Origin of the sequence: Micromonospora sp. WMMD1082, assembly GCF_029626175.1 — a bacterium.
Classification (GTDB): domain Bacteria; phylum Actinomycetota; class Actinomycetes; order Mycobacteriales; family Micromonosporaceae; genus Micromonospora.
In genome coordinates this window covers 2,665,687-2,723,357 of sequence record NZ_JARUBM010000002.1, presented here as the reverse complement: position 1 = coordinate 2,723,357, position 57,671 = coordinate 2,665,687, and the positions used below count along the sequence as shown (strand labels likewise).

General features: G+C 71.6%; 49 protein-coding genes and 1 pseudogene (2 of these 50 only partly in view). 25 read left to right on the top strand and 25 right to left on the bottom strand.

Going from position 1 to position 57,671, the window contains the following annotated elements:
* A protein-coding gene (locus O7615_RS12545; RefSeq protein WP_278182080.1) for an inositol-3-phosphate synthase crosses the window boundary here: on the bottom strand, positions 1-776 show its 5' portion. It extends 304 nt beyond the left edge of the window; 776 of the gene's 1,080 nt are visible here — the first part of the coding sequence; the start codon lies at positions 774-776; the stop codon falls past the left edge of the window.
* Between the two features lie 23 nt (positions 777-799).
* Positions 800-1,438 carry a PadR family transcriptional regulator gene (locus O7615_RS12540; RefSeq protein WP_278177652.1) on the bottom strand — a complete coding sequence of 213 codons (639 nt, stop codon included), beginning with the start codon at positions 1,436-1,438 and terminating at the stop codon, positions 800-802.
* 174 nt (positions 1,439-1,612) lie between these two features.
* On the opposite strand from O7615_RS12540, the gene O7615_RS12535 reads away from it, so the two are divergent.
* The 3 genes from O7615_RS12535 (at position 1,613) to O7615_RS12525 (ending at position 6,742) form a co-directional block, all read left to right on the top strand.
* Positions 1,613-2,068: a DUF5318 domain-containing protein gene (locus O7615_RS12535; protein ID WP_278177651.1), complete on the top strand. Its 456-nt coding sequence runs from the start codon at positions 1,613-1,615 to the stop codon at positions 2,066-2,068.
* Between the two features lie 193 nt (positions 2,069-2,261).
* Positions 2,262-5,054, top strand: coding sequence for a transglycosylase domain-containing protein (locus O7615_RS12530; RefSeq protein WP_278177650.1), 2,793 nt, complete (start codon positions 2,262-2,264; stop codon positions 5,052-5,054).
* A gap of 149 nt (positions 5,055-5,203) precedes the next feature.
* Positions 5,204-6,742, top strand: coding sequence for a glycosyltransferase 87 family protein (locus O7615_RS12525; RefSeq protein ID WP_278177649.1), 1,539 nt, complete (start codon positions 5,204-5,206; stop codon positions 6,740-6,742).
* 34 nt (positions 6,743-6,776) lie between these two features.
* On the opposite strand, the gene O7615_RS12520 is transcribed toward O7615_RS12525, so the two are convergent.
* Both O7615_RS12520 and O7615_RS12515 read right to left on the bottom strand, forming a co-directional pair.
* Entirely contained in the window at positions 6,777-8,966 is a 2,190-nt protein-coding gene (locus O7615_RS12520; RefSeq protein WP_278177648.1) for a hypothetical protein, read from the bottom strand.
* On the bottom strand, positions 8,963-9,754 hold the full coding sequence (locus O7615_RS12515) for a deoxyribonuclease IV (RefSeq protein WP_278177646.1): 792 nt from the start codon (positions 9,752-9,754) through the stop codon (positions 8,963-8,965). Before O7615_RS12515 ends, O7615_RS12520 begins: the two co-directional genes overlap by 4 nt.
* Before the next feature lie 504 nt (positions 9,755-10,258).
* On the opposite strand from O7615_RS12515, the gene rpsF reads away from it, so the two are divergent.
* From rpsF to rplI, 4 genes are all read left to right on the top strand, one after another.
* A complete protein-coding gene (rpsF, locus tag O7615_RS12510) occupies positions 10,259-10,549 on the top strand; it encodes a 30S ribosomal protein S6 (RefSeq protein WP_265010155.1) in 291 nt (96 codons plus the stop codon).
* A gap of 78 nt (positions 10,550-10,627) precedes the next feature.
* On the top strand, positions 10,628-11,164 hold the full coding sequence (locus tag O7615_RS12505) for a single-stranded DNA-binding protein (protein WP_278177644.1): 537 nt from the start codon (positions 10,628-10,630) through the stop codon (positions 11,162-11,164).
* Between the two features lie 41 nt (positions 11,165-11,205).
* Positions 11,206-11,445: a 30S ribosomal protein S18 gene (gene rpsR, locus O7615_RS12500; RefSeq protein WP_007073789.1), complete on the top strand. Its 240-nt coding sequence runs from the start codon at positions 11,206-11,208 to the stop codon at positions 11,443-11,445.
* A 14-nt stretch (positions 11,446-11,459) separates the two neighbouring features.
* On the top strand, positions 11,460-11,906 hold the full coding sequence (gene rplI, locus O7615_RS12495) for a 50S ribosomal protein L9 (protein WP_278177643.1): 447 nt from the start codon (positions 11,460-11,462) through the stop codon (positions 11,904-11,906).
* A gap of 66 nt (positions 11,907-11,972) precedes the next feature.
* Here rplI and O7615_RS12490 read toward each other — a convergent pair whose 3' ends face one another.
* Positions 11,973-13,769, bottom strand: coding sequence for a hypothetical protein (locus tag O7615_RS12490; protein ID WP_278177642.1), 1,797 nt, complete (start codon positions 13,767-13,769; stop codon positions 11,973-11,975).
* 391 nt (positions 13,770-14,160) lie between these two features.
* On the opposite strand from O7615_RS12490, the gene dnaB reads away from it, so the two are divergent.
* Positions 14,161-16,791, top strand: a complete 2,631-nt coding sequence (gene dnaB, locus O7615_RS12485) for a replicative DNA helicase (RefSeq protein ID WP_278177641.1) — start codon at positions 14,161-14,163, stop codon at positions 16,789-16,791.
* Positions 16,792-16,853: 62 nt separating this feature from the next.
* Here dnaB and O7615_RS12480 read toward each other — a convergent pair whose 3' ends face one another.
* Genes O7615_RS12480 through O7615_RS12465 form a run of 4 tightly spaced genes read right to left on the bottom strand, consistent with a single transcriptional unit; the run spans position 16,854 to position 21,732 of the window.
* Positions 16,854-17,207, bottom strand: a complete 354-nt coding sequence (locus O7615_RS12480; RefSeq protein WP_278177639.1) for a zf-TFIIB domain-containing protein — start codon at positions 17,205-17,207, stop codon at positions 16,854-16,856.
* Positions 17,208-17,226: 19 nt separating this feature from the next.
* The gene (locus O7615_RS12475; RefSeq protein ID WP_278177638.1) at positions 17,227-17,859 is read right to left on the bottom strand and encodes a phosphoribosyltransferase family protein; all 633 of its coding nucleotides are present in this window, start codon (positions 17,857-17,859) and stop codon (positions 17,227-17,229) included.
* Positions 17,856-19,208: a glycosyltransferase 87 family protein gene (locus tag O7615_RS12470; protein ID WP_278177636.1), complete on the bottom strand. Its 1,353-nt coding sequence runs from the start codon at positions 19,206-19,208 to the stop codon at positions 17,856-17,858. Before O7615_RS12470 ends, O7615_RS12475 begins: the two co-directional genes overlap by 4 nt.
* Positions 19,209-19,221: 13 nt before the next feature.
* Positions 19,222-21,732 carry a bifunctional diguanylate cyclase/phosphodiesterase gene (locus tag O7615_RS12465; RefSeq protein WP_278177634.1) on the bottom strand — a complete coding sequence of 837 codons (2,511 nt, stop codon included), beginning with the start codon at positions 21,730-21,732 and terminating at the stop codon, positions 19,222-19,224.
* A gap of 488 nt (positions 21,733-22,220) precedes the next feature.
* Between O7615_RS12465 and O7615_RS12460 the strand changes: the two genes are divergently transcribed.
* The 5 genes from O7615_RS12460 to O7615_RS12440 all read left to right on the top strand — a co-directional run bounded on the left by O7615_RS12460 (position 22,221) and on the right by O7615_RS12440 (position 28,227).
* Positions 22,221-25,319, top strand: a complete 3,099-nt coding sequence (locus O7615_RS12460; RefSeq protein WP_278177633.1) for a BTAD domain-containing putative transcriptional regulator — start codon at positions 22,221-22,223, stop codon at positions 25,317-25,319.
* Positions 25,320-25,577: 258 nt separating this feature from the next.
* The gene (gene moaC / locus O7615_RS12455; RefSeq protein WP_278177631.1) at positions 25,578-26,069 is read left to right on the top strand and encodes a cyclic pyranopterin monophosphate synthase MoaC; all 492 of its coding nucleotides are present in this window, start codon (positions 25,578-25,580) and stop codon (positions 26,067-26,069) included.
* Positions 26,066-26,548 carry a MogA/MoaB family molybdenum cofactor biosynthesis protein gene (locus O7615_RS12450; RefSeq protein WP_278177630.1) on the top strand — a complete coding sequence of 161 codons (483 nt, stop codon included), beginning with the start codon at positions 26,066-26,068 and terminating at the stop codon, positions 26,546-26,548. The genes moaC and O7615_RS12450 overlap by 4 nt, the downstream gene beginning before the upstream one ends.
* A 9-nt stretch (positions 26,549-26,557) precedes the next feature.
* Positions 26,558-27,814, top strand: a complete 1,257-nt coding sequence (locus O7615_RS12445; RefSeq protein WP_278177629.1) for a molybdopterin molybdotransferase MoeA — start codon at positions 26,558-26,560, stop codon at positions 27,812-27,814.
* Positions 27,808-28,227: a molybdenum cofactor biosynthesis protein MoaE gene (locus O7615_RS12440; RefSeq protein WP_278182079.1), complete on the top strand. Its 420-nt coding sequence runs from the start codon at positions 27,808-27,810 to the stop codon at positions 28,225-28,227. Before O7615_RS12445 ends, O7615_RS12440 begins: the two co-directional genes overlap by 7 nt.
* Before the next feature lie 45 nt (positions 28,228-28,272).
* Here the strand turns inward: O7615_RS12440 and O7615_RS12435 are convergent, their stop codons facing one another.
* Together O7615_RS12435 and O7615_RS12430 are read right to left on the bottom strand one after the other, a co-directional pair.
* On the bottom strand, positions 28,273-29,715 hold the full coding sequence (locus O7615_RS12435) for a glycosyltransferase 87 family protein (protein WP_278177628.1): 1,443 nt from the start codon (positions 29,713-29,715) through the stop codon (positions 28,273-28,275).
* 204 nt (positions 29,716-29,919) lie between these two features.
* Positions 29,920-30,465, bottom strand: a complete 546-nt coding sequence (locus O7615_RS12430) for a DoxX family protein (RefSeq protein WP_278177627.1) — start codon at positions 30,463-30,465, stop codon at positions 29,920-29,922.
* Between the two features lie 135 nt (positions 30,466-30,600).
* Here O7615_RS12430 and O7615_RS12425 point away from each other — a divergent pair, with 135 nt between their 5' ends.
* Positions 30,601-31,140 carry an N-acetyltransferase gene (locus O7615_RS12425; RefSeq protein WP_278177626.1) on the top strand — a complete coding sequence of 180 codons (540 nt, stop codon included), beginning with the start codon at positions 30,601-30,603 and terminating at the stop codon, positions 31,138-31,140.
* Positions 31,141-31,192: 52 nt separating this feature from the next.
* Complete coding sequence (locus tag O7615_RS12420; protein ID WP_278177625.1) at positions 31,193-32,647, top strand: polysaccharide pyruvyl transferase family protein; 1,455 nt, start codon at positions 31,193-31,195, stop codon at positions 32,645-32,647.
* A 291-nt stretch (positions 32,648-32,938) separates the two neighbouring features.
* On the opposite strand, the gene O7615_RS12415 is transcribed toward O7615_RS12420, so the two are convergent.
* Positions 32,939-33,262 carry a hypothetical protein gene (locus O7615_RS12415; protein WP_278177623.1) on the bottom strand — a complete coding sequence of 108 codons (324 nt, stop codon included), beginning with the start codon at positions 33,260-33,262 and terminating at the stop codon, positions 32,939-32,941.
* A gap of 213 nt (positions 33,263-33,475) precedes the next feature.
* Between O7615_RS12415 and O7615_RS12410 the strand changes: the two genes are divergently transcribed.
* Both O7615_RS12410 and O7615_RS12405 read left to right on the top strand, forming a co-directional pair.
* The gene (locus tag O7615_RS12410; RefSeq protein WP_278177621.1) at positions 33,476-34,243 is read left to right on the top strand and encodes a DUF5753 domain-containing protein; all 768 of its coding nucleotides are present in this window, start codon (positions 33,476-33,478) and stop codon (positions 34,241-34,243) included.
* Positions 34,234-34,434: a DUF397 domain-containing protein gene (locus tag O7615_RS12405; protein ID WP_278177619.1), complete on the top strand. Its 201-nt coding sequence runs from the start codon at positions 34,234-34,236 to the stop codon at positions 34,432-34,434. The genes O7615_RS12410 and O7615_RS12405 overlap by 10 nt, the downstream gene beginning before the upstream one ends.
* 70 nt (positions 34,435-34,504) lie before the next feature.
* Here the strand turns inward: O7615_RS12405 and O7615_RS12400 are convergent, their stop codons facing one another.
* From O7615_RS12400 to O7615_RS12370, 7 genes are all read right to left on the bottom strand, one after another.
* Positions 34,505-35,746: an ATP-binding protein gene (locus O7615_RS12400; RefSeq protein ID WP_278177618.1), complete on the bottom strand. Its 1,242-nt coding sequence runs from the start codon at positions 35,744-35,746 to the stop codon at positions 34,505-34,507.
* Between the two features lie 132 nt (positions 35,747-35,878).
* A complete protein-coding gene (locus O7615_RS12395) occupies positions 35,879-36,928 on the bottom strand; it encodes a flagellar basal body protein FliL (RefSeq protein ID WP_278177616.1) in 1,050 nt (349 codons plus the stop codon).
* 153 nt (positions 36,929-37,081) lie between these two features.
* Entirely contained in the window at positions 37,082-40,297 is a 3,216-nt protein-coding gene (locus tag O7615_RS12390; protein ID WP_278177614.1) for a UvrD-helicase domain-containing protein, read from the bottom strand.
* 62 nt (positions 40,298-40,359) lie between these two features.
* A complete protein-coding gene (locus O7615_RS12385; RefSeq protein ID WP_278177613.1) occupies positions 40,360-41,703 on the bottom strand; it encodes a metallophosphoesterase in 1,344 nt (447 codons plus the stop codon).
* Positions 41,704-41,715: 12 nt separating this feature from the next.
* Complete coding sequence (locus tag O7615_RS12380) at positions 41,716-41,964, bottom strand: MoaD/ThiS family protein (RefSeq protein ID WP_278177612.1); 249 nt, start codon at positions 41,962-41,964, stop codon at positions 41,716-41,718.
* 2 nt (positions 41,965-41,966) lie between these two features.
* On the bottom strand, positions 41,967-42,992 hold the full coding sequence (gene moaA, locus O7615_RS12375) for a GTP 3',8-cyclase MoaA (protein WP_278182078.1): 1,026 nt from the start codon (positions 42,990-42,992) through the stop codon (positions 41,967-41,969).
* 2 nt (positions 42,993-42,994) lie between these two features.
* Positions 42,995-43,936: a fructosamine kinase family protein gene (locus O7615_RS12370; protein ID WP_278177611.1), complete on the bottom strand. Its 942-nt coding sequence runs from the start codon at positions 43,934-43,936 to the stop codon at positions 42,995-42,997.
* Between the two features lie 173 nt (positions 43,937-44,109).
* Here O7615_RS12370 and O7615_RS12365 point away from each other — a divergent pair, with 173 nt between their 5' ends.
* Genes O7615_RS12365 through O7615_RS12350 form a run of 4 tightly spaced genes read left to right on the top strand, consistent with a single transcriptional unit; the run spans position 44,110 to position 47,767 of the window.
* Positions 44,110-45,159 (top strand): DUF4192 domain-containing protein, encoded by a 1,050-nt coding sequence (locus tag O7615_RS12365; protein ID WP_278177610.1) that lies wholly within the window; start codon positions 44,110-44,112, stop codon positions 45,157-45,159.
* A gap of 48 nt (positions 45,160-45,207) precedes the next feature.
* Positions 45,208-45,783 (top strand): helix-turn-helix domain-containing protein, encoded by a 576-nt coding sequence (locus O7615_RS12360; protein WP_278177609.1) that lies wholly within the window; start codon positions 45,208-45,210, stop codon positions 45,781-45,783.
* Entirely contained in the window at positions 45,780-47,060 is a 1,281-nt protein-coding gene (locus tag O7615_RS12355; protein WP_278177607.1) for an MFS transporter, read from the top strand. Before O7615_RS12360 ends, O7615_RS12355 begins: the two co-directional genes overlap by 4 nt.
* Entirely contained in the window at positions 47,057-47,767 is a 711-nt protein-coding gene (locus O7615_RS12350; protein ID WP_278177606.1) for a GAP family protein, read from the top strand. The genes O7615_RS12355 and O7615_RS12350 overlap by 4 nt, the downstream gene beginning before the upstream one ends.
* 123 nt (positions 47,768-47,890) lie before the next feature.
* On the opposite strand, the gene fdhD is transcribed toward O7615_RS12350, so the two are convergent.
* Positions 47,891-48,745, bottom strand: a complete 855-nt coding sequence (gene fdhD / locus O7615_RS12345) for a formate dehydrogenase accessory sulfurtransferase FdhD (RefSeq protein ID WP_278177605.1) — start codon at positions 48,743-48,745, stop codon at positions 47,891-47,893.
* A gap of 169 nt (positions 48,746-48,914) precedes the next feature.
* Here fdhD and O7615_RS12340 point away from each other — a divergent pair, with 169 nt between their 5' ends.
* From O7615_RS12340 to O7615_RS12330, 3 genes are all read left to right on the top strand, one after another.
* Entirely contained in the window at positions 48,915-49,547 is a 633-nt protein-coding gene (locus O7615_RS12340; protein WP_347405084.1) for an NTP transferase domain-containing protein, read from the top strand.
* A complete protein-coding gene (locus O7615_RS12335) occupies positions 49,544-49,834 on the top strand; it encodes a DUF6457 domain-containing protein (protein WP_278177604.1) in 291 nt (96 codons plus the stop codon). Before O7615_RS12340 ends, O7615_RS12335 begins: the two co-directional genes overlap by 4 nt.
* A gap of 135 nt (positions 49,835-49,969) precedes the next feature.
* Positions 49,970-51,049 carry a hypothetical protein gene (locus O7615_RS12330; RefSeq protein ID WP_278177603.1) on the top strand — a complete coding sequence of 360 codons (1,080 nt, stop codon included), beginning with the start codon at positions 49,970-49,972 and terminating at the stop codon, positions 51,047-51,049.
* A 7-nt stretch (positions 51,050-51,056) separates the two neighbouring features.
* On the opposite strand, the gene O7615_RS12325 is transcribed toward O7615_RS12330, so the two are convergent.
* From O7615_RS12325 to O7615_RS12315, 3 genes and pseudogenes are all read right to left on the bottom strand, one after another.
* Entirely contained in the window at positions 51,057-52,013 is a 957-nt protein-coding gene (locus O7615_RS12325) for a zinc-binding dehydrogenase (protein WP_278177602.1), read from the bottom strand.
* 122 nt (positions 52,014-52,135) lie between these two features.
* Positions 52,136-54,065, bottom strand: a pseudogene (locus O7615_RS12320) (beta-propeller domain-containing protein).
* 139 nt (positions 54,066-54,204) lie between these two features.
* Positions 54,205-54,663: an Lrp/AsnC family transcriptional regulator gene (locus tag O7615_RS12315; protein WP_278177601.1), complete on the bottom strand. Its 459-nt coding sequence runs from the start codon at positions 54,661-54,663 to the stop codon at positions 54,205-54,207.
* Between the two features lie 59 nt (positions 54,664-54,722).
* On the opposite strand from O7615_RS12315, the gene ddaH reads away from it, so the two are divergent.
* The gene (ddaH, locus tag O7615_RS12310) at positions 54,723-55,556 is read left to right on the top strand and encodes a dimethylargininase (protein ID WP_278177600.1); all 834 of its coding nucleotides are present in this window, start codon (positions 54,723-54,725) and stop codon (positions 55,554-55,556) included.
* A 55-nt stretch (positions 55,557-55,611) separates the two neighbouring features.
* Here the strand turns inward: ddaH and O7615_RS12305 are convergent, their stop codons facing one another.
* Together O7615_RS12305 and O7615_RS12300 are read right to left on the bottom strand one after the other, a co-directional pair.
* Positions 55,612-56,814, bottom strand: coding sequence for an ABC transporter substrate-binding protein (locus O7615_RS12305; RefSeq protein ID WP_278177599.1), 1,203 nt, complete (start codon positions 56,812-56,814; stop codon positions 55,612-55,614).
* Positions 56,815-56,896: 82 nt separating this feature from the next.
* Positions 56,897-57,671, bottom strand: the 3' portion of a protein-coding gene (locus tag O7615_RS12300; RefSeq protein WP_278177598.1) for an alpha/beta hydrolase. The gene runs 23 nt beyond the window's last position; only the last 775 of its 798 coding nucleotides appear in the window; its start codon lies beyond the right edge, outside the window — the gene reads right to left on this strand; its stop codon occupies positions 56,897-56,899.

Sequence of the window (57,671 nt, the reverse complement as noted above, 5' to 3'; positions counted from 1 at the left end):
ATGTGCACGTCGCTCTTGGCCATCTCGTGCGGCACCTGGGAGGTGACCGACTGCGTCTTCGAGATCTTCTTCGAGACCAGGCGGTTGCGCTCCAGCATGTTCATGAAGTCCATGTTGCCGCCGAAGTTGAGCTGGTACGTGCGCAGCAGCTCGACACCCCGGTCCTCGAAGAGCTTCGCGAGGGCGCGGTGCACAATGGTGGCGCCGACCTGGCTCTTGATGTCGTCGCCGACGATCGGCAGGCCCGCGTCGGTGAACTTCTGCGCCCACTCGGGGTCGGAGGCGATGAAGACCGGCAGGGCGTTGACGAACGCGCAGCCGGCGTCGATCGCGGCCTGGGCGTAGAACTTGTCGGCCTGCTCCGAGCCCACCGGCAGGTAGGAGACGACCACGTCGACCTGCGCGTCGCGCAGCGCCTTGGCCACGTCGACCGGCTCGCGGCCGGACTCCTCGATGATCTCGCGGTAGTACTGCCCGAGGCCGTCGAAGGTCGGGCCGCGCTGCACGGTGACGCCGGTGGGCGGCACGTCGCAGAGCTTGATGGTGTTGTTCTCGCTGGCGACGATCGCCTCCGCGAGGTCCATGCCCACCTTCTTGGCGTCGACATCGAACGCCGCGACGAACTGCACGTCAGAGACGTGGTAGTCGCCGAAGGTGACGTGCATGAGACCCGGGACGCGGTCGTTCGGGTCGGCGTTCCGGTAATACTCGACGCCCTGTACCAGGGACGAGGCGCAGTTACCCACACCGACGATGGCGACGCGGACGGAGCCCATCGCGTATGCCTCCTTCTTCTCTGTCACGGCCGCTCTTTCCTGGTCTCACCAGGCGGAGGCGGGCTGTTGTCTTCTCGTCGGCCGCCGGCCGTCCCGTCGTGCGGGACCGTCGGGGCACGGCCGGAGCGCTCGTTGGCGATGAGCTCCTCCAGCCAGCGGACCTCACGCTCACAGGCCTCCAGGCCGTGGCGTTGCAGCTCCAGGGTGTACGCGTCGAGGCGCTCGGCCGCCCGGCCCAGCATGTCGCGAAGGCCCTCGCGACGTTCCTCGATCGTGCGGCGGCGACCTTCCAGGATCCGGAGTCGGGTTGCCTGGTCGGTTCGGGAAAAGAACGCGAAGTGCACACCGAAGCCGGTGTCGCCGTACGTTTCCGGCCCGGTCTGTGCGATGAGCTGGGCGAATCGTTCCTTGCCCTCCGCAGTGATCTTGTAGACCACCCGACCTCGTCGGCTGGTCAGCGCGGGAACCTCCTCGGCGGTGGCGGGTGCCTCGTCGGCCTCAGTGATCCATCCCGCGGCCTGCAACCGGCGCAGGGTCGGGTAGAGCGAGCCATAGCTGATCGCAGCGCGGATCGCCCCCAGCTTGGCGGTGAGCTCCTTGCGCAGCTCGTAGCCGTGCATCGGGGCCTCTTGAAGCAGGCCGAGGATGGCGAGTTCGAGCACCGGCCACCCTCCCTTTACCCTGTGCGTGAAGCGGTAACCACCACGATGTATCGGACCGATACATCGCACCGTAGCGTCTCGCGCCGGCCGGGGCAAACCCCCGTTCCGGAATCCCTCGACTACGGATTGTCACGGTGGTCGCCTCGCCAAAGGAGACCGCGTACCCTTTGCCGCATGCGTACGCAGCGCCAGATCGTCGACTACTCGCTCCGAAAGCGAGCAGTGCTGCGTGAGCTCCTCGCCGGCCGCGTCGGCACCTACGACCTGTGCGACGCGTCGCCGTACCTGAAGAACGCGGCTCGGTTCCATGGCGAGCCCACCGACCGGCGGTGTCCGATCTGCCGGAGCGAGAACCTCACCCACGTCCACTACATTTACGGGGACGAACTCAAGCAGTCGGCCGGCCAGGCGCGTACGGTGGCCGAGTTGGCCGTCCTGGCGATGACGCTGCGTGAGTTCCAGGTCTTCGTGGTGGAGGTATGCCCCGGCTGTGACTGGAACCATCTGGTCGAGCAGTACCTGCTCGGGCGGGACGGTCTGGCCGGCGGCGACGGCGAGCCGGAGCATGAGGCGACCGGCATGACCGCCGACGGGACGGGTGTGCGGCGAAGGCGAGAGGCGCAACGGTGATTCGAGCTCGATCGGCCGGCCCCGGCCGCGCACGCGGCTGGGGCGACCGACAGCTTGTAGGTCTGAATGGTCCGATTGATTCGGATCTGACACCAACGCCACGGCACCCCCATGCCGTGCTCGCGGGTGTCACAACTCACGGCAAACCGGTGGCGGTGCGACCGCGCCCCACCGCGACGGCAGGGTGTGAGGCATGAACTCGTACGGCGATCCCAGCTCCTCGCGGGGACGGGCCCGGATTCCGGGCCAGGACGATCCGGGGCAGGCGGACGACGCGTACCGCCGCCCGGGTGGTGAACCGCGCGGAGTCAACTGGTCAACCGGACCGGACGCATCCGGCTCGTCGGCCCGCGCCTCGGTCGGCGGACGGGCCTCGGTCGGTGGTTCGGCGAGCGTACCGCCGTATGGCGGATCCGCTGGCGCGGCCGGACGTGCCGGGCCTGGCCGCGCCTCGGTGCCGGTCTCCCCGGCCGCCCCCGGCCGGGCCTCGGTGCCGGTGTCGCCCGCACCCGGTCGGGCCGGTCGCGCCTCGGTCGGTGCCGTCGGCGCGGCGTCGCCCGGCCGGGCGAGCGTCGGCTCGGCATCCGTGGGTGGCGTCGGCGGTCGGGCCGCGGTGGCCCGGGCGAGTGTCGGTGGCCCAGGTGGACCGGGCGGTCCCGGCGGACCTGGTGGCCCGACCGGCCCCGGGCGCGGTGGCCGTGACCCCGGTGCCGCGGCCCGAGCCCGCAAGCGCAAGCGGATGAACATGCTGATCGCCGGCTTCGCGGTGTTCATCATGCTGGCCGGCATCGGCGTGGTCGGGTTCACCTACTACTCGACCAACGTGGTGCTGCCCAAGGAGATCCCGCTGCCGCTCTCCACCATCGTCTACGCCAAGGACGGCAAGACGCTGGTGGCCAAGCTCGGCAACGAGAACCGCACCTTCGTCACCATCGACAACATCCCGGAACACGTACGGGACGCCGTCGCCGCCGCCGAGGACCGCAACTTCTACCGGCACTCGGGCGTCGACTACAAGGGCATCGCCCGGGCCGCCTGGAACAACCTCTCCGGCGGCGACAAGCAGGGTGCCTCGACCATCACCCAGCAGTACGCCCGCAACGCCTACGAGAACCTCCAGGACGACAGCTACGCGCGGAAGGTGAAAGAGGCGATCCTCGCCTCGAAGCTGAACGACAACTACAGCAAAGACCAGATTATGGAGAACTACCTCAACGTGATCTACTTCGGTCGGGGCGCGTACGGCATCGAGGCGGCGGCCCAGACCTACTTCAACACCAGCGCCAAGAAGCTCAATCCGGCCCAGGGGGCGGTGCTCGCCGCGCTGATCAAGCAGCCCGTCGCCAGCGCCACCCACCAGGGGTACGACCCCGAGATCAACGAGGTCGACGCCAAGTCCCGCTGGGAGTACGTCATCAACGGGATGGTCGAGGAGGGCTGGCTCGGCGCACCGGGCAAGCCGGAGCGACCCACCGAGTACCCGAAGGTCCAGAAGTCCAAGAAGGACAATGGCTTCGGGGTCGCCTCTCCGCGCGGCAACGTGATCAACTACGTCCGCAAGGAGATGGAGGAGTGGGGCCTCTGCTCCAACTCCGGTGCGCCGGACAAGCCCAACTGCGTGACCGAGCTGCGCGAGGGTGGCTACCGGATCACCACCACCATCGATCCGAAGATGCAGAAGGCGCTGGAGGAGGCTGCCCAGCCGGACCGGAAGGGCTCGGTGCTCAAGGAGCAGCCGAAGAACCTGATGGCGGCGGTGGTGTCGGTTGACCCGAAGACCGGCCGGGTGCTGGCCTACTACGGCGGCGACAGCGGTGCGGACTTCGACTACGCGGGCCTGAACACCAACCAGAACGGCGACCTCGTCGGCGGTCATCCGCCGGGTTCGTCATTCAAGGTCTACACGCTCGCCGCCGCGATCGACGCCGGCATCTCGGTCAAGTCGCACTGGGACGCCACCCCGTTCAAGCCGACCGGCTACGCCAACGAGATCCAGAACGCCGGCCGTGACGTCCGGCGGACCTGCAACAAGTATTGCTCGCTCCAGGAGTCGACGGTGCAGTCGTACAACGTGCCGTTCTTCCATGTGGCCGAGGACATCGGCGAGGCCAAGATCATCGACATGGCCCGCCGTGCCGGCATCCGCACCATGTGGACCGTGGACCCGCCGAAGGCGTACGACCTGACGAAGGAGAAGCCCGAGGATCTCGGACGCAAGCAGTTCGACCGAGTCATCGGCTTCGGCCAGTACCCCATCACCGTGCTGGACCACGCCAACGGCCTGGCGACCCTCGCCAACAAGGGCAAGTACAACAAGGCGCACTTCGTCCGGACGGTGGAGAAGCAGAACAAGGCCACCGGCAAGTGGGACAAGGTCCCGGGCACGGGCGAGAAGCTCGACCCCAAGCAGGTGATCAAGCCGGAGGTTGCCGACGAGGTGACCGCGGTGCTCAAGGAGATTCCCGGCAAGAGCAATGCCCGACTGGTCAACAACCGGCAGGCGGCCGGCAAGACCGGTACCTGGGAGCACAACAACACCGACAAGAACGCGCACGCCTGGATGGTCGGCTACGACCAGAACGTGGCCACCGCGGTCTGGATCGGCAGCCGTGACCAGAAGAAGCCGGCCATCCTCGACAAGAACGGCGGCAACGTCGGCGGCAGCGGCGTGCCGGCCGCGCTGTGGAAGCGGTACATGGACGAGGTACTGAGCGGCTTCGATCCGTCGAACCTGCCGGACGTTACCGGCGTCGGTGACCAGGACGCCGGTAACGGCGAGGAGCCCCCGCCGCCGCCACCGCCGGCGGGCCAGGACTGCGAGCCGACGGACTTCTTCTGCCGGATCACCGGTGGCGGCAACAACGGTGGAGACAACGGCGGCAACAACGGTCGGGGCGGTAACCCGAACGAGCCCCCGCCCACCGAGCCGCGATCAGGCGGCGAAGGCGGCGGACTGCCGACACCGAGAACCTCGACCCGGGACTAGCTCCCGCTGACGCCGATGGGCGGCCGGACACCTCTCCGGCCGCCCGTCGGCGTGTCGAGTAGGGCGATCGTGACGGCCCGGAGGCGATCCGGGACGTGGTGGTGGTTTCGACTTCAACGCGGTCATCGGATACGGCAGGATGCACGGTCATGAGCACGAAGTCGACGCCCGGCATCGATGAATCCGGTGCCCCCGATCACCCGTCCCGCTCCGACGGCTTCGTCCGGGGGCTCTCCGGGCTGATCGGCGGGCCGCTCGGCGACCACGCCGTCGCCCGCGACCGGCCCGCCGGTGCGGAGCGTCGGTTCTGGACGGCGGTACGGATCGTCCTGGCGCTGACCTGCCTGACGTTGGCCCTGCACTGGGTGCAGAAGTCGCCCTGCCAGGATGGCGCATGGGTGGACAACCAGCAGTACACCCGCTTCTGCTACACCGACGTGCTGGCGCTCTACTACGCGGAGCGGCTCAACGAGGGCGCGGTGCCCTACCTGGACCACCCGGTGGAGTATCCGGTGCTGACCGGGTACTTCATGGGTGCGCTCGGGCTGCCGGTGCACGCGGCCGGCGACGGGAACCCCGGGATGAACCAGGGGCAGTGGTTCTACAACCTCAACGCGCTCGTGCTCGGCGCGCTGGCGGTGGCCACCGTGGCGGTGATCCTGGCGCTGCGTCGACGGCGCCCGTGGGATGCCGCCCTCTTCGCGCTCGCCCCCGCGCTGCTGCTCACCGCCACCGTCAACTGGGACTTTCTCGCCATCGGGCTCGCCGCGTTCGGCCTGCTGGCCTGGGCACGCTCCGGGCCCGGCCGGAAGGGGACCGCGCTGGTCGCGCTCTCCGGGGTGCTGCTCGGGCTCGGCGGGGCGGCGAAGATGTGGCCGTTGTTCATCCTCGGGCCGATCCTGGTGCTGGCGATACGCGCCGGCCGGATCCGCGCCGCCATCCTGTCCATCGTCACGGCCGCGGTGACGGTGGTGCTGGTGAACCTGCCGGTGGCGCTGCCGCTGGAGTCCCGGGAGAACTGGAAACGCTTCTTCGAGCTGAACACCGACCGGCCGATCGACTGGGGCACCCTCTGGTACATCACCCGCTACCTGGACGGGAAGTTCGGTGATCCCGCCAGCATGGGCCCCTTCCAGTGGCTCGACGCCAACATTCCCACCCTCAACTACCTGTCGTACGCCCTGTTCGGGCTGGCCTGCCTCGGTATCGGCGCGCTCGCGCTGCTGGCGCCGCGCCGGCCCCGGCTCGCCCAGCTCGCCTTCCTCGTGGTCGCCGTTTTCCTGATCTTCAGCAAGGTGTGGTCGCAGCAGTTCGTGCTCTGGCTGCTGCCGCTGGTGGTGCTCGCCCGGCCCAAGTGGGGAGCGTTCCTCGTCTGGCAGGCGGCCGAGGTCTGCTACTTCGTCGCCTTCTATGGCCAGCTGCTGGGTGCGTCGACCGGTCAGCCGGTCTTTCCGGAGGGCGTGTTCGTGCTGGCCGCGAGCCTGCGTCTGGCCGCAGTGGTGGCGCTGGTCGTCCTGGTCGTACAGGAGATCCTGAACCCGGAGCGGGACGCGGTGCGCCGCACCTACGCCGACGACCCGGACGGCGGCCTGCTCGACGGCACCCCCGACGCGCCCTGGCTCGCCCGGCTACGTGCCCGCCGCCCCACCGCCGCCCCGCCCCCGACCCCTGTCCCCACCGTCACCTGACCCGGGTGCGATCCCCCGCAGACCCCAAACCGGTTCAGAGGCGGAACACGACGACCCCGTCGATCTCCTCGCGGGTGATGCCCAGCCCGTCCACCGGCGCGTCGACGCTGACCTCCCACGGCGTGCCGGCGATCCGGCCCCGCAACACCAGCACCTCGCGCACGCCGAGGGTGCGCAGGTAGTCGACGCTGGTCTGATCGGGAAAGGCCATGGTGACCCGGCGTACGTCGGCGAGTTGGCGCGGCGTGAAGCCGCTGCCGCCGTTGACGACGTCCTGGAACCGGCTGGTTGACCAGAGCATCACCGGCTGGTCATTGTTCTGCCCGCTGGGCAGCACGAGCAGCGGACCGTCGACCGACCGCATCGCGGCCGGTTGCCGTGGCACCACCGGATGTGGCGTGGCGTTGGTGCCCTCGGCGATGACCAGCAGCAGCGGCACCAGCGTTGCCAGGCGCAGCCACGGGCTCGGCCAGGAGGGGATCCGCTCGGCGGAGATCTCCCGGACCCGCTGCGCGTACGCACTGACCGCGCCCGCCGCGAGCAGCCCGAGCAGCAGCGTGGCCCAGAGCATCAACCGGCCGGGCGTACGGATGCCGCTCCAGCCGGGCAGGTGATCGAAGAGCGGTACGTAGGTGTAGCGGCCGCCGAGGAACTCGGTGCCCATCGACAGGATCATCGCCACCAGCACACCGGCGAGCAGCAGCAGGCGCTGGCGAACCGTCCAGATGGAGAAGAACAGCCCGCCGGCGGCCAGTGCGTAGAGCACGAAACCGGGCAGCAGCGTCATCTCCGGATGCCAGGGCAGTATCGAACGGGCGCCCTCGTGCAGACCGCCCCAGAGGAGGGACTCGGCGGGGGCGGTGACGAAGCCGCTGGCGGGCGGCGAGAAGACGGCGATGTCGCCGATCGTCCGCTCCGCGTGCGGGTGCAGTTGTGCCACGGTGAAGTACGGGATGGCCAGCAGGATGCCCACTCCGGCGAAGATCAACCCGCCGATCAGGTTGGCGACGAACAACCGCGAGCCGAAGGGTCGCCGGAGCCGCCAGATGATCCGCTTCGCGAACCAGATGGCGACGGCCACCAGCACCGTGCCGGCGAGCACGTACGCGAACGGCAGGCCGATGCCGAAGCCGAGGCTCAACTGCCAGGCGGCCACCAGCCAGCCGGCGTACACCCAGCCCTCGTGCCGGCGCTCGGGTCGGTAGCCGTGCCGCAGCGACCAGCCGTGCCCCCGGGCCAGCATGGCCAGCGCCAGCGGGATGCCGCCGTTGGAGACCACGTGCAGGTGGCCGGCCTGGGCCAGCAGCCAGGGCGCGTAGGTGTAGGCGACACCGGCCACCGCGGACCCGATCCGGCCCGCACCGAGCTGCCGGGCCAGCACGTACGCGCCGAAGGTGGCGAGCGCGTGCGCCAGCACGAACATGATGTTGTAGCGGAGGATGGCGTGCTCGGGACCGCTGCCGATCATGCCGGCCGGCGCGTACCCGAGCAGGGTGTCGGAGAAGGCGAAGCTCCACCGTGCGGGGAAGAACGCGTTGGCGTGCCACAGCTGGGCCGGGTCGGTCAGCAGGATGTGCCCGGACCAGGCCATCTGCCAGGCCTGCAGGCTCGGATCCCAGTAGTCCTGTGGCAACGTGTGCGACGGGTAGCGCAGCGTCGGCCAGGTCATCAGCACGGCCAGCGCCAGCGAGGCGACGGCGGCCAGCGTCCACTCATGGATCAGGAGCCGGCCGAGCCGACGGCCCCACCGCCCGTACCAGGTCGGCACCGGCGCGGGGGCGGGCCCGAAGGCGGCCCACCGGTCGCCCTTGGCCGGGACGGCGTCCCGGTTGCCACCGGCGCCGCTTGCGTCCCGGTCCTCGCCGCCCTCGTCGCTGCCGGCGGCCTTGTCGCCCTCGTCCTCCTTGCCGGCGGCCTTGTCGGGGACAGCCCTGTCGTTGCTGGTGCCGTTGCGGGGAGCATCCGCGCCGCGGCTCCTGGATGGGATGTCGGAGCCGTCGTGCGGGGCGTCGTTGCCGGCGCTGCTGGGGAGGGAGTCGGGGCCGCCGCTCTGGTCCGGGGCGTCCGGGTCGGCGGCGCTCGCACCGGTCTCGCCGGCCGCGTCACGGCCGGTCGTCGGGTCGGTGTCGTCGGCCTTCGTATCGTCGAGTGTCGGCCCGCCGGCGGCCCAGCTTTCGCGCGAGGTCGGCCGGGAACCGCCGGGAGCGGACTGGTCCGTGGTCATCGCGTCGACGTCTCCGCATCGAGCTGCCCGCGCAGGAAGGCGATGTCGCCGCCCTGCCCCTCGGCACCGCCCGGCGTCTCGACGATGACCGGAGCGCCCGCCGCGCGGATCACCGCGACCAGGAGGTCCGGGTCGATGGTGCCGCCGCGCAGGTTGTCGTGGCGATCCCGACCCGAGTCGAACCCGTCCTTCGAGTTGTTGGCGTGCACCAGGTCGATCCGCCCGGTGATCGCCTTCACCCGGTCGACCAGGCCGAGGAGCTCTTCCCCGCCGGCGTGGGCATGGCAGGTGTCGAGGCAGAAACCGACCTCGTGGTCGCCGACGGCGTCCCAGAGGCGGGCCAGCGCATCCAGCCGTCGGGCGCAGGCATTCTCGCCACCGGCGGTGTTCTCGATCAGCACAGGCAGCCCGAAGCCGCCCGACTCCGCGGCGTACGCCAGGGCCTTGCGCCAGTTGTCGAACCCGGTGGCCGGGTCGTCGCCGGCGTTGACGTGCCCGCCGTGCACCACCAGGCCCCGGGCGCCGATCGCCGCGGCGGCCTTCGCGTGCGCGAGCAGCAGCTTGCGGCTGGGAATCCGGATGCGGTTGTTACCGGTCGCGACATTGATGACGTACGGCGCGTGCACGTAGACGTCGACACCGGCCGTGCGCAGCGTTTCCGCGTCCGCGCGGGGCGTCGGCGCCCGCCAACCCTGTGGGTCGGAGAGGAAGAACTGCGCGGCGTCTGCCGACCGGGCGGTCGCCTCCGCCAGCGGGTCGGCCGGATCGACGTGGGCTCCGATACGCATGCAGGGGAGCCTACGTCCCGCCCCCGACGCCCGCGGCGACGCCCGCCGTCCGGTCGCGTCACCGCCGCTGACGGGAGTCGTTGATCCCGATAGATCCGGCCGGCGCGCCGCCGACCGGATTCCAGAGGAAAATGTCGGTAATTCCAGGATTTGCCCTCTGAAGGGCATGCTTCCGGGATAACGTCAGGTAACAACGTGATAAAGCTCCGCGGGGCGTCTCCGGTCCAACCTCATCGGTGTGGTCGTTCCTCCCCAGGTCCCACCCAAGGAATGCGGATGGGGCGCCCCGCGGTCACGTAGCCGGGGGTCCGGGCCGACAGCGACGTCGGTCGGGCCCCCGGTTCGCGGTGCCCGTCACCTCGGTGATGGTGATCGTCCGGGCCGGGTATCCTGGTCCGGTTGTCCGTCGCCGACCGGGTTCCCCCGGATCGGGACGGGCCACGACGCACGACCTCCTGCCACGGAAGGACCGTGGCCGCTTAGCCCACAGGAGGTGAGCACGTCTTGCGTCATTACGAGATCATGGTGATCCTCGACTCCAGCCTCGAGGAGCGCACCGTCGCCCCGTCGCTCGACACGTACCTGAACGTGATCAGGACCGCGGGTGGCTCGGTGGAGAAGACCGACGTGTGGGGCCGCCGGCGCCTCGCGTACGAGATCAACAAGAAGGCCGAGGGCATCTACGCCGTCATCGACCTCCAGGCGACGCCGGAGGCGGTGGCCGAGCTGGACCGCCAGCTGCGGCTCAACGAGTCCGTGCTGCGTACGAAGGTCATCCGACCGGAGATGCGCTAGCAATCCACCCCGCCCACCCGGATCAGCCTCACCGCTGCTGTCGGAGGGTTCTGAGAACCTGTACGGCGGAACGGATGAGTGCGCGAGGAGTTGGTCATGGCAGGAGACACCACCATCACGGTCATCGGTAACCTGACCGATGACCCCGAGTTGCGGTTCACCCCCTCCGGGGCCGCGGTCGCCAAGTTCCGGGTCGCCTCGACGCCCCGGTTCATGGACCGGCAGTCCGGTGAGTGGAAGGACGGCGAGCCGCTGTTCCTCTCGTGCACCGTCTGGCGGCAGGCCGCGGAGCACGTGGCGGAGTCGCTGCAGCGCGGTGCCCGTGTGATCGTCTCGGGTCGGCTGCGTCAGCGGTCCTACGAGACCCGCGAGGGCGAGAAGCGCACCGTCATCGAGCTGGAGGTCGACGAGATCGGCCCATCGCTGCGCTACGCCACGGCGAAGGTGCAGAAGATGTCCCGTTCCGGCGGCGGTGGCGGCGGCTTCGGCAGCGGCAGCGGTGGCGGTGGTGGCCAGGGCGGCGGCGGAGGCAACTTCGACGACCCCTGGGCTTCGGCCGCGCCGGCCCCCGCACGTTCGGGTGGCGGCAACTTTGACGAGGAGCCCCCGTTCTAATGGCGCCGAGCGCCCGTGATCGTAAACCAGGAGCAAGAGCAATGGCGAAGGCTGCGGCACTGCGCAAGCCGAAGAAGAAGGTGAACCCGCTCGACAAGGACGGGATCACCTACATCGATTACAAGGACACCGCGCTGCTGCGCAAGTTCATCTCCGACCGCGGCAAGATCCGCGCTCGGCGGGTGACCGGCGTTACCTCGCAGCAGCAGCGGCAGATCGCCCGTGCGGTCAAGAACGCCCGTGAGATGGCGCTCCTGCCGTACACCGCGACGGCCCGCTGAGAGGAGGCGCCGACATGAAGATCATCCTGACTCAGGAGGTGTCCGGGCTCGGTGCCCCGGGCGACATCGTGGAGGTCAAGAACGGCTACGGCCGTAACTACCTGCTTCCGCAGGGCTTCGCGATCGTCTGGACCAAGGGCGCGGAGAAGCAGGTCACTCTCATCAAGCGGGCCCGCTCGGCCCGCGAGATCCGCGATCTCGGCCACGCCAACGAGGTGAAGGCCCAGCTCGAAGGTCTCAAGGTGAACCTGAAGGCCCGTGCCGGTGATGGCGGCCGGCTCTTCGGCTCGGTCACCCCGTCCGAGATCGTCGACGCCGTCAAGGCGGCCGGCGGTCCGGCGCTCGACCGGCGTCGGCTGGAACTGTCCGGTCACATCAAGTCGATCGGGTCGCATCCGGTGCGGATCAAGCTGCACCCCGAGGTGACCGCCTCGTTCCAACTCAACGTCGTGCAGGGCTGAGCCCAGCCGACAACATTCAGGGCCCGCACCGTCCATCGGTGCGGGCCCTGCGGCGTTCGCCGCCCGTCACCCGAGGGCCTGACCGGTCACCGCGCTGATGATCACGGTGGAGAGCCCGCCACCGACCACTGCGGCGGCCAGCCCCACCGTGGTCGAGCGCCACGTCGTACCCACCCGCCGGAGCAGTATCGCGATCACCAGGCTGGTGGCCAGCGCCAACCCCAACCGCGGCAGGCTTCCCACCAGCGCACCGAACGCGCGCGCCCGAGGTGAGTCGCAGCCGCCGCCACTGATGTCGGTCACGCAGCCGACGGGCGGCGTTCCGTCGAGGGTCAGCAGCCAGACGAAGATCACCAGCGCCGGTAGGACATAGCAGGCCGCCGTGTAGAGCAGCGGCAACCAGGGACCACCCGGATCGGGATCGAGCAGGTCGTCTTCCAGCCGACGATTCCAGCCGGCGGTGCCAACCGACTCGATCCGCCGCCGTACCGCCGCGATGCCGACCGGGCGAGCCGGCGGAGCCGGGGCGGGCCGCTGCCGGGGGGTCGGGCGTGGGCGTGGACGCGGTGCCGTGTAGCCGACCACCGGCGACCGGGGCGCCGACGCGGGCGCACCGACCCAGCGCGGATCGTCACCCGCCAACCGGGTACCCGGCCAGAATGCCTCCTGAGGCGGCTGCGGTTCGGGCCGCGCCGGCCGGGACTGCCGCGGAACTCCGGGCGCCGCACCCGACCGGGGTGGCAGCGTACGGTCCCACCGGTCCGGTTCGGAGTAGTCGTCCCACCGGGTCGGGCCCCGCTGCCGCTCGCGCCGGTCCACCTCGGCGTCGCGGTCCCACTGGCCGGTGCTGTCGGGCTGAAGCCACTGGTCCGTCGCGGCGGACTGAAGCCACTGGCTCGTGCTGTCGACGTCCCAGGGATCGGCCGCCCCGGCCTCGGCGCGGCGATCCAGGCCGGCGGGCTGCTGCCAGGCGTGCAGGCCGGAGGCGTCCCACGGATCCACCGCGGGCCGCTCCGGCTCGGGCCTCGCGCTGCCCTCCCACGGCTCCGCCGCCCGCTTCCGGGGTTCCGCCGGCCGCTCCCAGGGGTCCACCGCCGGTCCGGGTGCGGACTCCACCGCACGCCGTCGGCGCCGGGGCGGAGGGTCGTCGGTGGTCGGCGCGGAGTCGGGCGTCTGCTGGCCTTCCTCCTCCAGCCCCGACCAGGCCACCTGGCGTTGACGCGACGGCGCCCGGCGGGGACGACTCTGCGGCGTCACCCCCGAGACCGGCTCGTCCTCCTCGGCCCGGCGGCTGCCGACGTACCCCTGACCGCGACCGCCGAGGTACCCCTCGGCCTGTGGGCGGTCGATGGTCCACTCCCGGGTGTGGTCGGACTCCGGTGCCACGGCGGGCGACGGCGCGGCCGCGCGCGGCAGTGCGGGGCGCGGCGCGGCCCCGCGCGGCAGTGCAGGGCGCGGTGGTGCGTCGCGTGGTGGTGCGTCGCGTGGCGTCGCGTCCCGCCATCCTGCCTCGGTGGACCGCCGGCTCCGGCCGCTCCGGGAGGGCTCGGCCGAGCGCCAACCGCTGTCGCCGTAGCCCGGCCGGTCGGCGGCGTCATCGTCGTCCGGCGCGGCGTGCCGGCCGCCGCCGTCGACACTGCTCACGCCCGACTCCAGCGCCCAGCGCGGCAGGTAGGGCTCGGCCGGCTCCTCCTGGCCGCGCTCGATCGCCCGCCGGCGGCTCGGGGTGCGGTAACGCTCGACCGCCGAGTCGTATCGCTCGGCTCGCTCGGCCGGTGAGCGTTCGGCGGGCTCGGCCCACGAGGAGGCCGGCCGCCGCTCGCGCGGGCCGTCCTCTTCGCGTACCCAGTCCCGGTAACTCACGGTCGGAGCGTGACCCTTCTCAACCGAAAGTGCAATCCGCTACCCAGGTGTAGCCATAGGCCACCGATCTTACGGGAGGTTCCGGATAAAGCCCTACCCGGAAATTTCCGTCCACAGGCTGGGGAAAAAGTATGCGCAGGTCAGCGGCTTGCAGCCGAGAACTCCCCATCCGTTATCCACACCCTGTGCACACGCTGCGCACATGCTTCTCGGCCGGCATCCACAGGTTGTCCCGAGGCTCGTCCACCGCCGTGGTTGAGCAGCTGACCTCGAAGTCCGTATGGTTGCCACCGACCTGCCGACCGATGGCCCCCGATCGACGCGGACGGTCGAGGTTGTCGCACCCAGGCGGTATGCCTGGAACTGATCCGACGCAGTGGAGGGGGGCCCGGTGTCGGTCACCGACGACAGGCGGACGGAGTCGTTCCCGGGCGGCGGCCAGTCACCCGGCGAGCCTCCGCGCGACGGCCAGTTCGACAAGACGCCACCGCAGGACGTGGCCGCCGAGCAGTGCGTCCTGGGTGGAATGCTGCTCTCCAAGGACGCCATCGCCGACGTCGTCGAGATACTCAAGACCAACGACTTCTACCGGCCGGTGCACGCCACCGTCTTCGACACCATCCTGGAGATCTACGGTCGGGGTGAGCCGGCCGACGCCATCACTGTCGCGGCGGCGTTGGCCGACTCCGGCGACCTGGCCCGGGTCGGTGGCGCTCCCTACCTGCACACGCTGATCGCGAGCGTGCCGACCGCGGCGAACGCGGCCTACTACGCGCGCATTGTCAGCGAGCGGGCGGTGCTCCGGCGGCTTGTCGAGGCCGGCACCCGGATCGTCCAACTCGGGTACGGCACCGCGGGCGGCGGCAGCCGGGACGTCGACGACATCGTCGACCTGGCCCAGCAGGCCGTCTACGACGTCACCGAGCGTCGGGTCAGCGAGGACTTCGCCGTCCTCGCCGACATGCTCCAGCCGACGCTCGACGAGATCGAGGCGGTCGGCGCCCAGGGCGGCGTGATGACCGGCGTGCCGACCGGCTTCACCGACCTGGACCGCCTGCTCAACGGCCTGCATCCCGGGCAGTTGATCATTGTGGCCGGGCGACCCGGCTTGGGCAAGGCGCTGGCACTCGACACTCCGCTACCGACCCCTGACGGCTGGACCACCATGGGTGACGTCAAGGCGGGCGATCAACTGATCGGCGCCGACGGCAAACCCACCACGGTCACGCACGCCTTCGAGGTTCGTGTTGGTCGCCCTTGCTACGAGGTCGCGTTCTCCGACGGCTCCACCATCGTCGCCGACGCCGAACATCTGTGGGCGACGACCACCAGAGCAGCGCGTCGTCGGCGGAGTGAGACGCAGCCGAGTTACCAGTGGGACGCGCAGGCGCGGCGCGCAGCCGCTACGGCCCAGCTGGCCGTTGCCTCATCACCGGACCGACTGATCACGTACCCGGAGGCCGTGAAGATCGCCGGGCCGGAGTTCCGGAACGTCCTGCATGGTGTAGCCGCCAAGGTTGGCATCGCTGGCAAGGTCGAACGGGCGTACACCCGGCAGGGAAGGCCGTGGCGTCGGAAGGTCGCTGCCTACCCTGCGCACGCCTTGCTCGGTGAACTCCTGACTCGGGTAGACCGGCTCAGGGATGCCGAGACGACGGCGGACCATTCGCGGGTGGTCACCACGGAACACATCGCCAGCACGCTACGGCAGCCGGCGGACGGGCGGGCGAACCACGCGGTGGACAACGCTCGTCCGCTGTCCTTTCCGGAACGAGGGGATCTGCCCATTCCTCCATACACCCTGGGGGTGTGGTTGGGTGACGGGCACGCCGCCGGCGCTCGTTTCACCTCGGCGGACGCAGGACGGCTGCGGGCGGCCAGTGTTCTGAACAACAAGCACATCCCCCAGCGCTACCTGCGAGCCTCTGAAGATCAACGGCGGGCACTGTTGGCAGGGCTGCTCGACACGGACGGCACCGTCGCCCCGGCCGGCCATGTCCAATACACCACCACATCCGCGCGACTGGCCGAGGATGTCTATGAACTCATCGTGAGTCTGGGATACCGCTGCTCGGTCAACCGTAAGGAGGTCAGCGGGCGTCAACCCGAAAGCTCGGTCGCGCATACGCTGAACTTCCCGACCACGGACGAGGTCTTCAGGCTGACGCGGAAGCGAATGTCCCACGCACAGCGTCGACCCAGTGTCAGCGGCGCGGGCACCCGCTCCCGATACATCGTCGGCGTACGCCCGGTGCCGAGTGTGCCGGTGCGCTGCGTGACGGTCGACAGCCCGGATCACTTGTACCTGGCCGGCCGAGCCATGATTCCAACGCACAACAGTACGGCGAGCATGGACTTCGCAAGAAACTCGGCAATCCGGGCGAACCAGGCGGCGGCCATCTTCTCCCTGGAGATGAGCAAGGTCGAGATCGTCATGCGGCTGCTCTCGGCGGAGGCCCGCGTTCCGCTGCACGTGCTGCGCAGCGGGCAACTCTCCGACGACGACTGGACGAAGCTCGCCCGCTGCATGGGGGAGATCAGCGAGGCGCCACTGTTCGTGGACGACACGCCGAGCATGAACCTGATGGAGATCCGGGCGAAGGCCCGCCGGCTCAAACAGCGGCACGACCTCAAGCTGATCGTGGTCGACTACCTCCAGCTGATGACCTCGCCGAAGCGCACCGAGAGCCGGCAGCAGGAGGTCGCGGACCTCTCCCGGGGCCTCAAGCTGCTGGCCAAGGAGGTCGAGTGCCCGGTCATCGCGGTCAGCCAGCTGAACCGTGGCCCGGAGCAGCGCACCGACAAGCGTCCGCAGTTGTCCGATTTGCGCGAGTCTGGCTCAATTGAGCAGGATGCGGACGTTGTCATACTTCTACATCGCGACGATTACTACGACAAGGAGTCGCCCCGGGCCGGCGAGGCGGATTTCATCATCGCCAAGCACAGAAATGGCCCGACCGACACCGTGACGGTCGCCGCCCAACTGCACCTGTCGCGCTTCGTGGACATGGCAATCGTCTGACCGGCCGCGGTCAGCGGGCGAACGGGCCGTCTGGTGGCGGCCCGGTCGCACCGCCAGAGGGCTCAGCCGAACATGTCGTCGAGGAAGCTCTTGCGCTTCTTGCGCCGGTAGTGCCCGTGGTATCCGTAGTGCTGGGGCTGGCCGTACGCCGGTGCCGGGTAGCCGTGCGGCGGGGGCGGCGGCGGGGGTACGGCGCCGTAGCCCGGCTGGTGCGGCGGCGGTGGCTGGTAGCCCGCGGGCTGGGGCGCGGCGGGGGTCTGCTGCTGGCTCCAGTTGGCTTCCGCCTCGAACAGCTTCTCCAACTCGCCGCGGTCGAGGAAGATCCCCCGGCACTCGCCACACTGGTCGATGACGACGCCACTGCGTTCGTACTGCCGCATTTCCCCGTGACACTTGGGACAGGTCAGGCTCATCACCCGACGGTACCTGGTCGGGTCACGCGGTAGTGGTCAGCGCCTCCGTCACCTCGTCGTCGGAAACCTCGTGGAAGTCGTCGTAGTGCGCCCCGACGGCGGTGAAGGTGGGCGGCCGCTGGGCACAGATCACCTGGTCGGCCTCGGCGGCCAGCATCTCGTACGCCTCCTGGGCGCCGACCGGGACGGCGACCACGACCCGGCGGGCGCCGAGGTGCCGAGCCACCTGGACGGCGGCACGGGCGGTGGCCCCGGTGGCCAGCCCGTCGTCGACGATGACGGCCGTGCGGCCGGTCAGGTTCAGCGGCGGCCGGCCGGCCCGGTAGAGGCGTTCGCGCCGGTCCAGTTCCGCCTGCTCCCGACGCTGGACCTCGGCGATGTCGTCCGGGTCGAGCTGCCCGGCCACCACCTCGTTGACCACGCGTACGCCGCCGGGGCCGAGCGCGCCGAAGGCGACCTCGGGTGCCCAGGGCATGCCGAGTTTGCGGACCACCAGCACGTCCAGCGGTACGCCGAGCCGTTCGGCGACGACCCGGGCCACCGGCACGCCGCCGCGTACCAGGCCGAGCACGACGACGTCCGGTTCGCCGATCAGGGCGGTGAGTCGGTCGGCGAGCACCCGGCCCGCCTCGGTGCGGTCTCGGTAGGTGGTCATGTCCTCAGGTCTACGCCCTGCGGGCCGTCTCCGCTCGCCGGTTGCCGGATCCCGGGACGGTCCAGCGCGGGTGCCCAGAGGAGGAACGCGACCGGATAGAGCAGGTAGCCGAACCGGGTGGCGGGTATCAGCAGGATCGCCACGAGCAACCCGTACCCGCAGACGAGCGCCGCGGTGCGGGCGGCGCGGGGCGGGCGGACGGCGAGCCGGACGGCGATCGCCACCCCGGCGGCGACCAGCAGCGCGGCGGCCACCGCCCGTCCCGCCGGCAGGGCGTTCGCGATCAGGTAGCCGGGGAACGGCGTCTGCGCCGGGCTGGCGACCAGGCCGTGCCCGAGCGGAAACCGCAGCACGTTCTCCACCAGCGCCTCGCGGTCGACCAGCAGGGTGGGCAGCAGCGCGGCGGCGGGCAGGCCCAGCGCGCCGGCGGCGACCCGCAGACCGGCCCGTCGGGTGAATCCCCAGATGATCAGCACCGCGGCGACCGGCCAGGCGAAGAGCTTGAGCGCGCCGGCCAGCCCGACGGCGACGCCGGCCCAGCCGGGTCGTGCGGTGGCGGCGAGCGCGAGCGCCAGCAGGCAGAGCGCGAGTACGGGCAGGTCGTCGCCGCCGGTCGCCAGGGTCAGCGCGCAGACCGGCAGCACGGTGGCGGCCTGCACCCCGCGCAGCACGATGGCGCCGTGCCCGCCCGCATCGACCGCATCGACCGCGCCGCCGGCACCGGCCGTGCCCACGGGCCGCCGCAGGACGCGGACGGCGACGGCGAGGGCGATCGCGGTGCCGACGGCGAACCAGAGCCGAGCGTCGGTCCACCACGCGTCGGCTGCCGCGCGGGGCAGCCCGAACAGGGCCATTCCCGGCTGGTACGGGGTGTAGCCGAGCAGCTGTTCGCCGGGGGGCAACGCGGCGATGGCGTCCGGTCCCAGGTAGGGCGTGCCGGAGTCGGTCAGTCGTCGCCCGGATTCCTCGACGACGAGTACCTCCTCCTGGGCCCGGTCGGTCCGTCCCGCCGCGCGCTGCACGCTCTGCCAGATCAGCGGCAGCAGGGCGACAGCGGCCCAGGTGAGGATGGTGACCAGCCAGCGTGCGGGCAGCCCGACCAGCGTCGAGTCCGGCCGATGGCGCCGCAGGAGAAGCTGACCGGCCGCCACCAGCGCCGCGCCGAGGTAGCCCAGCGCCGCGATCCCGCCCCAGGCCCGGTGCGGCAGGAGCGTGGAGGTGGCCGCGGTGACCGCCGCGAAGGCGGCCGATCCGGCGTAGAGGCCGAGGTCGAGGGCGAGACCGCCGGCGGCCGTATCGAGCCGGTGCCACCAGCTGGGACGGCGCACGAGCGGCGTGGCGGTACTCACCCGGGCAAGTGTGTCAGGCCGGTTGGTGGCGGCCCTGGCCCCCCTGCCGACGTCCCTGCGGCAGCCGGACCACCGCGCCGGCGTCGTGCAGGGCGGCCGCGAGGCAGCCTGTCCGGTCGCCGGTGCCGCGCTGGAGCGCCGCGAGCAGCGTCCCGGCGGGCAGCGGGCGGGCGAAGAGGTGGCCCTGGCCGGCCGTGCAGCCCAGTTCCCAGAGCGCCCGGCGCTGCGCCTCCCGCTCCACTCCCTCGGCCACCACCGCGAGGTCGAGGCTGCGACCGAGATCCAGGGTGGAGCGGATGATCGCGGCGGCCTCGGTGGAGGACTCCATGGCGGTGACGAAGCTCCGGTCGATCTTCAGCTCGTGCACCGGAACCCGGGAGAGCAGGGAGAGCGAGGAGTAGCCGGTGCCGAAGTCGTCCAGGGCGAGCCGGACGCCGGCGCCGCGCAGCCGGGTGAGTGCCTGGTCGACGACGTCGAGTTGACTGAGGGTGAGGGTCTCGGTCAGCTCCAGGACCAGCCGGTCGGCTGGCAGGTCGTGGGCGCGCAGCCGCGCCAGCACCGACCCGGGGAACCGCGCGTCGAGCAGGCTGCGCGGGGAGACGTTGACCGCCACGGGGACGTCGAAGCCGGCGTCGCGCCAGGTGCCGGCGGCGATCAGTGCCTGGTCGAGGATCGCTTCGGCGAACGCCGGGAGCAGCCCGGAGCGCTCGACGGCTTCCAGGAATCGCAGCGGGTCGATCATGCCGTGGGTGGGGTGGCGCCAGCGGGCCAGCGCCTCGGCGGCGATGACCTCACCGGTGCCGAGGTCGACGATCGGCTGGAAGTTGACGGTGAACTCGTGGTCGGCGACGGCCCGGGGCAGTTCGCCGCCGAGGGTGAGGCGCCCCAGGTCGGCGGTGTCCCGGGCCGGCGCGTAGGTGGCGATGCGCTGCCCGGCCCGCTTGGCCTGGTACATGGCGACGTCGGCCCGGCGCAGCAGCTCGACCATGCCGCCGGTGGCGGGGGCGACGGCTATGCCGCCGCTGGCCTCGACGCTGATCCGCATACCCTCGATGTCGAACGGCTCGTGCAGCGCGGCCAGCAGCGTTTCCGCCCGGAGCGCGGCCACCGCGGGAGCGGGCAGTGCCCGCAGGAGTACGGCGAACTCGTCGCCACCGAGCCGGGCGACCAGGTCGTCGGATCGGGCGGCGGCCCGCAGCCGCTCGGCAACGGCGGTCAGTGTCTGGTCGCCGGCGGCGTGGCCGAGGGTGTCGTTGACCTCCTTGAAGTGGTTCAGGTCGATCAGCACCAGGGCGGTCACCCCGTCAGCGTGCCGCTGGTGCAGCTGCGCGTTCCCGGCGTCGAGCAGGTGGCGCCGGTTGGCCAGCCCGGTCAGCGCGTCGTGCGTCGCGTCGTGCGCGTGGGCCTGCGCGACCCGGGCGAGTTCGGCGTACGCCTGGGCATTGCGTACCGCGGTGCACAGCGCCGAGGCGAGGGTGTGCAGCGTGTAGTGCTCCCGCGCGGAGAGCGTCACCGGCCCGCGGAAACGCAGTCGCAGCATGCCCACGTCGACCGTCTTGTCGTGCCCTTCGAGGCGGACGGGCACCACCGTCCCCGTCACGGCGGTCGGCTCGTCGGCGGGCCCGTCGTAGGTGACCCCGTCGGCGCCGCCGCGCACGATCCGGTCGGCGTCGCGCAGCTCGACTTCCACCTCGTCGGCGGAGAAGAGCTCGGCGGACCGGGTGACCGCGGTGGTGAGGACCTCGTCCAGCTCGACGACGTTGAGCGCGTCGGTGGTCTGGGCGAGCCGCTGCCACACCTGCTGCTCGGTGCGACCGCGAACTCTGGTCAGGTAGGCCAGGTGGAGGCTGAGCACGAGCGGCGGAACGGCGAGCAGGAGCCGAGTGTCCGCCTCGAGGATGAGCAGGCTGCCGATCGCGACGCCGAATCGCACCGCGTAACCCGCGATCCTCAGATCGAGGTTGCTCCGGAAGTGTTGGGAGATCGGGGTACCCGAGGCCAGAGCGATCACAGGTATCGCGAGGATCTCGTCGAGCAGAACGGCGACGAGATAGGCGACCGCGAGTGGTGGGAGCAGGTCCCCTGGGTGACCGCTGAGACCGTCCCAGTCTGCTGCGGTGAGGGCGGCTCCCGCACCGGCGGCCATCAGGACGTTCTTGCCCACGCCGAAGGCGAGCTTGATCGGTGGCAGTTGCAGGGATGCCAGTGCCACACCCGCAGCGGTGCACAACACGACCCACGATGTCGGAGCGAGCGCTAGGGCGATAACCAGTGCGGTCTCGTTCCAGCTGATCGAGTGTGTCGTCGACCTGATCCGGATGGGTACCTTCACGAGGGTACCTACCGCACTCATAAACGTCAGCATGACCAGCACGGACAGATCGTTCAGAGGCACGGTCAAGGGTGAGGCAGAGGCGGCGATGGCCGAGGTGATCACCACGATCGTGGCAACGACGACGACGAGACCGACTAGCAGCGTGAGCCGCCGATCGGTCTCATTTGGTCGTTCGGAGAGGTGGATCATGCCACTCCTGTTGGCTGGCGTCACCGTGCTGGGAGAGCCTACCGTCGGCCGATCCGGCATTCCCAGGACATTCGTCAATTCCAGTCGTTGCCACGCATGTCGTCGCCTCCTTCAATCTCGACGCCCCAGCTCACCGATGGAGAACCCGCTCGATGTGCGGGAGTGAGGCTAAGTCGAGACAGGTCGGCCAAGCGAGTATAAATGTGACATTACGCAACATTAGCCAATTGCGCGTCCATTCATGACGTTCCGTCCATATGGGTTATGCGGAGAGCGTCGATCCTGGAGTTTGTCGAGCAGCCTCTCCGCAGCCGGCGACTCCGGCTTGCACAATTCAGCGCAGACTGTTCATCTTCGCTTCAGATTGTGGTGCCGCAGTGCCAGCCCCGCCACCATCTGGTGGAATGTTTGTTGTGGTCAGACTGATCTGTTGCTCATTGTGATGATGCGATCACGCGAACAGTCTTCCTCAGGAGGAGTTCAAGAATGTGAAGATTGAGGTGCTTGGGGGCCTTCGGGTGTCGTTCGACACGGTGGCGGTGGATCTGGGGACGCCGAAGCAACGAACCGTTCTGGCCATGCTCGCATGCAACGTGGGGCAGTTGGTGTCGGTCGAACAACTCATCGACGAACTGTGGTTCAAAGATCCACCCCCTTCGGCTATACCGAATGTCCGTACTTATGCGGCTAATTTGCGACGCAGCCTTGAGGCGATGCTTCCGCATCGGGAGGCGTTGATTCGCTCCCGGGATGGTTACCGACTTGATGTCGAGTGCTCGAGCGTGGACCTTTGCGCCTTCCGGGCAGAGGTGACCGAGGCGCGGAAGCTCATCGGAGTCGATGATAAAGAGGCGGTACGACTCGTGTCCCGAGCACTGGCCCGCTGGCGCGGATCGATGCTCACCGGGGTCGCCCTCGGACCTTTGCTCTCCGCCCAGGTGGCCGCCGCGACCGAGGATCGGCTGCTGGCCGCCGAGTTGTTCGCTGAATTGCAGATCCAGCTCGGCCGCTTTGACGAGGCCCTGCCGGTACTACGGGAACTGCTAATCACGCATCCGTTACGGGAGCCGGCACACCTGTTGCTCATGCAGGCTCTCTACCTGGGAAGAGATCCCGCCGGTGCCATCGCGGCATACGGCGCAGCTCGTCGAACCCTGCGTGAGCAACTGAACGTCGAGCCCGGGGTGGAACTGCAACGGTTGTACCGCCGCATCGCCCGGCACGGCGGATGGCCGCACCTCGATGGAGCCACCGGAGCGCCAGGGAAGGGGTCGGCCGCTAACACCGACCAGGCGCAACGGCCACTTCTCTTCCTCCCGAGGACGGTCCCTGACTTCGTAGGCCGTACGGATGCCGTTGAGCATCTGCTGTCCAGGACGTTGCGGATCGGAGAGCAGGTCTGCGCGGTGCACCTCATCGATGGCATGGCTGGCAGCGGCAAGACGACCCTGGCGGTGCACGTCGCCAGCCGGCTCACCGGCCGCTGTCCGGACGCCCAGTTGTTCATCGATCTCAGGGGCCACGATCCTGCCGGGAAACTGGACTCGTCAACGGCGTTGGCGACGTTGTTGCGGCAGCTCGGCATACCCGGCAACCGGATACCGCCGGAACTTGGAGATCGTCTCATCCGCTGGCGCCGGGAACTGGCGGGGCGCAAGGTGATCATCGTGTTGGACAACGCGGCGGACGCCGAACAGATCCGGCCGTTGCTTCCCGCCGCGCCGGGGAGCGTGGTGATCGTGACCTCGCGCAGGCGGATCACCGGCTTGGACGTCGGTCCGCCAGTGTCCCTGCCCGTGATGGAGACGGCAGAGGGTGTCGCCCTGCTCTCGTCGACGGTGGGGGCGGAACGGGTGGCGGCGGAGCCCGAGGCGGCGGCGGCAGTGGTGGAACGCTGTGGCCACCTGCCGCTGGCGATCCGGCTTGCCGGTTCCCGGCTTGCGCAACGTCCGACCTGGCGGGTGGCCGATCTTGCGGCCCTGCTGGCGAGCAAGGTTCGCAGGCTGGATCACCTGGCGTCGGGTGACCGCAGTGTGGCCAGTGCGTTCGCGGCCTCCTACGCCTCGCTGAGCGAGCCGGTGAAGCGGTTGTTCCGGCTGCTCAGTGTCCATCCGGGCGAGGAGTTCGGCCTGACGGTTGCGAGTGCGTTGTCCGGTCTGTCGCTCGACGACACTGTCGACGCTCTGGAGGCCATCCTCGACTCCCACTTGGTGGACGAGGTCGAGCCGGGGCGTTACCGGATGCACGATCTGATCCGGCAGTATGCCCACGAATTGTCGATCCGGCACGACCCCGCGAGCACAAGGGGCCGGGCGCTGTCGGATCTGACCAACCTCATGCTTCATCTGGCCTGTCTCGTCGTCGACGATCTTGAATCCAAGGTCGTCCGGAGGCACCTGGGCCTCGGTCGCCCACACCGTGCTGACCTCGTGGCCGCCTCGGGCGTGCCGACCGAGGAATGGATGGAGGTCGAGCGTGCCAACCTGGTGTCACTCGTCGAACGCTCTCGCCACTGGGGCCACCACGATCACGCGTGGCGTTTGGCCCGACTGCTCTGGCGCTTTCTTTACGTTCGCGGCTACTTTGACGACATCATCTTCACCCATCTACACGGGCTTGCGTCAGCGGAGGACGCTGAAGACGATGATGCCGTCGCCGCCATGCACAACTACCTCGCCTCTGCGTATCACCGGACGGGCAATTACGGCGAAGCTCTGGAGCACGTCAGAGAGGCAGTGAGCCTCGCCGAACGGCATGACGACCGGCAGCGCATCCACCGCTACCGGAGTAATCTGGTCGCCATCCACTGGATGCGTGGCGACCTTGAGGAGGCGGTCCGGGTCGGTCTCGACGGGCTGAGGCGCGAGAATGGGTATGACCCGGACGAGGTACCCAGCTTCTTGCCGAACGTCGGACTCGCCCTGACGCTGCTCGGCAGGTATGACGAGGCGCTGCGGCTGCATCGTCTGCACCTCTACCTCGGCCGCCAGGTCGGCAGTCAGTTCCATCTGCTCAACGCCTTGGGTCACATCGGTGCCGTCAAGTGCCGCACGGGGCAGTACGAGGCATCCATGCGAGTGCTGAGGATGGCACTGGTGTTGCGGGAGCGCACCGGCCACCACTACGCGGAGTCAGAGGTCCGCAATGACCTCGGTGTCGCGCTGCGAGGTCTCGGGCGCGTTGACGAGGCGGTGCTCCAGCATGAAACCGCCCGGAGCATGGCGGTCGACTCCGGTGAGCCTCATCTGGAGGCCGCGGCCATCAACGACCTTGCGCTGACCCTCGTCGGGTCGGCAGATGTCGCGAAGTTGATTGATCTGCACCGTGAGGCACTGCGGGTGGCCACCCGAGTCGCCCACCTGTACGAGCAGGGGAGAGCCCTGGCCGGGTTGGCCGAGCATCTGCACGCGAGCGATCCGTTGGAAGCCCGCCGGTACCGGATGCGGGCACTGGCGTTGTTCCGCCGGATGGGCGTACCCGAGCGGTTCGAGGTCGAACGCCGTCTGGCCGAGACCGTTTCCACCGAGCCGCCCGTGGTCCGGCCGGCGCCGGCCGCAAATGACACTCCCACCGGTGATCCTCGCTGAATCTTCGCGATGACCGCGAGGGGGGACAAGATCTTTCCCTCAGCCTTCTTATCGATTTCTTATCGCCGCGGTCGCTAGCGTCTGGAACGTTCGTCGACGGGGGGAGATCCGTCGGTTGCCGGATCTCGTCGCGACCCCCTGCCGTCAGGTTTACCCCAGCTACCTGCGGCAGGCTGGTGAGGAAGGAGCGGCGCGCACGCGCCGCTCCTTCCAAGCACCGTGGACCGTCTCGTCGGACGGGAGGGATAGGCTCGCGCCGTGACCGAACCTGCCCAGCTCAGCCACGTCGACCCGGCCGGCGCGGCGCGCATGGTCGACGTCTCCGCGAAACAGGTCACCGGCCGCTCGGCGGTGGCCGCCGGCCGGCTGCGCACCACCCGCGAGGTGATCGAGCTGCTGCGCCGCGACGGGCTGCCGAAGGGTGATGCGCTCGCGGTGGGTCGGCTGGCCGGGATCATGGGCGCCAAGCGCACCCCCGAGCTGATCCCGCTCTGCCATCCGATCGCCCTGCACGGCGTCACGGTCGACCTGGTGTTGACCGTCGACACGGTCGAGATCACCGCCACCGCCCGCACGGCCGACCGCACGGGGGTGGAGATGGAGGCGCTGACCGCGGTCGCGGTCGCCGGGCTGGCCCTGGTCGACATGGTCAAGGCGGTGGATCCGGCGGCCAGCGTCGACGCGGTGCGGGTGCTGCGCAAGGAGGGTGGAAAGACCGGCCGGTGGGAGCGTCCGGAGGATCGGCCGTGATCCGGGCGCGGGTGGTGGTGGCCTCCAACCGGGCGGCCGCCGGCGTCTACGCCGACACCAGCGGCCCCCTCCTCGTCGCCGGGCTGCGCGAGTTGGGCGCCACGGTGGACGACCCGGTGGTGGTGCCCGACGGCGACCCGGTGGGCCGGGCGGTCGCGGCGGCCGTGGCGGACGGCGTCGACGTGGTGCTGACCAGCGGCGGCACCGGGATCACCCCCACCGACCGCACCCCCGACGTGACCCGGGCCCTGCTCGACTACGAGATTCCCGGCATCGCCGAGGCGATCCGCGCCCACAGCCGCGACAAGGTGCCCACCGCCGCGCTGTCCCGGGGCCTGGCCGGCGTGGCCGGCCGCACGCTGGTAGTCAACCTGCCCGGCTCGACCGGCGGGGCGCGCGACGGCCTCGCCGTGCTGGGGCCGATTCTCGCGCACACCGTTGACCAGTTGCGCGGTGGTGACCACCAGGCGACCCGATAGGCTCGGTTGGTGAGAACGGAAATCGCGTCTGTCGATGAGGCCGCCGCGCCACCACCGGCCGACTGGGCGCAGACGCGCTCCCGGGTGTACGCGGCCGGCCTGGCCGCCGCGCTCGCCGCCGTCGAGCGTCCCCTCGCCGAGGCCGACGGGCACACCCTGGCCGAGCCGCTCACCCCCCGGACGGACCTGCCGGCGTTTCCCACGTCGAGCGTGGACGGTTGGGCGGTGCGCGGTGCTGGCCCGTGGCGGGTCACCGGGCGGGTGCTGGCCGGCCACTCGGCGGCCCCGTTGACCGAGGACGGGACGACGGTCGAGATCGCCACCGGGGCGATGGTGCCGGCGGGAGCCTCGGCGGTGCTGCGGGTGGAGGAGTCGACGCGTACCCCGGCCGGGTTGATCGAGGGCGTCGCGCGCGCGACGCCGGAGTGGCGGCTGCCCGGTGAGGAGGCCAGCGCCGGTGAGGAACTGCTCCCGGCCGGCACGCCGGTCGACCCGGCGGTGATCGGCCTGGCCGCCTCCTGCGGCCACGACATGCTGCGGGTACGCCGGCAGCCCCGGGCCGCGCTGCTGGTCTTCGGCGACGAGTTGCTCACCACGGGTCCGCCGGGCGCCGGCCGGGTCCGCGACGCGCTCGGGCCGGCGGTGCCGGGCTGGCTGCGCCGGTATGGCTGCCAGGTGCGCCCGGCCGACGTGGTCGGCCCGGTCGCCGACACGCTTCCCGCCCACGTGGCCGCGCTGCGTGGCGCGCTGGACGGCGCCGACCTGGTCTGCACCACGGGTGGCACCATGCACGGCCCGGTCGACCACCTGCATCCCACGCTGGCGGCGTTGGGCGCGGACTACGTGGTCAACACGGTCGCGGTGCGCCCCGGCTTTCCCATGCTCCTGGCCCGGTTGGTCGGCACCGACGGCCGGACCCGGTTCGTCGCGGGGCTGCCCGGCAACCCGCAGTCCGCCATCGTCGCGCTGGTCTCGCTCGTCGCGCCGCTGCTAGCCGGCCTGGTCGGCCGGCCGTTGCCGGTGCTGCCGCAGGCCACCCTCGCCGAGCCCGTTGCCGGGCGTGGCGACCACACCCACCTGGCGCTGGTGCGGCTCGATCGGGTCGCCGGCACCGCGCACCCGGTCCGGCACGTCGGCTCGGCCATGCTGCGCGGGCTCTCGGCTGCGGACGGGTTCGCGGTGATCCGGCCCGGCAGCACCGGCGCGGTGGGGGACCGGGTGCCGGTCGTACCGCTGCCGCTGCTGCCCGGGGAGCGGGCATCGTGATCGCGATCAGCGCCGTCACGGGCCAGCCGCTGGATCTGGCCGCGCACGAGGCCGCCGTCGCCGACCGGCGGGCCGGCGCGGTGGTCTCCTTCGCCGGGGTGGTCCGCGACCATGACCACGGCCGCGCGGTGACCAGCCTGGAGTACGAGGGCCACCCGAGCGCCGAGAAGGTGCTGTGGGAGGTCGCCAACGAGATCGCCGCCGACCCCGACGTGTACGCGGTGGCGGTGTCGCACCGGACCGGTCCACTGACCATCGGCGACGTGGCCCTGGTGGCGGCGGTCAGCACCGCTCACCGGGCCGCCGCGTTCGCGGCCTGCGCCCGCCTGGTGGACGAGGCGAAGGCCCGGCTGCCGATCTGGAAACGGCAGGTCTTCGCCGACGGCACCGAGGAATGGGTCAACTGCCCCTGACGGTGTCGCCGGGGCACACCGCACGACCGCCGCGCCCCGCCCGCGCTACCGCCGCCCGTGCAGCATCGCGGTGCGGGCCAGCCGGTCGGTGTGGAAGGCGGGCTCCGCGCCGGGCCGCCAGGGCAGCGCGGCGACCAGCACGATCAGCGCCAGCGCCAGCGAGTTCTCCATCAGCGCGCCGAAGAGGCCGTCCTCGTAGTGGGAGACCTCCGGCAACTGGTGCTCGTACGGCCAGATCGGGGAGATCAGGAAGAGCAGGTAGAGCCCGATCGCGGCGATGCCGTGGCGGAGCCCGGTCAGCGTCGGGTACCAGATCGGCGGGCGGAGTGCGGACACTCCCGGCGGGCCGCCGTACGGCGCCGGTGTGGGACGCAGGACCGGCACCCGGCTGGCGTCGTGGCGGCGGATCGCCGCATCGGCCAGCACGATGATCGCCGGGATCACCCAGACGAGGTGGTGCGTCCAGGAGATCGGGCTGATCACGTTGGCGGTCAGGCCGACCAGCGTGAACGCGGTCAGTTCGTCGCCGTCGGCGTGGGCGTTGGACGCCCGGGACAGGCCGAGCGCCAGCAGCAGCACGGAGAAGGCGAGCCAGAGCAGCCCGGGGGTCTCGATCGAGTCGTAGAGCCGGGCCAGCAGGCCGGCCAGGGACTGGTTGGGCGTCATGTCGGCGGCGCCCACCCGCTCGGTCTGCCACAGCACGCCGCCGAAGTAGGCGCGGGACTCGGCCCCGACGATGCCGAAGCTGCCGATGGTCACGCCGATGGCGGTGGCGGTGGCCGTCGCGGCCACCCGCCACTGGCGGGTGATCATCAGATAGAGGATGAACAGGGCCGGGGTCAGCTTGACGGCGGTGGCCAGGCCGATCCCCACGCCGGCCCAGGCGCCACCGTAGACGAACCGCAGCAGCGGGCCGTCGCTCTCGGCCTGATGCGTGCCCCGGCGCGACCGCCAGCGCAGGGCGATCAGGTCGGCCATGACCAGGGCGAACAACAGCAGGTTGACCTGCCCGTAGCCGAGGGTCTCCCGGGTGGGTTCGATGGCGACGGCGAGCGGCGTGGCGATGGCCACCGTGTACCACAGGGGCCAGCCCAGCCGGTCCACGATCGGTCGCAGCAGCGCCGCCAGCACCACGGCCAGTGCGGCGATGCTGACTGCGGCGTTCACCAGACCGGCCAGGGCGACCGGCAGGTGTGCCATTGGCAGCATCGCCAGGCCGGCGAAGGGCGGGTAGGTGAAACCCAGGGTGGTGTCGGGCGCGACGAACTCGTACAGCTGGCGGCCGCTCGCCCACCAGACCACCGCGCCGTGGTAGATCTTCATGTCGAAGAAGTTGTACGGACGCCCGAACGCGCCGATGGCGAGCCATGCGGCATAGGCGACGGCGGCCACGATGCCAGCCCGTACGACTGTCCTACGATCGATCCCACGCGTTGCGCGACGGACTGTGGCGAGGCGGTCCAGCCCTTTACCGACGCTCGCCGGCATGGCGTGGCCACCCCCGTACCAAGGTCGTCCTACCCGTCCAGGTCCGGTACGGAGCCTAGAACGGCGCCTCACGTCAGTGCCTCCCGCGTTATGCGACCGTGTCCGATCCCACACATTCTTTTGACATTTCCACCGCGTTAACGCCTGCCGGGCGGTTCAGGTGATTCGCGGCCTTAGCCGGGGTGGGGGCGGATGGATCGCAGCTCAGCCGGGGAGTCGCCGAGCGGCGGAGGCGGAGCGGACGGCGATCCGGGCCTCGCGGCGGGCGGTCCGCACCGCGCGGCGCACCGAGCGTCGAGAGTGGCCGATCCGGTGGCCGGCCCGCCACCGTAGGCCAGGCTTACCCTCCGTGTCCGCCGCGGCGAGCAACAGTCCACCGAAGAGACCGAGGTTCTTTAGGAAGTGGATCTGGTTGTTGTTCTTGGCGACCGGGTCGTCGTTGCGCCAGAAGGGATGCCCGGCGAGGGTCACCGGGATCAGCGTGCCGGCCAGCAACAGGGCCGCCGGTCGGGTGAACCGCCCGGTGGCCAGCATAAGCCCGGTACCGACCTGCACGGCCGAATTGGCCCGGATCAGCGTCTCGGTGTCGGTGGGGATGCGCGGGTTCGCCCGCTCCAGCAGCGGTGCCACCCGATCGGTGATCGGCTTCGCGGTGGGCGCCAGGCGGTCGGGGTGGACGAAGTTGCGGGCGCCGCTGACCACGAAGATGCCGCTCAACATGGCGCGGGCGAGGGATCGTACGGGCGTCATGGGACAGTCATACCCTGTCCTGGACGTCGCTACGCCCCGCAACGGGGCATGTCGATCGATCGGGTGGTCGCGGTGTCCACGCCCCGTTCGGGGGAGCGTCGTGGATGGACGGGCCGCACGGGGTAACCTCGCCGCGTGACGACCCTGCGGTTACGTCCCGAGGATCCGGCCGACACCGGCGCGGTCCGTCGGGTGCTGGCCGCGGCCTTCGCCCGGCCCGACGTGGCCGTCCCACCGGAGGTACGCCTCGTCGACGAGCTGCGGGGCGGCGACGCCTGGCTGCCGGAGCTGGCGATGGTCGCCGAGTACGGCGGGGAGATCGTCGGCTGTGCCCTGCTCACCCGGGTGCTGGTGGGCGCGGACAGCGTGCCGGCCCTGGCGCTCGGACCGGTGGCGGTGGCGCCGCACCGGCAGCGGATCGGGCTCGGCACCTCGGTGGTGCAGGCCGCCCTGGAGGCGGCGACGGAGCTGGGCGAGCGGCTGGTGGTGGTGCTCGGTGACCCGGCCTACTACCGGCGGTTCGGGTTCAGCCGGGCCGACCGGCTGGGCCTGACCAGCCCGTGGTCCGGCCTGGGTGAGCCGTGGCAGGCGCTGGTCCTACCACCCACGACCAGTGGTGAGCCGCCACCGCCGCAGGGTGAGGTGGTCTTTCCGCCGCCGTGGTCCAAGGTCTGATCCTTTTCCGCCGACGGGCAGTTACGCGGACCAGTCGCTAGCATCGGGTGGCATGACCCGTGTCCTGCTGCGCTCTGCCAAGGACCCCTTCACTCCGGTCAGCCCCGAGCTTTCCCTCGCGCTGTACAAGCACGGCATCTTCGGGCGGAACGTCGGCAACCTCGTCTTCACCGAGGCGGTGCACAAGCTCATCAGCGTGCCGGGGACCGAGGTGGTCTCCAACTCCTTCCTCAGCGAACGGCCCGGCGTGGACCAGGCGTACGTGAACCGGGTCAACGAGGAGTACGACCTGTTCGTGGTGCCGCTGGCCAATGCGTTCCGGTTGAGCTTCCTGGACAACCTCAAGCGCCTGACCTGGGTGATCGAGAGGCTGCGGATTCCGGTCGTGGTGATCGGCGTCGGTGTCGCGGGCGGCGCGGGCAGTCTCGACAACCCGTTCCCGCCGCCGACCGACGAGCTGCGCGTGGCGGTGCGTCGGTTCGTGAGCGCGGTGCTCGACAAGTCGGCGTCGATCGGCGTACGGGGGGAGTTCACCCGCGCCTACCTCGCCGAGCTGGGCTTCGGCGACGACGTGGTCGATGCCGTCGGCTGCCCGTCGCTGTTCCGCGACGGCCCGAACCTCCAGGTCACCAAGCGGGTCGCCGAGATCACGTCGGAGAGTCGCTTCACGATCAACATCTCCCCGTACGTCAAGCTGATGGATCGGGTCGCGACCCGGCACGCCAAGCGCTACCCGAACATGGTCTACGTGCCACAGGGCGACGAGGTTCTCGAGCTGCTGCTGTGGGGAACCCACCCGGACAACGTCCGGCGGGGACTGCCGCACCACACCGGCCACCAGCTCTACCGGGAGGACCGGATCCGGTTCTTCGTCGACACCTCGACCTGGATGCGCTACCTCGCCGAGCAGGAGTTCTCCTTCGGCACCCGGATCCACGGCAACATCGTGGCGCTGTCCGCCGGTACGCCCGCCCACGTCCTGGCGCACGACAGCCGGACCCTGGAGCTGGCCGGGTACCACGAGATTCCGCACAGCCTGGTGCCCGACGTGAGCCCGACGGTCGACGCCGCCGAGTTGTACGCCCAGGCCGACTACACCGCCTTCAACGCCGGGCAGGCACCGCGCTGGGACCGCTTTGCCCGCTTCCTGGAGCGCAACGGCATCGAGCACGTCTTCCAGCCGGGCAAGGCGGACCCCGGCTACGACGCCCGGTTGGCGGCCGCCGGCCTCCCGCCGGCGGTGACCACGCTGATGACGACCGACCCCGAGGCCAGAGAGCAGATCAAGTCCCGCGTGGCGGAGCTGTACTCGCTGGGTGGCGTCCGCGTGCTGCGCGAGGCGCACAAGCCGCAGATCCCGTTCCCGCATAGCGTCGCCCTGTACGAGGGCATGGCACCCGGAGAACGGCCGCCCGGCCGGAGGGTCGTGCAGCACCTGCCGGTCCCTGTGCGGTCCGCGCTGCGTCAGAGCCGTGCGCTCGCCCATCGACTCCGTCGCCGAGCCTGAGCAGCCAGGACCGCGAGAGGCCCGGGGCCGGGCGTCTTCACGTCGACCGGCGGACCGGGACCCAGTCCGTGAAGCGCTTGTGCAAGCCGGTCGGCCGCACGCCCGAGGTCTGTTCGGCGAGCTGTTCGGCGGCTTCCTCGCGAAGCGTCACGAGGTAGACCATGAGCGACGGCGTGTTGTCGGCGTACTCGGCGAGGAGGCGCAGTTTCGCCGGTTGACACGGCCACGGTGCACCGCAGGTCCGGCAGCGCCACGCTGGGCGGGACGGGATGTGTCCGTCGTGCTGATCGCTCACCGGGCGGCCCTCGCCGGCCGGCGTCGGGCGGCATACGGGACGGGTGGCACGTGCACCGGGCGCATCCCCTCCGGCATCACGAACAACTGGCGCTTCTCGGCCGCGTCCCCGTGCGTGTCGAGCTGATAGCAGTTCACCCAGGTCCAGCCGTACGGCGGCTGCCGTTCGGTCAGCTCGCGGATCACCCGGACCAGGATCGGCCTGTGGAACTGCGGGGACGCCTCCTGGCCGAGGAGGTACACGCCAGGACGGATCCGGAGAGTCCCGTCCTCCCGCCGGTCGGTCACCGGACGTCGCGGTGGGGGCTGCTGTGCGGCCACGGGTGCCTCCTCGGTCGACACGAGATCTGGGTGGGCCGCCCCCGTGGGTGCTCGCCGGTTGGGGGCGGCCCGACAGCACCACCAGCGGGCTCGGGGGATGCCTCCACTGGCTCGTGCCGTCCTGATTCCCACCCTCCCGACCATTGCCCGTCACATACACCCCGTAGCAGGATGGACACCGAGTGTTCTCGGACGTCCAGGAAGGATCTCGGAGTGAACCGTGCCGTCGTCGCAGCAATGACCGAGGCGGGCGAGACCGCCGACTCCCTCGCGGCTCAGGTCGGGGTCGACCCGAAGACCGCCGCGCGGTGGGCAAGCCACGGACGCATTCCGCGCCCGCAGACCCGGAGGCGGGTCGCCACGGTGCTCGGCCGCGAGGTGACCGAGCTGTGGCCGGACGTCCTCAAGCGACGCGAGCCGGCGTGGTTCCGGCGGTGGGTGGACATCGAACGCGAGGCGGTGGCGCTGCGCTGGTTCGAGCTGACCTGGGTGCCGGGCCTGCTCCAGACCGAGGCGTACGCGCGGGCGACGCTGGCCGGGGAGAGACTGACCTCCGACGACGTCGGACGGCTGGTGGAGGCGCGTCTCCAGCGGCAGGCCATCCTGCGCCGGGAGGACCCGCCGATGCTGGTCGTGGTGCTGGACGAGCTGATCCTGCGCCGGTCCGCCTACGGTGACCGGGCGCTGATGCGGGAGCAGTGTGAGCACCTGGTGGCGTGCGGCGCGCTGCCCACGATCGCGATCCACGTCGTGCCGGCGACCGTCGGGATGTACCCCGGGTTGGGTGGACCCTTCATCCTCGCCGAGCTGGACGACGGCAGCGTGCTCGGTCACGCCGACAGCCAGGCCGAGGCACAGATCATCGATAAGGCTGCGGACGTTGCTACCCTGGGTCGCAGGTGGGAACGCATCCGCGGCGAGGCGCTGTCACGGACGCAGTCCCTAGAACTCATCAGGGAAGCGGCAGCATCATGGACATGACCGGCGCGCAGTGGCGCAAGAGCAGCAAGAGCGGCAACAACGGCGGTGCGTGTGTTGAGGTCGCCGACAACCTCTCCGGTGTCGTCCTGGTCCGGGACACCAAGGACCGCGACGGCGGAACGCTCAGCTTCCAGCCGGCGGCGTGGCGCGGCTTCGTCGAGCTGGCGAAGACCGGCGGCCCGGTCGCCTGACGCACCTCGCAGAGAAGCCCCCGGCCACCCGGCCGGGGGCTTCTCCCGGTTAGGGGACCGCCCAGCCGCCTCAGGCCGGCTGGGTGCGCAGGTAACGGCCGAAGTGCGGGACGGTGAAGGCGACCGTGCCACGTTCGCCGGAGTAGATCAGCCCCTTCTTGATCAGGGCGTCCCGGGCCGGGGAGAGGCTGGCGGGCTTGCGGCCGAGAGCGCGGGCGATCTCGGCGGTCGGCACCGCCGCGTCCATGTCGTCCCGTCCGCCACCGCCGGCCGCCCCCTCGACCAGGGAGAGCGTCGCCATCGCCCGCATATACTCCCGCTCGGCGGGGGTGGCCCGCTCGAAGCGCGACCCGAAGAAGCCGACGGCCAGCTCGGCCTCGGCCTCCGGGGCGGCGACCCGGACGTCCGCCGCGGTGATCGGTGATCGGGGGGCATGGTCCCAGGTGGCCTTCCCGTACGCCTGGACGAAGTACGGGTACCCGCCGGACTTCTCGTAGAGCAGGTCGAGGGCCTTCGCCTCGTACTCCACGTCCTCCCGCTCGGCCGGCGCGCAGAGTGCGTGGTCGGCGGCGATCCGGTCGAGACGGTCGATGCGCTGGTAGCGGAAGAGCCGCTCGGAGTACGACTTGGCCGCGCTCAGCACCGCCGGCAGGTGCGGTAACCCGGCACCGACCACGATCAGCGGCGCGCCGAGCTGGGACAGTTCGTGGCACGCGGCGCAGAGTGCGGAGACGTCCTCCGGCCCGAGATCCTGCATCTCGTCGATGAAGATCGCGACGCCGGTGCCGACGTCACTGGCCACCGAGGCGGCATCGGTGAGCAGCTCCACCAGGTCGATCTCGATGTCGCCGGAGTCCGCCCGCCCGCTGGCCGCCGGCACGTCGATGCCGGGCTGCCACCGGTCGCGCAGCTTCGGGGCGGTGCCGCCGCGACCGGTCGGTGCGCCCCGTTGGGCGAAGGCCTTGAGCACGCCGAGGAAGGCGTCGATCCGGTCCGGTGCCCGGTGCCGGGGGGCGAGTTCCCGGACGGCCATGTGCAGGGCGGCGGCGATCGGCCGGCGCAGCGACTGATCCGGTCGCGCCTCGATCTTGCCGCTGCCCCAGAGCCGGTTGATCGCCTGGGAGCGCAGGGTGTTCAGCAGGACCGTCTTGCCGACGCCGCGCAGGCCGGTGAGCATCAGGCTGCGCTCCGGTCGGCCCCGCGCGATCCGTTCCAGCACGACGTCGAAGACGTCCAGTTCCCGCCCCCGCCCGGCGAGTTCGGGCGGGCGCTGACCGGCGCCCGGTGCGTACGGGTTGCGGACCGGATCCACGAATCGCAGAGTATCGGGCCGTCTAGCCGAAGGGCTAGACATGGATAGACGGCGGTACCGGCGTGTTGCCCTCGACAATAAACTAGTGCTGTCTAGCGTCCATGCTAGACAGCACTAGTTTTGCCAATCGGGTCAGTCGCGCTGTTTGAGGCAGAGCACGAAGTCGAGGGAGTCCAGCTCGCTGTCGTAGAAGTACCAGTTGGTGTAGCCGTCGACCTGGGCGCACTTCGCCTCGGCGTCGCGTTCACCGCTGGTCTTCCCGTCGACGCGCCGCAGCACCTCGTACGACTTCGGTACGCAGTCGCTGATCAGCAGCTTGGGCTGACCGCCGGCCGGCGCGTCGTTGCGGAGACACTGTCCGGCCTGCACGAACCGGGGGTCGGTGGACGAGCCGGAGGCCGGGTCGTCGGCCGGTGTCTCGTCCTCGTCCGAGGCGTCCAGGGCCGGCCCCGCCGCCTCCTCGGTCGGCGCGGCCAGCGGGATCGGCGGCTCGTCGTCCGACCCGAGCAGATAGGACGTCGTCACGCCGCCCAGCACCAGCACCAGCACGACCGCCAGCACCGCGAGGATCCGCCCCCGACCGCGCCCGCGCTCCGGCGGTGGCACGGGCGCGCCCTCGTACGTGGTCGCCGCGTCGCCGGGATAGGCCGGCTGCGCCCGGGTGCCCGGCGGCGGCGACGGGTATCCCGGGTCGGCCCCGCCGTAGCGGTTGCCGGCGTAGCCCGACCCGGGGCTGCGGCCGTCATCGCCGTGCTCCGGTCCGCGTTGCCCGTCGCGGTGACCCGCCCCGGGCCACCCGGCGGAGTGCCCGCTCCACGGCTGCCCGGCCTGGTGATCCGGGCCGCCGGACGGATACGGCCCGGATCCATGGCCCTGGCCGGGCTCGTAGCCCTGGCTCGACCCGTAGGTCTGGCCCGCGCCGTAGGTCTGGCCCGCGCCGTAGGTCCGGCCGGACTCGTAGCCCTGGCCGGAGCCGTGCGTCTGATCGGACTCGTGCCTGGGGTCGGATCCGTAGGTGACGCCGGAGCCGTAGGTCTGACCCGGCTGGTAGGGCTGGCCGGCGCCGTAGAGCTGGGCCGGGTCGTGGGGCGGGTCGGGGGACCGGCCGTGGTCGTACCAGTCTCCGGGTTCCGGCTCCTGCCACGGCTGCGGGCCGCCGCTCGGTGGTCCGTAGTTCGCCATGACGCCCTCCTGAGCCAGTGGTGGAGCCGGTGGGTGGTGCCGGGCCCACGATCCGACGACCGTCGCCCACGTCACCGTAGTGTCTACGACAGGGCCACCGGCGCGACGGACGGTCGGTCGGTTACCCGACCGACCGACCCGCGGCTCGGGTGGTCAGATGAGCCGTAGCTGGCGATCCTTCGGCCGGCGCGGTCCGGCGCTGTCGCCGAGCCGTTCGAACAGACCCGGATCCACCACGTCGAGGAACGGCGACGGGCGGCAGTCCCGCTCCGACCCGTGCCGGACCCGGCGGGCGGCGTGGCTCACGTAGAGCCGGTCCTGGGCCCGGGTCAGCCCGACGAAGAAGAGCCGCCGCTCCTCGGCGACCGCGTCGTCGTCGGGGGGTGCACCGGGCCAGCGTAGCGGCAGCAGCCCGTCCTCGGCGCCGATCAGGAAGACCACCGGGAACTCCAGTCCCTTGGCGGCGTGCAGGGTCAGCAGGGTGACCGCCTCGGCGCGCGGGTCGAGGGCGTCCACCTCCGCCCCGGTGGCGAGCTGGGACAGGAACGCCTCCAGGTCGTCGCCGCACCGCCGGGCCAGCGGCGTCAGCAGGTCGACCGCGGTCCGGACATCCTCGGGGCGCACCCCACCCGACCCGTCGAGGGTGGGGATGGCGAACCGCTCGGCGAGCACCTGGGCGGCGAGGCGTACCCGGGCGGGCAGGGCACCGTCGAGACCCGGGGCGTGCCGCAGCTCGCGGGCGATCGCCAGCACGCCGGGGCGGTCCCGCAGCCGGTCGTGCGAGCGCTTCTGCACCGGGATGTTGGCCCGGGCCAGGGCGTCCACGATCGGTGCGGCCTGCGAGTCGGTGCGGTACAGCACCGCGATGTCCGAGAAGGAGAGCGTGGTCGACCGGCCGTCGATCCGACCCGAATCCAGCGACCGGTGGGAGAGGCCGCCGACCAGGTCGTCGACGGTGCGTACCACGAAGTCGGCCTCGTCGGCGACGGAGGCCGCAGCGTACCGGCCGACCAGTGGGGCCTCCGGGTCGAGCCGGGCCGGATCCAGCCGGCGGCCCCGGACCAGCGACGACGGCGCGATGGCCTGTACCGCCGCGGCCAGGATCGGCGCTGAGGAGCGGTAGTTGCGGTTGAGCCGGACCAGCCGGGCGTCGGTGAAGTCCTGCGAGAAGCGCAGGAAGTACCCGACGTCGGCGCCACGGAACGAGTAGATGGCCTGGTCCGGGTCGCCGATCGCGCAGAGGTTCCCGTCGGCGGGGCTGAGCAGGCGGAGCAGCTCGTACTGCACCGCGTCGACGTCCTGGTACTCGTCCACGAAGATCCACCGCCAGCGGTCGCGGTACCGCTCGACCAGTTCCCGGTCGTCCCGCAGCAGCGCGACCGGCAGGGTGAGCAACTCGTCGAGGTCGACCATGCCCTGCTTGCGCAGCAGTGCGGTGTAGCGGGCCGCGTCCTCGCCGGCCTCGGCGCGGGCCGCCGTCCGTTCCGCGTCGTCGGCGATCCGGAAATCGTCCGGCAGGCCGGCGGCCCCGGCGTTCTCGCGCAGGATGGTCAGCCCCAGCGAGTGGAAGGTGCCGACGGTGACGTCCTCGGCGACCGGGCCGAGCAGGCCGTCCAGGCGGTGCCGCAACTCCTCCGCCGCCCGCCGGGTGAAGGTGATCGCCAGGCACTGCTCGGGGAAGACGTTCAACTCGGCACAGAGGTACGCGATCCGGTGGGTCAGCGTACGCGTCTTGCCGGTGCCCGGTCCGGCGACGATGAGCAGCGGGCCGCCGGGTGCCGAGGCGGCCACCCGTTGCATCGCGTCGAGCCGGTCCAGCAGGCCGGTGCCGACCTCCTCCATCCCGGCGAGCATCGGCTCGAACGGCTCGTGCGGGGAGGGCGGTGGCGCGATCGGCGGTGCCGGGGTGGCCGGCTCGCGCTTCGGTTCGGCCTTGCCCGCCGGCCGCTTCGCCCTGGCCTCCGGAGTCGCCTTGGCGTGCGGTGTCGCCGTCGGCTCCACGGGCCGACGCTGCGCCGGAACCGGCACGTCGAACAGGGTCTCCTGCCCGGCCGACACCCCGGCACGGCCCAGCTCGGCCGGGTCGAAGAGGGTGATCACGCCGTACTCGCCGTCGTAGCCGGGAACGCGGCGGACCTCGCCGCGGCGCAGCCGGGCGATGCCCTCGGCGAGCACCTCACCGCCGACCCGGCCGATCTCGTCCAGTGGGGTACGGGTGAGGATCTCCAGCTCCGGACCGAGCGCGGCGACCAGTTCGGTGAGCTTCCCCTCGACCCGCTTCGACCGTGGACCGACCTTGTTGATCTCGCCGAGGATCTCGGCGAGCTGGATCAGGTGGGTCACCTGGGGAACACGCTGCGGCCGGTACCCCTCGGGCCGGTCGGCCAGGTCCTCGACCCGGCTCAGTACGCCCACCGTCAACGGCTTGCCGCACTCCGGGCAGCGCCCGCCGGCCTCCCGGGTCCGTTCGGGCGCCCAGTTCACCCCGCACAGCCGGTGGCCGTCCGCGTGGTACTTGCCCTCCTCGGGGAAGAACTCGATCGTGCCGGCCAGCCCGTCGCCGGTGCGCAGCGCCTCGCGTACGCCAAAGTAGTCCCGGGCCGAGGCGAAGACGGTGGCCTCGCGGGCGAGCGCGGGCGGTGAGTGCGCGTCGGAGTTGGAGACCAGCCGGTAGCGGTCCAGGCTGCCGACCCGCCAGTTCATCGCCGGGTCGGAGGAGAGCCCGGTCTCCACCGCGAAGATGTGGTCGGCCAGGTCGGCGTAGCAGTCGGCGATCGCGTCGAAGCCGGACTTCGAGCCCAGCGCGGAGAACCACGGGGTCCAGATGTGCGCCGGGACGAGGAAACCGTCCGGGCTCGCCTCCAGGGTGATCTCCAACAGGTCACGCGAGTCCAGACCGAGGATCGGCCGGCCGTCCGACCCGAGGTTGCCGATCCGGCCCAGCGCGGCATTGAACCGACCCACCGCGTCCAGATCCGGCAGGTAGATCAGGTGGTGGACCTTGCGCGTCCGGTCGTCCCGCTTGTAGATCGTGGAGATCTCCACGCTGAGCATGAACCGGACCGGATCGCTCTCCGCCGCGCTGGCCAGCCGGGGCGGCAGGCGGCGGGCGATGTCCCGTTCCGCCTCCGGTGACAGCCGGTAGAGGCCGGGCTCGGCCGGATGCAGCGTCTCGCGCAGGTGGTCGTACCAGGCGGGGTGAGTGAAGTCACCGGTGCCGAGCACCGCGATGCCCTTGCGCCGGGCCCACCAACCGAGGTTCGGCAGGGTCAGGTCGCGGCTGCAGGCCCGCGAGTACTTCGAGTGGATGTGCAGGTCCGCGACGAAGGGCGGGCGGCCACCGGGGGGTACGGCGTTGAACGGGGGCACGCCGCATCCTGCCACGACCGGCCGCGCTCCCGCGCGACGCCACGCGCTGAAGGTGAGCTGCGCTATGCCGAACGAAGCTCGACAAGGGTGATCTGCGGCTCCGCACCGACCCGCACCGGCGGCCCCCAGAAGCCGGCGCCGTTGGTGACGTAGACCTTCGTGCCGTCCACCTCACCCAGCCCGGAGACCACCGGCTGCTCCAGCTTGACCAGCAGGTTGAAGGGGACGATCTGGCCGCCGTGGGTGTGGCCGGACAGTTGCAGGTCGACGCCGTACTTCGCCGCCTCCAGCGCGGCCACCGGCTGGTGGGCCAGCAGCACCACCGGCCGGGACGGATCACGGTCGCCCAGTGCGGCGCCGTAGTCCGGCGGCGCGGAGACGCCGCTGCCCACGGCGGAGACGTCGTTGACCCCGGCCAGGTCGAGCACGCCGCCGCGAGCGGCGATCTCCCGGCGCTGGTTCTGGAGCACCCGCAGCCCGAGCCGGTCGACCTCGGCAACCCACTCCTCGACCCCCGAGTAGTACTCGTGGTTGCCGGTGACGAAGTAGCTGCCGTGGCGGGACCGCAGGCCGCGCAGCGGAGCCGCGTCGTCGCCCAGCTCGGCCACCGTACCGTCGACCAGGTCACCGACCACGGCGACGATGTCGGCGTCCAGGCGGTTGATCGCGGCGACGATCCGCTCGGTGTGGGCGCGGCCGGTCAGCGGCCCGATGTGGATGTCGGAGACGGTGGCGATGCGCAGGCCGTCCATGCTGCGGGGCAGCCTGGCCAGGGGCACCTGTACCCGATCCAGCTGCGGCGGGCCCATCGCGGTGCGTACGCCGTAGCCGACCAGCCCGGTGGCGGTGAGCCCGGCGAAGATCGCGGCGCCCCGGGCGAGCAGCAGCCGACGGCCCGGGTCATGGTCCGGACCGGCCGCGCCGGGGGCCGGCGGTGCCGGGGAGTCGGTGGCGGCCGGCTCAGTGGCGCCGGTCGGCTCGGTGGCGCCGGTCGGTTCGTCCGCGCCGGTTGGTGCGGCCGTGCCGGTCGGCGGATCGGTGGACAGCTCCGGGATGGGCGCGCTGGCCGTGCCGACCAGGACCGGCTCCGGCCTGGCCACGGCGAACCGGCCGCGCCACACCAGCCGGGTCACGAGCATCGGGACTTCCAGCACGACGAGCAGCACCAGCAGGTAGAACATGAGCGCGAGCCAGAGGTAGCCCGGCCAGGCGAGCCAGTACATCCCGGCCCGGGTGCCGACCATGGTCGCCGGTACGAGCAGCGCCAGCACCACGGCGGTGACCGTGCCGGCCCGGCGCCAGCGCCCCGCCGTGGTGGTGTCCCTGACCAGCCGCTTCCACAGGTACAGGTGGATCAGCCCGGTGATCAGGGCAAGGGTCGTCACGAAGCCGACTACCGCGAACACGTGTGGATCCCCTCAGCCGCCGGCAAAGGGAGGCAGGACGTCGATCGTCACCCCGGCCGGCAGCGGCTTGTGCCGATCATGACAGGTCACGCCGTCGACCAGAAAACTCGACGCCGCCAGCACGGGCACCATCCGCCCGCCGTGCCGCTCGGCCAGCTCCGTCAGCAGCTCGTCCAACGACCGGCCGGCGGCGGTGGTCTCCTCGGCGCGGCCGGCGGCGGCCCGCGCCCCGGCGAAGTAGCGGACGGTGACGCTCGCCATGGTCAACCTCCGATGGCCGACATGGGCCGGGCGGGTTGCAGGAACGACGGGTCGTCGATGCCGTGCCCGGCCCGCTTGCCCCACGTCGCCGCCCGCCAGCGCCGGGCCAGTTCCTCGTCGTCGGCCCCGGCCCGCAGCGCGTGGCGCAGGTCTGACTCCTCGGTGGCGAACAGGCAGTTGCGGATCTGGCCGTCGGCGGTGAGCCGGGTCCGGTCGCAGTCGCCGCAGAACGGTCGGGTCACCGTGCCGATCACGCCGACCCGGGCCGGACCGCCGTCGACCAGCCAGGTCTCGGCGGGCGCCGCGCCCCGGTCGGTCGGGTCCGGGCTGAGGTCGTACGCCGCACGCAGGGTGGCCAGGATCTCCTCGGCGGTCACCATGGCGGCGCGGTCCCAGCCGTGCTGGGCGTCGAGCGGCATCTGTTCGATGAACCGCAGCTCGTAGCCGTGGTCGAGGGCGAAGCGGAGCAGCGACGGCGCCTCGTCGTCGTTGACGCCGCGCATCAGCACAGTGTTGATCTTGATTGGGGTGAGCCCGGCGGTGGCCGCCCCGGCCAGGCCCGCCAGCACGTCGGACAGCCGGTCCCGCCGGGTGAGCCGGGTGAAGCGCTCCCGGTCCAGCGTGTCCAGCGAGACGTTGACCCGGTCGAGGCCGGCGGCGCGCAGCAGCGGAGCGAGCCGGTGCAGGCCGATGCCGTTGGTGGTCAACGAGATGCGGGGGCGCGGGTCCAGTGCGGCGGCGGCCGTCACGATGCCGACCAGTCCGGGACGGATGAGCGGCTCACCGCCGGTGAACCGCACCTCGTCCACCCCGAGCCGACAGACCGCGATCCGGATCAACCGGATCACCTCGTCGTCGGTGAGCAACTGCGGCCCGGCCAGCCAGGGCAGTCCCTCGGCGGGCATGCAGTAGGTGCAGCGCAGGTTGCACTTGTCGGTCAGGGACACCCGCAGGTCCCGGGCAACGCGGCCGTACCGGTCGACGAGGACACCGTCGGTCGGCGGGGCGCCGTCGGTCGGCGGGGCCAGGCTCACCCGTCGACGGTAGCGCGCCCGACCCCGCGCAGGGCGTCCCGCGCGCACCGGGTGACCGAATCACGGTACGCCCCGCCGAAGATGGCGGTGTGCACGAGCAGCAGGTGCAACTGGTGCAGCGGCACCCGGCCGCGCCAGCCGTCGGCCAGCGGCCAACTCTCCCGGTACGCCGCCAGGATCCGGTCCTGGTGCGGCGCTGCGCCGAAGAGCGCCAGCTGTGCCAGGTCGGTCTCCCGGTGCCCGCCGTGCGCCGCCGGGTCGACCAGCCAGACCCGGCCGCCGCCATCGCCATCGCCGCCGCCATCGCCGCTGCTCCAGAGCAGGTTGCCCGGCCAGAGGTCACCGTGGATCCGGGCGGGTGGCTCGTCGCCGCCGAACTCGCCGATCCGGGCCACGACCTGCTCGACGAGCGTCGCGTCCGCGCCGGTGAGGGCGCCGCCGTCGACCGAGCGTCGGAGGTAGGGCAGCAGTCTGGTCCGGGCGAACCAGTCCGCCCACGGGCCGTCGTCCGGCGTGTTGTCCGCCGGCAGCGCACCGATGAACCCCGTCCACCGGGCACCGAACGCGGGCGCTCCGGCCCCGTGCAGCCCGGCCAACTCCCGACCGAAGCGCTCGGCGGCCTCCGGGCCTGGCTCACCCGGCTCGATCCACTCCAGCGCGAGCAGGTCGGGCAGGGCCACCAGCACCTCGGGTACGGCGACCGCGCCGGCCTCGCGTAGCCAGCTCAGCCCGGCCGCCTCGGTGGCGAAGAACCCCTCCGGCACCGGCCGGCCGGCGTGCTCCGGCCAGGTCTTCGTGAACACCGAGTGACCGTCGTCCAGGGTCAGCCGGGACGCGGTGCAGATGTCGCCGCCGCTCACCGGCGTCTCCCTGATCCGCTGGTGGGTCAGGAAGGTCGGCAACTGCTCCGGATGCGCCCGCAGGTACGCCAGATCCATCCCCGCAACGTATCGCCTGGCCTCATAACGTATCGCCTGGCCTCATGCGGGAGCAGATCCCGGCGCCGACGTGATCGGGGCTGAGCTGGGGAGTTACGGTCGGTAGCTGTGGATAACCAGCGTGTCGTCCACAGGGGCAGCGGCGCTCGCCGGTCGGCCCGCAGGCTGCCGGTATGAACTCGACCGATCTGCCCCGGCTCACCGTCCGCTCTCCCGCCGACCTCATCGCCGCCGTGCCGTACCTGCTCGGCTTCCACCCCGCCGACAGCGTGGTGGTGGTGGCGCTCTCCGGCTCGCGGGTCGTCTTCGCCGCGCGCGGCGATCTTCCTGGCGACCTCCCCGACGATGTCGACCCGGGCGAGGCGGCGACGCACATCGCCGAGGTGACCGCCCGCCAGGGTGCCGATTCGGCCACCGTGATCGGGTACGGTCCGGCGAGCCGGGTGACCCCGGCGGTGGACGCCGTCCGGGTCGCGCTGCCGGAGGCGGGGCTGGCCGTGCTCGACGCCCTGCGGGTGACCGACGGGCGCTGGTGGTCGTACCTCTGCACCGAGCCGGAGTGCTGCCCGCCGGAGGGCACCCGCTACGACCCGCAGGCGAGCACGGTGCCGGCGGCAGCCGTCTTCGCCGGCCAGGTCGCGCTGCCCGACCGGGCGGCGCTCGCCGCGCAGGTTGCCCCGGCCGGCGGGGACGCGATGCGGCAGGCCACCGACCGGGCGGAACGGCGGCTCGCCGATCTGCTGGCGACGGCGCCCGCCACCGACCTGCTCGGCGCCCGGGCGCTGCGGGCGGCGGGGGCGGCCGCGATCCGGGCGACCCGGCGACGGCACCGCAGCGGCGAGCCCCTGACCGACGACGAGTTGGCCTGGCTCTGCCTGCTCCTGACCCACCTTCCGGTACGCGACCACGCCTGGGAACGCACCGACGGGCGGGACGACGACATCGCGTTCTGGGCCGAGGTGCTGCGTCGGGCCGAGCCGGCACTGATCGCCGCCCCCGGATCCCTGCTCGCGTTCGCCGCCTGGCGGGACGGGCAGGGCGCGCTTGCGGCCGTGGCACTGGAGCGGGTGCTGGCTGAGCATCCTGACTACTCGCTCGCCGGGTTGCTGGACGATCTGCTCCGGCGGGGGGTGCCGCCGTCCCGCCTCGACGGCTGGCCGGCGGGCGGGCCGCCGAGGGAGCTGCGGCGGGGCAGGCGCCGCTCCCGGCGCCGACCACGATGAACAACAAGAAGTCTTGTACGTCATCTCTTGTACGTCTAGCCTGGCGGCATGCCGAACGACGAACCGGTGCTGCACCTGACCGATCCGCGCGCCATGCGCGCGCTGGCCCACCCCACCCGGCTCCGGCTCCTCGGCGAGCTGCGCATCCGGGGGCCGCAGAGTGTCGGCATGCTCAGCGACATCGTCGACGAGGCGGTCGGCTCGGTCAGCTACCACCTGAGCAAGCTCGCCGAACACGGCTTCGTGCGCGAGGCACCGGAGTGCGCCCGCAACCGCCGGGAACGCTGGTGGCGCGCGGCGCACGCCCTCACCTCCTGGGAGCCGCTGGAGATGCTGGACGACCCGGAGCGCAAGGCCGCCTCCGACCTGTTGCGCCGGGCCGTGCTGGAGCGATACCAGACGGCGTTGCAGAGCTACCTCGCCGCCGAGCCGACCTTCGAGCCGGAGTGGGTACGCGGCACCGCCAGCAGCGACAACGCGTACCACCTGACCGCCGACGAGTTGGGGGAGCTGCGCGCCGACCTGGAGGCGCTGGCCGCGCGCTGGCAGGAGCGCAGCGATCCCGGCCGCGCCGACGCCCGCCCGGTCACGATGATCTACCACGCGTTCCGGCGGCCGGAGTGAGCGGCCGGTCGCGGGCTCCCCTGGCCGGCCTGCTGATCGGGCACGCGGTCTCGCTGACCGGCAACATGCTCACGATCATCGCGCTGCCGCTCTACGTCCTCGTCGAGACCGGCTCGCCGGTCGCCACCGGCATCACCGGCGCCGTCGCGACCGCACCCATCGTGCTCGGCGGCGCGCTGGGCGGGGTGATGGTCGACCGGATCGGCTACCGCCGCGCGAGTGTGCTGGCCGACCTTGTCTCCTGCGTGACGATCGCCGCGATCCCACTGCTCTACGCCACCGTCGGGCTGCCCTTCTGGGCCCTGCTCGTGCTCGTCTTCGTCAGCAATCTGCTCGACACACCCGGCCAGACGGCCCGCATAGCCCTGCTACCCGAGGCGGCCACCGCCGCCGGCCTGCCCGTCGAGCGGGCGATCGGTTGGATGGAGGCGACCGAGCGGGGTGCGCGCCTGCTCGGCGCACCGGTGGCCGGCCTGCTGGTCGCCACCCTCGGGGCACTACCCGTGCTGGTCATCGACGCGGCGACGTTCGTGCTCTCCGCCGTGGTGGTCGCCGTGCTGGTACCGGCCGGCATGCAACCCGGCGCCGACGAGCCCGAGACCGCCGACGACAGCGGCGGCTACTGGCGCCAGTTCGCCGCCGGAGTGCGGTTCCTGCTGACCGAACCGCTGCTGCGTGTCATGGTCCTGCTGGTGCTGGTGACCAACTTCTTCGACGCCGCCAAGACCAACGTGCTGCTGCCCGTGGTCGCCCACCGGGATCTCGGCGGGGCGGCGGCCCTCGGGCTGCTCGTCGGCGGCATGGGCGGCGGTGCCCTCGTCGGTTCGCTGGTGTTCAGCGCGATCGGCCACCGGCTACCCCGCCGGCCGACCTTCGTGGTGGCCTTCGCGGTGGCCGGCCCGACGCCGTTCTGGGGCCTCGCCGCCGGGCTGCCGCTGCCCGTGCTGTTCGCCATGGTCCTGGTCGCGGGCTTCGCCGCCGGGGCGATCAATCCCCTGATCGGCGCCATCAAGCTCGAACGGGTGCCACCCCGGATGCGGGCCCGGGTCTACGGCGTGATCGGCGCCACCGCGTGGGCCGCCGTTCCGCTCGGCGCGCTGGGCGCGGGCTTCGCCAGCGAGCATGCCGGCACCACGGTCACCCTGGTCGTGGTCGGCGCCGGCTACCTCCTGGTGGTCCTCACCCCGCTGCTCGGCGGCCCCTGGCGGTCGATGAACCGGGTGGCGGCGCGCACGGATAATCAGCGCATGTCCGAACTGGTACGTGATCCGGCATGAGCCTCGCCCTGCTGCTCTCCCTCGCCGGCCTGGCGCTGATCGACAGCACCAGCATCGGCACCCTGTTCATTCCCGTCTGGCTGCTGCTCGCTCCGGGGCCGGTGAGCGTCCGTCGGGTGCTGACCTACCTCGGCACCATCGCCGGCTTCTACTTCGTCGTCGGGTTGCTGCTCTACTTCGGCGGCAGCGGGTTGGCCGAGCTGCTCGGCGGCGCGCTGGACAACCGGCCGGTGCTCTGGGGCCAACTCGCGCTGGGCATCGGGTTGTTCGTGCTGAGCTTCCGGTACGACGGCAAGCGGGGCGCGGGCACCGGCCGGGTGCTGCGCTGGCGGGATCGGGTGACCGCCGGTGACTCGTCGCCGCGCTGGCTGGTCGGGCTGGCCGTGTTCGCCGCGCTGGCCGAGGTGGCGACCATGCTGCCGTACCTCGGCGCCCTGGGCCTGCTCACCACCTCGGGTCTCGGCGTGCCGAACGTGATCGCGCTCCTGGCCGGATACTGCCTGGTCATGGTGTTGCCGGCGGTGCTGCTGCTGGGTGCGCGGGTGGCCTGGCCGAGGCGGGTCGAGCCGGTGCTCGCCCGGCTCAACGGGTGGATCGTCCGGTCGTCCGGGAGCATGCTCGGCTGGGTGCTCGGCATCGCCGGCTTCCTGATCGCCCGCGACGCCGCCGTCCGGCTGGGGCTGTTCGAGATGCTCGCGAACCGCTGAGAAACTGTCGGCCCACCAGGTTGCCAGCGTTCACGCGTCGCGTGGCGCCGCCCTTGGCTCGTGGCAGTGTGGCTGTTCTCGCATCGGCGTGTCGCGCAGCCACACTGCCACGACCAGGGGAGGTCAGGGGGTGACGCGGTGGGGGGCGGTGTAGACGTTCATTGTTTGGCCGCGCAGGAAGCCGACCAGGGTCAGCCCGGCCTCGGCGGCCACGTCGACCGCGAGCGTGCTCGGTGCCGAGACCGCCGCGAGCAGCGGCACCCCGGCCATCCACGCCTTCTGGGTCAGCTCGAAACTGGCCCGGCCGGAGACCAGCAGCAGGTGCCCGACCAGCGGCAGCCGCCGTTCGCGTACCGCCCAGCCGATCACCTTGTCCACCGCGTTGTGCCGGCCCACGTCCTCGCGCAGCACCAGCAGCTCGCCGTCGGCCGAGAACAACCCCGCCGCGTGCGACCCGCCGGTGCGGTCGAAGCCCCGCTGCCCGGCCCGTAGCCGCTCCGGCAGCTCGGCCAGCAGCGTGGCGCTTACGGTGAGCGGATCGCCGGCCACGTCGAAGAGCGATCGGGTACGCACCGCGTCGATGCTCGCCTTGCCGCACACCCCGCAGGCGCTGGTGGTGTGGAAGTGCCGGGTGGCGTCGGCGACCGGGTCCGGCACGCCGGGCGCCAGGGCCACGTCGACCACGTTGTAGGTGTTCGGCGTCTCCGCGCCGGCACAGAGCTGCGCGGTGGACACGTCGTCCGCCGAGCGGATCAGCCCCTCGGTGAGCAGGAACCCGAGGGCCAGATCCAGATCCGCACCCGGGGTACGCATGGTGACGGAGAGGGGCCGGCGTCGGCCCGGACCCGCCGGCCCGACCCGGATCTCCAGCGGCTCCTCGGCGGCGAGGGTGTCCAGCCGCCGCACCCGGCCCTGCCCCACCTCCCCCGCACCAAGATCCACCCGCAACACCCCACGCCGCTCACTACCCCGTCCCACCCCACCATCCTCCCCCACCCTCCCCTCCCACCCTCCCGCTCTCCCGCCCGCTCTCCCAAACACTCGCTAACTTCATGATCAACGAGGGGAATGACGGGAGGGCGGGAGGATAGTGGGGTGGTGGTGTATGGGGCGGTGGTGCTGGCGGGGGGGGGGGTCGGCACGGAGGATGGGTGGGCGGGACAAGCCGGCGCTGCCCGTGGGCGGGGTGCCGATGCGCGAGCGGGTGCTCGCCGCGGTTGCCGATGCGGCGCCCCGGATCCTGGTCGGGCCCGGGCCGGCGCTCACGGGAGTACGGCTGACCCGCGAGGTACCGCCCGGCGGCGGGCCGGTTCCCGCCATCGCGGCAGGGCTGGACCTGCTTGATCCCGACGTGCCGGCCGTCGCCCTGCTCGCCGCCGACCTGCCGCTGTTGACCCGGGCCGCCGTCGGCGAGTTGCTGCGCCACCTGCACGGCACCGACCTCCACAGCGGTTCAGGCACCGGAACACCGAGCACCGCGAGGCCGGCAGGTGTCGGGATACCGCCGGGTATCGGGAGCGTGGGCGTGGACGGAGTGTGCTTTGTGGACGGGTTGGGGCGGCGGCAGACGCTGTGTGGGGTGTGGCGACCGGACGCCCTGCGTACCGCCCTGGACCGGCTCGCCGGACGGCGTGGTGGTGAGCTGGCCGGTGCACCGCTGCGGGATCTGCTGACCGATCTGGCCGTCCGCGAGGTGGCGTGGACCGGCGACGGCCCGGAGCCCTGGTTCGACTGCGACACTGAGCGTGACGTACGCCGGGCGGAGGAGTGGACGCGATGACGGTGATGGACGACTGGGTCACGGCCGCCTGCGCGGAGCTGGGTCTCGACCCGGCGCAGGTGCCGGTGCCCACCGTGCTCGACCTCGCCCGGGACGTGGCCCACCAGGTGCTGCGGCCGGGTGCCCCGGTCACCGCGTACCTGCTCGGCCTGGCCGTCGGACAGGGCGCGGATCCGGCCGTGACGGCGGCCCGTCTCGCCGCGCTGGCCGGCATCTGGCCGATCGAGCTGGGCGGCGACCGGCAACCCCGTGCCGACCCGGCGGGACCGGACCACCGCACCGAATGACCGATTGGCAGCCTCGTGCCGACCCGGCGGGGCCGGATCACCCGTACCGACTGACCGGCGTTGTCCGATCACGGTCCGCGCCGGTCCGTCCCCTCGGGCGGCTGGGTAGGGTGACCGGAACGGACGGAGGCGATCATGACGGCAGACCACCCCTCGGCGCCGCCCGGCACGCCGGCGCACCATGAGTCGATCCTGCTCGACGAGCCGAGCACGACCGATCTGCGGGCGAAGGTGACTCAGGCATGGCGGGAGTTTGCCCGGGCGCTGGCCGACCGGTTGTCCGCGCTACCGCCGGGAGCGCGCGTGGGGCTGACCCTCGATCCGACCGCCTCCGGCACCGACGACGCCATCTACTCCGTCTATGTCGAGGTCGGGACGGAGGGCCGGTTCGCCGCCCGGGCGGTGGGCAACGCGACCCTGCCGCAGGGTTACCGGCTGGACCGCGCGGCGGTCGCCGACATGGTCGCGCTGGGCTGGTCGCCGCCGGGTGTGGTGGAGGGCTCGGGAGACCAGTTCGGGCTGGACTGCGCGGTGGACGAGACCACCCGGTTGGCCGCGCTGCTGTCGCGTACCCTGCGGGACATCTACGGTGCCCCGCATCCGGCCTTCCTGGTCTACGTGATCGAGGACAGTGCGGGCGAGCCGCTCCCCGGGCAGGCACTGGGCACCGCGCGCAGCGAGGTCAACCTGGCACGGGAGATCGGCACCGAGCTGGAGAAGGCGCTGGCCGCCACGGGCGAGGGCGGCGTGGACACCGAGGTGCTGGATCTGGCCGAGCGGGTCCGTACGGTCGTGTCGACCATGCTCAGGTCGGACTCCGACCGGCTCCAGGTCGACTCCGACGGCGACATCAACATCCGGGCCGGCTCGGCGATGGTCTTCGTCCGGGTCCGCGACAACCCGCCACTGGTGGACGTCTTCTCCCCGGTGCTCACCGAGGTGGAGCCCACCGAGCGGCTCTACGTCAAGCTGTCCGAGCTGACCAACCGGATGCCGATCGGGCGCCTCTACTGTGCCGACGACACCGTGTGGGCGTCGATCCCGGTCTTCGGCCGCAACTTCCAGCCGACCCATCTGATGCTGGCAATGCAGGTGATGACCGGGCTCGCGGACGAGCTGGACGACCGCCTGCACGGCGAGTTCGGTGGCAAGCGGTTCTTCGGCGAGGGGGACAAGCCGGGGCGCGGCGAGCACCGCACCGGCATGTACCTGTGAGCGGCGGTCAGCGTACGTCGAGCAGGGTCTTGCCGACCGTGGCGCGGGCGCCGATCGCCGCGTGCGCGTCGGCCGCGCGGTCCAGCGGGAATCGCTGGCCGATCACCGCGCGCAGCCGGCCGGCCGCCGCTTCCGCCAGCGCCCGCTCGGTGTACGCCCGCAGCTGCGCGGGCGTCGGCGCCGGCCGGATCAGCGTCACGCCCCGCTCGGCGGCGGCCTCGGCACCGATGTCGGCCCACTCGCCGCTGGCCAGTCCGAAGCTGAGCATCCGGCCGCCCGGGTCGAGCAGCTCGAACGCCGTCCGTCCGATCGCGCCGCCCACTCCGTCGAAGACCACGTCGACCGCGCCGAGCGCCGACCGTACCCGCCTGGCCCAGTCGGGTTCGCGGTAGTCGACGGCGAGCCGCGCGCCCAGTTCGGGCAGCAGCGCCGTCTTGCGCGTACCGCCGGCGAGCCCGACCACCCGCGTGTCGGCGCGGGCCGCGAGCTGGACGAGCAGGCTGCCCACCCCACCGGCGGCGGCCTCGACCAGCACCCGGTCGCCGGGTCGCAGGCCGGCCGCGTCGGCTAGCATCAGCGCCGTACGCCCGTCGGCGAGCAGGGCCACCGCCTGGTCCAGGGGCAGCCCGTCCGGTACCGCCACCGGCGTCGCCGCGTCAACGACGACCCGCTCGGCGTACGCCCCGGAACCGCCGGTGCCGCTGACCACCCGCCGGCCGACGAGTCCCGGATCGACGTCCGCCCCGACCGCGCCGATCAGCCCACCGACGCCGTTACCCGGGATCACCGGCAGCGGCGCGGCCGACGGTCCGAAGCCGGTCGCCCGGAACTGGGTCTCCACGAAGGTGATGTTCGCGTGCACCACGTCGATCAGCACCTGACCGGTACCGGGCACCGGATCGGCCGCGGTGCCTGGCACCAGCACCTCCGGTCCGCCGAACTCGGACAACCACACCGCCCGCATCGCTCCCCCTCGCTGTCGATGGGCCCACGCCGTCAGTCGACTACCTCAACCACGGGTGAGGTCAAGGCGGGTGGGGCCCGGAAACCCCGAGGAACCGGGCCCCACCCGCGGGGGAGGAAGGTTCAGGTCGAGGCGATCCAGCCCAGGCTCCGGGCGGTGGCCGGATCGGTGGCCCGCAGGCCGGCGTCGGAGACGGTCCAGAGCACGTCGCCGATCACCAGCGACCGGCGTACCGACGCCGCCCGGCGCCAGGTCCCGGCGGTTTCTACGCTGGGGTGCGTCACCGCACCGATCTCGCTGATCGTGTCGCCGGTGACCCGCAGCAGCCGGATGCCGGCGTCGACGGGCAGCGCCACCAGGCCGGTGTCCGGCCGGTACAGGAAGGCGTGCGGGTCGTGTTCGGCGCTCGACCACCCGCCGGGCAGGTGCCACTGGTCCAGCCGGTCCGGCCGGGCCGGATCGCGGACGTCGAAGAGGGACACCTGCACGCCCTCGGTCCGCCCCTCGCGGTCGGCCTCCTGGCCGACGCCGAGCAGCCGGCCCTCGGGCAGCGGGTGCAGGTAACCCGAGTAGCCGGTGATCTTCAGCTCGCCGGTGACCCTCGGCGCGGCCGGGTCGGCCAGGTCGAGCGAGTAGAGCGGGTCGGTCTGCCGGAAGGTCACCACGTACGCGACCGGCCCGAGGTAGCGCACCGAGTAGATGCGTTCGCCCCGTCCCAGACCACCGACCGCGCCGACCTGCACCAGTGCCCCGCCGTCGCGGCGCAGGACGCGTACGGCCGACTCGGAGGTCCGTCCCTCGCCCCAGACGTCGCCGGTGGTGGTGGCCACCCGCAGGTGCCCCGCCCACTCGGAGAGCGCGTACTGGTTGATCAGCCAACCCGGCACCGCACCGGCGGCGAGGAAGCGGGGACGGCCCGCCGCGCCGGTGTCGAACTGGTAGATCTCGGTGACCTGGTCGGCCGAGGACGGCCGCCAGCGGGGCGTGGTGACCACCGGCATCGGTCGCTGACCGGCCAGGTAGAGGCTGGTCGCCGTGCCGTAGACGGTGTCGGCGTCGGCCGCGACACCGACCGGGTCGCCGTCGCCGAGCCGGTCGGCGGTGAGGTCGAAGCTGAGCACGGTGAGCGTGGACGAGCCGGTCATCCGCTCCGGGCGGCTGAGCCGGTCGCAGCCGACCCGCCCAGTGTGCCGCTCACGTCCCGCCGTCCACTCGTACTCCGGCAGCCACGCCTCGACACCGGCCCGCGCGATCACCTCGCGGTTCCGCTTGATCCGGGCCGGATCGCTGCCGTCGCCGTCGAGCGGGAACTCCAGGCGGGCCGTCGCGCGGACCACCACCCGGGCCGTGTCGCCGGTCAGCCGGGCGTCGACGGTGCTGCCCTGGATCCGGTACGTGCCGAGCACCCGGGGCTGGCCGGCCAGATCGACCAGCAGCAGGCGGGTCGCACCCGACGGGCCTGATCGACCGGTAGTCGAATGCCGGGTCGGGCACGTCCTCGCCGAGCACCAGCGCGCGGTCGCCGAGCAGCAGCAGCCGGTGCTCCGGCCAGCGCCACTCCTCCCGCCCGTCGGTCAGGTCGAGCTTCCCGACGACCCGGCGGCCGGCCGGGTCCACCACCCGCAGCACGCCGTCGGTGACCGTGACGATCCGCCGACCGTCGGTCTTCACCAGGTCGGGCTCGTCCGCGCCGGCCTCGTGGTTGTTCGTCGTCGAGTGACCCGCACCGGCGTCCTGGCTCGCGGCGTCGCCCGGGGCGCCGGCGAAGGTCCGCACCGTCGACTCGGCGCCGGCGGCGGTCACCCGGCCGGCACTGAGCAGCAACCCGTCACCGGGGAAGCCGTAGGGGCCGACCGCCGAGCTGGCCGCCGCGCGCAGCTCGGTGAGGGCGTCGGCGCAGGAGTCGAAGGAGACCAGGCCGACCGGCACCATCGGCGGCCCGACGCGGCCGGGTGCGCGCGACGCCGGTTCCGGCGTGGCGATGCTGCCGGCGAGCAGCGCGAGCGCGAGCAGCGTGCCGCCGACCGCGACAGCCTTCGTTCCCCGGTTCATGGCCGCTTCGACGCGGCGATCCCGGCGCCGGTTCCCCGCCCCGGCTACGGTCTCGCCGCGCGGCTCGCACCGCCCCGGTCGTGCCGCGCACCGCCCCGGTCGTGCCGCGCGGAGCCAGGTCGCAGCCGTGGGCCGGGGCTCAGCCGGTGGAGGGGCCGACGCCGGGGGACTCGGCCAGCCGGGAGAGCACGATCGTGCTGCGGCTGGAGGTCACGAACGTCTCGGCCCGCAGCCGCTCCAACGCCTCCTCCAGGTGGGCGATGTCGGCGGCGCGCAGGTGCACCAGCGCGTCGGCCTCGCCGGAGACGGTGTACGCGCCGACTACCTCGGGGTGGCGCCGCACCGCGGCACCGATCTGGGCCGGGGTGGTCCGGCCGGCGCAGAACAGCTCCACGAAGGCCTCGGTGGTCCACCCGACCGACGCCGGGTCGACGATGGCCGTGAATCCCCGGATCACCCCGGTCGCCCGCAGCCGGTCGACCCGCCGCTTGACCGCCGGAGCGGAGAGCGACACCCGGGTGCCGATGTCCGCGTACGAGGCGCGGGCGTCAGCCACGAGCAAAGCAATGATTCGCTGGTCAACGGCGTCGATCTGCAATGTTCCGCCTGAGAGAAGCAATGTTTTCGGCTGTTACCAAAGTTCTACCCTACCTACCCTTGGTCACCGTGAACCAGCAGCGAGTGTCGCGAAAGCGGACATATCTCATGTGCTCGCCCGAGCACTTCGCGGTCGAGTACGCGATCAACCCGTGGATGGACGTGACCGCCCCGGTCGACGCGGCGCTGGCGGTCAAGCAGTGGGACCGCCTGCGGGAGACCCTGCTCGGTCTCGGCCATGAGGTACACCTGCTGGCCCCCGAGCCCGGCCTGCCCGACATGGTCTACGCCGCCAACGGTGCCTTCGTGGTGGACGGGACGGTCTACGGGGCGCGGTTCAAGCACCAGCAGCGGGCCGCCGAGGCGGCCGCGCACCGGGCCTTCTACGAGTCGCGGGGCTGGCGGTTCATCGCGCCGAACGAGACCAACGAGGGCGAGGGCGACTTCGCGTACCTGCCGGAGGCGCACGGGGGACTCATCCTGGCCGGGCACGGCTTCCGTACGGAGCTGCCGGCGCATGCCGAGGCGCAGGAGGCGCTCTGCCGTCCGGTGGTCTCGCTGCGGCTGGTCGACCCGCGCTTCTACCACCTGGACGTGGCGCTCGCCTCGATCGACGACGGCAACGTCGTCTACTACCCCGGGGCCTTCTCGGCGGCCAGTCAGCGGGTGCTCGCCCAGCTCTTCCCCGACGCGGTGCTCGCGGACGACGAGGACGCCCTCGCCTTCGGGCTGAACCTGGTCAGCGACGGCGCCAACGTGGTGCTCAACAGCGAGGCGACCCGGCTCGCCGGCCGGCTCAAGGCGGCCGGCTACACGCCCCTGCCCGTGGAACTGGCCGAACTCAAGAAGGGCGGCGGCAGCGTGAAGTGCTGCATCGCGGAGCTGCGGCACTGAGCTTCGACGACGAAGGGCCGGCCTCCACTCGGAGGCCGGCCCTTCGCGCATCGACTCAGCCGAGCGTCGCCAGTTCGTTGACCAGCACGTTCGACAGCACCTGACCGTCGCGCTGCACCTCGCGCAGGTACCACTTCTGCTGGGGGGTGCGCGGCTGGTTGAACTGCCACGCGCCGCGCGGGCTGTCGATCTGCCCGATCCGGCCCAGCGCGAGGTTGACCTGCTGCGGGGTGGGTGCGGGGCCGGCGAGGCGGATCGCCTGGTCGAGCACCTTGGCCGCGTCGTAGGAGGCCATCGCGTACGTGGTCGGCGAGAGGTTGTGCTTCTTGCGGTACGCCGAGGCGAACCGGCGGTTGGCCGCGTTGTTGAGGTCGGCCGAGTAGTTCAACGCCGTCCGGATGCCGAGCGCGTCGTTGGCCGGCCTGATGCTCTCCAGCACCGTGCCCTCGGTGAGGAAGCCGGGGGCGTAGATCCTGCCCCGGAAACCGGCGTCGCGCAGCTGCATGATGAACTCCGCCGCCGCCGGACCGGAGTAGAAGCAGAAGACGACCGCGGGGTTGTTGGCCAGCGCCCGGTTGATGTCGGAGACGTAGGCGGTCTTGCCGGGGTTGCTGCTGCCGGAGGTCCAGACCACCTGGCTGGCGATGCGCGGGTCGGACTCGCCGAACTCCTGCCGGAAGCCGGCCAGCACGTCCTCGACGCCGACGATCCCTTCCGGCAGGATCGTCGCGACCCGGTCGGCGGGACCGAGTTCGTCCTTCAGGTAGCGGCCGAGCGCCCGGCCCGCCTCGTCGAGCACGTACGACGTACGCCAGATGTAGACGACGCTCTGCAGGCTCGACGGGGAGGCGTTGGAACCGATCAGCGGGACGCGGGCCTGTTCGACGACGTCCCGGATACCGAACATGACCGACGAACTGGCGACCCCGGTCATGGCGAGCACGCCCTGCTTGAGCAATCCGTCGACGGCGGCCTGGCCGGACTTGACGTTGTCGCCCTCGTCGGCCGTGAGCAGGTCGACGGGGTGGCCGCCGAGGCGTCGCTCGTTGAGGTCCAGGTAGAGGTCGAATCCGTTGGCCAACTCGTCACCGATGGCCTTGCCCGCACCGGACTGTGGCGCGATGAGCCCGATCTTGATCGGACTCGGTGTGCTGGTCGGTTCCTGCTCGCCATCGTCGGAGCCGCACCCAGCGACGAGTCCGCCCGTACCGAGTGCGGCCAGCAGTTGGAGTGCCCGCCTGCGGTTCATCTGCGACACCGGGTTCCCTTCAACAATATGTTGCCGGGCGGGATCCCCGCCCCTCCGGCGTTCTACCTGCTCGGCGACGCTGCGTCAATGGCTAGTGATCTTCGTGCAGAGACCGCAACGCGCCGGTTATCTCCGGCCAGGCCGCTGACTCGGGGTCGATGAGCCCGAAATGCTCGCATTCTGGCAGCTCAACTAGCCGGACATCGGCGCCTGCGGCCCGTCCGGCCGCCACATAGGCCCGGGAGATGCCGACCGGTACGTGCTGATCCAGCGTGCCGTGAATCACTACGGTGCGTTGTCGTAGGGGTACCAGTGACCGTGGATCGGCGGTGGCGTACCGCTCGGGTACGTCGGCCGGTCCGCCGCCGAGCAGCGCGGCCACCGCACCGGCGTCCAGATCCAGCCGGTACGCCTCGGTCAGGTCCGCGACCGGCGCGAGGGCCAGCACCCCGCCGACGACGCCGGGCGCGTGGGCCGCCGCGTACAGCGCGAGGTGCCCGCCCGCCGAGTGGCCGATCAGGATCGGCGGTGCCGGCGCGATCCGTCCGGGGAGCGCGGCGCCGGCCAACCCCGGCAGCGCGGACACGCCGGCCAACACGTCGGTCAGGGTATGGGGCCAACCACCGCCGGGTTGTCCGGTCCGCCGGTACTCCAACTGGGCGACCGGGTGCCCGAGCGCGGCCAGCGCGGCTGCCAGCGGGCCGGTGTGCCGTCGGTCGTACTCCGCGCGCCAGAAACCCCCGTGCACCACGACCACCAGCGGTCGGGGCGGCCCGGAGCCGACCGGCCGGCGCAGGTCGGCGATCTGGTCCGGGTGCTCGCCGTAGGCGACGGTCACGTCCGGCTCGGGCGCGGGGCGGGTGAGC

Bases quoted from the DNA above. Each gene is read 5' to 3' on its own strand.
- O7615_RS12370 (WP_278177611.1), bottom strand. From the start codon at position 43,936: ATGGATCTGGCGTACCTGCGGGCGCATCCGGAGCAGTTGCCGACCTTC.
- O7615_RS12420 (WP_278177625.1), top strand. From the start codon at position 31,193: ATGACCCGTGTCCTGCTGCGCTCTGCCAAGGACCCCTTCACTCCGGTC.
- rplI (WP_278177643.1), top strand. From the start codon at position 11,460: ATGAAGATCATCCTGACTCAGGAGGTGTCCGGGCTCGGTGCCCCGGGC.
- O7615_RS12350 (WP_278177606.1), top strand. From the start codon at position 47,057: ATGAGCCTCGCCCTGCTGCTCTCCCTCGCCGGCCTGGCGCTGATCGAC.
- O7615_RS12525 (WP_278177649.1), top strand. From the start codon at position 5,204: ATGAGCACGAAGTCGACGCCCGGCATCGATGAATCCGGTGCCCCCGAT.
- O7615_RS12325 (WP_278177602.1), bottom strand. From the start codon at position 52,013: ATGCGGGCGGTGTGGTTGTCCGAGTTCGGCGGACCGGAGGTGCTGGTG.
- O7615_RS12380 (WP_278177612.1), bottom strand. From the start codon at position 41,964: ATGGCGAGCGTCACCGTCCGCTACTTCGCCGGGGCGCGGGCCGCCGCC.
- O7615_RS12360 (WP_278177609.1), top strand. From the start codon at position 45,208: ATGCCGAACGACGAACCGGTGCTGCACCTGACCGATCCGCGCGCCATG.
- O7615_RS12330 (WP_278177603.1), top strand. From the start codon at position 49,970: ATGACGGCAGACCACCCCTCGGCGCCGCCCGGCACGCCGGCGCACCAT.
- O7615_RS12405 (WP_278177619.1), top strand. From the start codon at position 34,234: ATGGACATGACCGGCGCGCAGTGGCGCAAGAGCAGCAAGAGCGGCAAC.
- O7615_RS12365 (WP_278177610.1), top strand. From the start codon at position 44,110: ATGAACTCGACCGATCTGCCCCGGCTCACCGTCCGCTCTCCCGCCGAC.
- O7615_RS12395 (WP_278177616.1), bottom strand. From the start codon at position 36,928: ATGGCGAACTACGGACCACCGAGCGGCGGCCCGCAGCCGTGGCAGGAG.
- O7615_RS12335 (WP_278177604.1), top strand. From the start codon at position 49,544: ATGACGGTGATGGACGACTGGGTCACGGCCGCCTGCGCGGAGCTGGGT.
- O7615_RS12465 (WP_278177634.1), bottom strand. From the start codon at position 21,732: ATGATCCACCTCTCCGAACGACCAAATGAGACCGATCGGCGGCTCACG.
- O7615_RS12515 (WP_278177646.1), bottom strand. From the start codon at position 9,754: ATGCGTATCGGAGCCCACGTCGATCCGGCCGACCCGCTGGCGGAGGCG.
- O7615_RS12520 (WP_278177648.1), bottom strand. From the start codon at position 8,966: ATGACCACGGACCAGTCCGCTCCCGGCGGTTCCCGGCCGACCTCGCGC.
- rpsR (WP_007073789.1), top strand. From the start codon at position 11,206: ATGGCGAAGGCTGCGGCACTGCGCAAGCCGAAGAAGAAGGTGAACCCG.
- O7615_RS12530 (WP_278177650.1), top strand. From the start codon at position 2,262: ATGAACTCGTACGGCGATCCCAGCTCCTCGCGGGGACGGGCCCGGATT.
- O7615_RS12430 (WP_278177627.1), bottom strand. From the start codon at position 30,465: ATGACGCCCGTACGATCCCTCGCCCGCGCCATGTTGAGCGGCATCTTC.
- O7615_RS12535 (WP_278177651.1), top strand. From the start codon at position 1,613: ATGCGTACGCAGCGCCAGATCGTCGACTACTCGCTCCGAAAGCGAGCA.
- O7615_RS12435 (WP_278177628.1), bottom strand. From the start codon at position 29,715: ATGCCGGCGAGCGTCGGTAAAGGGCTGGACCGCCTCGCCACAGTCCGT.
- O7615_RS12340 (WP_347405084.1), top strand. From the start codon at position 48,915: ATGGGTGGGCGGGACAAGCCGGCGCTGCCCGTGGGCGGGGTGCCGATG.
- O7615_RS12475 (WP_278177638.1), bottom strand. From the start codon at position 17,859: ATGACCACCTACCGAGACCGCACCGAGGCGGGCCGGGTGCTCGCCGAC.